Here is a 57,671-nt window from a genome sequence, read left to right as displayed (position 1 = left end):
ATTCACTTTTGGCAAACAGTGGCAATATAAAACTAATCGCCCCACTGGTAATGGCAGAGCGCGGAAGATCAACAACGCGCCAAGCGAAGGAATAGATACCCGCAGCAGTCGTCCCCAAAGTTGCACCGATTAACACAGGTAAGCCCTTGATGTAGCCTTCCCAGCTTAGCTTTCTAAGCGAAATAGCGTAACCAATCGAGAGAATTTCATAAAAAAGACGAAGACGGAAAATCGGCTTCACTCGTAATCTTTGCACACCAAACAAGCAAACCATCACCACAAACTCTGTCGCTACAGAGTGCAAAACCATGGATAAGGCTCCTAAGCCAAACCAAGCGGTACTGATTCCCACTGTAGCACCAACACATCGTCCAACAAGCAAAGCCTGAGACATGCGCTTAAACTTGTTTCGACGTCTTAATATGCCAGAGTAAATGCCATTGATTGACAAAATCGGGATGATTATCGCGGCAACAGTTAGCAGCAGCTCTAAATCACCCAGCCCTAACGACCACGAAATCAATACGAAGATCGCAACTAAACTTAACGTCAGTAGTAATGAGCCAAAAAGAGCAGTACTCAAACTCGCAACGGTTAGCTTTTTCTTGCACACCAAAGGATCTTGAAAAAGAGTTGCTACTGTTTGGCCAATTCCCATCGCTAAAGAGAGTGCTATGGTCGCTTCGCCAAATTCCGCAGGTGATAACATAACTGCGTACATTGAAAACGAAATCACGGCGATAATAGTCACACCAAACTTTTCGAACAGTATCCAGAGCAAAGAATACAAACTCTTTCCTTTTTTATTGCCCATAGTTTCGCTCAATAATTCCTTAACAAGTCAACAGAATGGCTAGGCTGTGAAGACGCCCCAAACACCCAAAATAAAAAGCAAGGCTGTATTCGATTTAGTCACGCAAAAGGTCTAGCGCAATTACCCCAAATACAGCCCATAGCGGTTAGTCTTGGCCAAACAAATCCCTGGTATAAACTTTATCCGCTACATCATAAAGTTCACTCACCATACGATTACTGACAATCACATCACTGTTGTTCTTGAATGTATTAAAATCTTCTATCACCGTTGAGTTAAAGAAAGTGGCCTCTTTTAGTAGCGGCTCAAAAACGACAACCTCGATGCCCTTCGCTTTTAGGCGTTTCATGATCCCTTGAATACTCGAATCACGGAAGTTATCTGAGCCAGACTTCATGATAAGTCGGTAAATACCGACTACTTTAGGATTCTTACGCGCAATTGACTCTGCCACAAAGTCCTTGCGAGTCGTATTTGAGTCAACGATAGCTTTGATAATGTTATTTGGGACGTCTTGATAGTTCGCCAATAACTGTTTGGTGTCTTTTGGCAAGCAGTAACCACCGTAGCCAAATGATGGGTTGTTGTAGTGCGTGCCAATACGAGGGTCTAACCCTACCCCTTCAATGATATGTCGGCTATCGAGGCCGTGGCTTTCTGCGTAGGAATCCAGCTCGTTAAAATAAGCGACACGCATTGCAAGGTAAGTATTTGAAAAGAGCTTAACCGCTTCAGCCTCTGTCGAGTTAGTGAACAATACCGGAATATCTTTCTTTTCCGCACCTTCTAACAATAGATTGGCAAAACCTCTCGCTCGCTCAGACTCTTCACCCACAATGACTCGAGATGGATGAAGGTTGTCATAAAGCGCTTTACCTTCTCTAAGAAACTCAGGAGAAAACAATACATTATCAATACCCAGCTCACTCTTGATTCGCTCAGTATAGCCAACAGGTATTGTTGACTTAATGATGATAGTGCTGCTTGGTGCGTATTCACGAGCATCTTTTAAAACAGCCTCTACACTGCCTGTGTCAAAATAATTTGTCTCAGGATCGTAGTTAGTTGGTGTCGCGACTATCACGTAATCGGTATCTTGATACGCCAGTTGTTTATCTGTTGTTGCAACAAGATTAAGCGCCTTTTGGTCCAAAAACAGTTCCACCTCTGCGTCAGAGATAGGTGACTCTCCTCGGTTAATCATTGCAACTTTGTCGTTATCAATATCCAGCGCAATGACTTCATGGTTTTGCGCGATCAATAAAGCATTTGATAGACCGACATAGCCCGTTCCAACAACTGTAACCTTCATCTTTGTATTCCTTTAAACTTCTTGCGGGCAATAAGCCTTGTATTCGTTGTATCCAAACGTTGGATTAATACTAGTAAGCGGTTTTTCCGACAAAACCTTTAAATATAGTGAGAAAAATAATCTTAATATCGAGCCACAGGGACCACTGACGAATATAGTTAAGATCGTATTCAACACGTTTTTCCATCTTGTCTAGCGTATCCGTTTCACCACGATAGCCATTGATTTGCGCCCATCCGGTAATCCCTGGTTTCACTTTATGACGAAGCATATATTTGTCTACGATCACTCGGTACTCTTCATTATGAGAAACGGCATGAGGTCTTGGACCTACTATCGACATGCGACCTTGCAAAACATTGATAAATTGAGGTAACTCATCTAACGACGTTCGGCGAATAAATGCGCCGAATTTTGTCACGCGAGGATCGCCTTTGGTCGCTTGCTTAACTTCCGCTCCGTTATCCATCACGCGCATGGAACGAAACTTCCATACTTTAATTTTCTTGCCATCAATACCATAACGATCTTGCTTGAAAATAATTGGACCTGGCGATGAAAATTTAACACCTAAAGCCACGAATAAAAGAACCGGACTAATCATCAGCAAAATTAGTGAAGAAACAATAATATCTTCCAAGCGTTTAACAAACGTCGACATGCCATAAAAAGGCGTATCATGGACACTAAGGGTTGGGACACTACCCACATTACGCCAACGCGACTGAATTAAGTCAAAGGTAAAAAAGTCAGGCACGATATATACACGGGCAGTGCTGTCTGAAAAATAATTAACCACTTCTTTAATGCGGCTACTTGCTTCCATAGGTAGCGCCACATACACATGACGAAAATCACGCTCTTTAGCCATTTTAAGAGCGTCATTGATTGAGCCGCTGACTTTCATCTGATTTTTTTCGTTGAATAAACGCTCTTGGCTACGATCATCAAAAACCCCGACTAAACGCAATCCGTGTTCCGAATTTTTCTCGATTTCTTTTGCTAATGCCATGCCAGCACTCGTTGCGCCAATAATGATCGTCTTTTGCGTATAAGAGTTAGATCGTGAAGAGTAGCGAACCTTACTATAAATGAAGCGATATACCGTCAACATAATAGGTGTTGCGATAAACCAAGTGGTTAGGGCCACTCGCGAGAATTGTTCGGTTATCTTAAAACCAAATCCAAGCACTAGAACAAAACCTATCGCACATAGCCAAGACAACAAAATTGGCGCTAGAGTCTGCCTCAATGATAATGAAAAAGAAGGATTATAAACTCCCAGTAGCTCTGCCAGCACACTGTATGACAAAATAGCGATGCTTGTTGCCAAAATATAGTAAATATCCCAAACACCCGTATATAAATACGATGTCAGAAATATCATGGCCGTAATCAGCATAATATCCACGACCCTATAGGCGGTGATATGCTCTTCTCCGTGCCTCTTGATTATTCCACTTTCTCTCATAGTACTTTCCCTGTCCAACCAACAATCGAAAATTACACCCTACTCTTTCGCTGTGCGTACTTTGACCAACATGTTCAATATTCGAAGATGCATAGTTTGTATTGTTTTATGTAAAAGAAAACCAATTTTGTTGTCATATTTGGCCATTTCGCCAAGTTGAGATGGCAATAATTCCAACATTTGAGACTTTAATAAACTATATATGACCAGAATGGCACTTGGAATGATAATGCGACACATATCACAATGGAAATTTATTAACTAGAATGAGAAATAGCCACTATTTGCTATAAAATAAAATGTAAACATCAACTTTTTAACTAAATACTCAATTACAAAGTAATATTCATTGTTTCAGAAGTTGCAATACCCCATACCAATAGGGCCTATTCGTTATAGTAGTATCAATACGATTATCATGGCTTTCAAGTACATAGCTAACGAACTTGCATCAATCTTTCCTCGTTCAAAGTAGACAAATCTCATATACCCAAAGAATCTCAATCGTCGCGTTACTTTGAGAGCGTGTTAATTTACGTTCGAGGGGAAAGTTTTGAGATCAGATGGAAGTACTGCAATCCCTATATTAAGTTCCATATACAAAAAAGCCCCTCTAAATAGAGGGGCAAATGTTACCATCGCTTATAGTTATAGTGTTATGCCAGTAAATTCTGCTTAACCGAAATCGCCGTTTACGTAACCTTGAGTGCGATCATCGCGAGGTGAACTAAAGATCACATCGGTTGCATCGTGCTCGACCAGTTCACCCATTAGGAAGAATGCGGTGCGATCTGAGATACGACGCGCTTGTTGCATTGAGTGTGTCACGATAACAATCGTAAACTTCTTCTTTAGCTCTTCCATCAACTCTTCGATTTTGTGCGTTGCAATTGGATCTAGAGCTGACGTTGGTTCGTCCATTAGAATCACATCAGGTTCCATGGCAATCGTGCGCGCAATACATAGACGCTGTTGCTGACCACCTGAAAGACCAAATGCATGTGATTTCAGGCGATCTTTAACTTCATCCCACAAAGCGGCACCACGTAGTGAACGCTCTACCACTTCATCAATGTACTTTTTGTCTTTGATACCTTGAGCACGCAGACCGTAAGCGACGTTCTCGTAAATGCTCATTGGGAACGGGTTTGGCTTTTGGAATACCATGCCGACTTTAATACGCAAGTCAGCGACATCGATGTTGCCATAGATATTCTCGTCGTCCATGGTCAACTTGCCGGTAATTTTAACACCTTCAATCAGGTCATTCATGCGGTTCAAGCAGCGTAGCAGTGTTGATTTACCACAGCCTGATGGGCCAATCAGTGCGGTTACTTGGCGCTCAGGGATTGGTAAGTTAATTGATTTCAGCGCTTGGTTTTCACCGTAAAATAGGTCTAGGTTCTCGATACTAAATTTGTTCATATTTTTATCTCTTAATTCTTAAATTCGTCTGTAATGTGCTTTGGCTTAGTAAGTAGCAGTATTAAAACGGCTTGCTATCAATTTGGTTACCATGTTGATAAGCAGCACTACTACAATCAGCACTGTCGCTGTACCGTACGCTTGGTTCCATTCTTCAATGGTGAATAGCTCGGTAGTTAATTTGTAAAGGTGTACTGTCAGGGTTCGACCTGAGTCCAGTAGCGAGTCCGGAATACGCGCTACCATACCTGCGGTTAAGAATACAGGCGCAGATTCACCAATTACACGACCAATACTCAGAATGACCGAAGTTAAGATACCTGGCATTGCACTTGGCAAAATTAGACGCCAGATGGTGTAGATTCTTGAAGAGCCTAGGGCATACGAGCCTTCACGGTACGTTTGTGGTACTGCCATTAGTGCTTCTTCAGTGGTACGAATAATCACAGGTAGGATTAAGATACTTAGTGTTAGTGCACCCGATAGAATCGAGAAGCCCAGACCAAGAATGCCTACAAAGAAAGTCATACCAAATAGACCAAAGATGATTGACGGGATACCGGCAAGCGATTCCGTACAGAAACGAATCACTTTCACTAGGCGGCTACCCACTTTCGCATACTCAGTCAGATAAATTGCAGTCATGATGCCCAGTGGCGCTGCAACTGCGATTGACGCAAATACCATATAGATAGTTGAGACAATCATTGGGAAGATGCCGTGCTCATCCCCTGTTCTTGTGTAGTTGTCGGTAATAAAGTTCCAATCAACATGTTGTAAACCGTTAGATAGGATGTACCAAATAATCCAGAATAAAAAACCAACGGTCAACGCGGCAGCTGCCCAAATAAAACCATAGAGTACTTGGTCTTTCACTTGGCGAGCTTGTTTAAGTTTTGCAAAATCCATCGTCATCACCCGTCTTACTTAGCTTTTTGGCGGTTTAGGTATAGTAGCGCGGCATTCAGTCCCATGATAAATACCAGTAGAACCACACCCGTCGCGTATAGTGCATTTGCGTGTACGCCACTTGCGTAAGACATTTCAATCGCAATGTTCGCAGTTAGTGTACGTGCTGAATCTAAAATGCCCTGAGGCATCGCTGGCGCGTTACCCATTACCATGATGATTGCCATGGTTTCGCCCAAAGCACGACCGATACCCAAGATCACGCCAGTCATAATGCCCGAACGAGCGGCTGGAACGAGAAGTTTAAAGATGGTGTAGATTTTTGATGCGCCTAATGCCAACGAACCTTCTTTGTACGTACGTGGAACTGCGCGAATTGACGTTTCTGATACAGTAATAACTGTTGGCAGAATCATCACACCCAACACGATGATACCCGCTAAGATGGTGTTACCCGCTGGTACATTAAAAATGTCTTGGATAAGTGGAACGATGATTACCAAACCAAAGAAACCGTAAACCACTGACGGAATACCCGCAAGCAGCTCAACTGCCGGACGAATAATGTCTGCAACACGTTTAGGGGCGATTTCAGCAATAAAGATGGCTGTCAGTACACCCACTGGTACACCCACGACGACAGCGCCAAAAGTAGACACCATAGAGGCGACAATCATAGTCGCAACACCGTATAGAGCTGGCGGTAGCCAGTCTTGTCCAAATACGATGCCTGTTACGCCTGCTTCTTGGAACGCAGGGATAGATTCTTTAACAATGAAATAGGCAATTACTGATAGAGATACAATCCCGATAACAGCACTGGTCAGAAATAAGCCATGGAAAATGCGCTCTTTCCAATCTACTCGCTTCTTAGCGCGTAGACCCGACTTAGCAATTTGAGTCGCTTCAGTGTTCATAAGCTTTTCACTATTTGTTGCGATGGTCATAAATAAATCTCACTAGACTGGCGCGATTAAGACAACCAGCTGTGAAAGAAAGAGCTCAGCCCAATGCGGGCTGAGCAAGGGTAATTCTATTAATTCAAATCTATCGCTAGATTAGTTAACTGAGATGTAGCCTTTTTGGTCTACTAGTGCTTGTGCATTGTCAGATACCATCCAATCTAGGAATTTCTGAGCTTCCGCAGAAGGCTTGCCTTCTTTGTATAGCACTAGGAAAGGACGCGCGACTTCGTAAGATTTGTTCTTAACGTTGTCTACTGTTGGCTCTGTACCGTTGATTGCTAGCGCATTTACGGAGTTATCCACTGTACCTAGTGAGATGTAGCCGATTGCGTATGGGTTAGATGCAACCATAGTCTTAAGTGCCCCGTTGCCGTTTGCTACTTGAGCGCGTTGAGAGATTGCCGATACTTTTACATCACCAATCTTTTTCTTAAGCTTCATGATGTCTTCAAATGCGCCGCGAGTACCAGAAGCGGTATCACGAGTGATTGCGACGATAGGCTTATCCGCACCACCAACCTGTTTCCAGTTCGTTACTTCACCTTTGTAGATTGCTGTTACTTGCTCAGCCGTTAGACCTTGAAGGTCGTTTTTAGGGTTAACAACAACCGCGATACCGTCTAGAGCCACTGTTAGTTCTTTCAGTGCTGGCTCTTTTTCAGAATCTTTTAGGTTACGTGAAGACATACCTAGGTCTGCACTACCATTTTTTGCTGCTTTAACGCCTGCCGATGAGCCCGGTCCTTGGACTTCAATGAATACGCTTGGATTTGTCTTCATGTATGTTTCAGAGAAAACTTCCATCAGCGGAGTCACACTGCTAGAACCTACTGCTGAGATAGTTTCTTTCGCTAGAGCTGGAGTTACTGTCAGAGTACCTAGTAGTGCGATTGCACCGATAACTGTCTTTTTCATCACAATTTCCTTTAATGGCTTTATTGCCGTTGTGTTTCATTCAACGGTTGTCACTTTAGAATCCGAATATGACAGTTGTGTTTCACTTAATTGAAGCCTATATGACATTTCATCGCGTATTGAATCAATTCGTACAAATAGCATTCAGCTTGGTTATTTTTCATTCTTGGTTAACGCTACGGAGTAGATTATCTTGTTATTTCACTGGGATTTAGATGCTAAAAAGCCAGCCGACAATGCCGACTGGCTCAAGCCCAACAACGTTGGTTTGCAGGAGCATAATTGTCTGGGGGAAAGACAAATATACTTGGGGGAACTGTAATATAGCGTTCACGCTATCTTCGCGTAGATTGTAATAATCCTGCTGCATTGATCATTGCATCTTTGGTGCACACATCGATGATCTTGATATTGCTAAACCGCTCAGGGTCCTTAATTGCCACATCATGAGCGAAGATCACGCAACGCGCATTTCTAATGTCGGTACTGGTTATGCGGTTATTAATACCATTGGCACCTTGGGTTTCCACCTTTATCTTGATACCCATGGTATGCGCCGCTTTCTCAAGCGACTTTGCCGCCAAGAAAGTATGTGCCACGCCTGATGGACATGATGTTACTGCCAACACATCAGCCACACCTTCACCTTCCACCGATGAATAAGCTTGTCTTGTAGCCAGACTTTCCTCATCTTCAGAGACGGTTTTCTTTAGCAGTATCGCTATCGTTGCTGTCGTTAATGCGCCCGCTAACGTACCAACAATGTAGCCCAGCTTGCCATCAACCACTGGCAGTACTATCCATCCGCCCCAGGGCGCGTGGTTAAGTACATGGAACATAAAGCCGACCACGTTACCGACAATACCACCCGCCACAATCGCAGGCAGTACTCGCGCCGGGTCAGCCGCGGCAAACGGAATCGCACCTTCACTAATGCCAATCATACCCATGATACCCGCCGCCTTACCGGCTTCGCGTTCATCACGTTTAAATTTCTTTGGCGCTAATACTGTCGCTAACGCCATACCCAATGGCGGGGTACAAATTGCAATGCCGACACCGCCCATCAGCCAAGGCTGAGTATTGACTTGGGTTTGCGCGAACAAAGTCGCCACTTTATTGATCGGTCCGCCCATATCAAAAGCCGTCATCGCGCCAAGCACCGTACCTAATAGCATCTTGCCTGAACCCGCAAGCCCTGCGAGCCAATCATTGAGCGAAGCCATCGCACTGGCGATCGGCGCTCCAATGAGCCACATCACCGCACCGCAAGTCACAAACGTGCCGATTAGCGGGTAAATAAAAATCGAACTGAGCGATGCCATGCTGTCAGGCAATTGAATTTTCTTTAACGCCGCAACGGTATAGCCTGCAATAAAACCGACAATAATAGCGCCTAAAAAACCGGTATTGTAATGACTCACTGCTATCCAAGAGCCAATCATCCCCGGCGCTAAACCTGGCTTATCCGCAATCGAGTAAGCAATGTAACCACCAAGAACAACGGTAAACAGGGTTAAGCCCGCGATACCCATCTGCGCCACATCCGCAAGGATGCCTTGTGTTGGCAATGCGCCGTGCCCTGACATCATCACCGATAAAGAGAGCAATACCCCACCCGCAACGATAAACGGTATCATATGGGAGGTACCAAACAGCAAGTGCTCTTTGCCACGCGCTAACTGTTGCTTCCAAACACTTGGCGGCCCGCTAATGGTTTCAAAACTGACAGTTTCGTTACTCTCTGACTGATTCGCTTCAATATCCGTGAGCAGCTCTAACGCTTGCTGTGATGATTCAGCAGCCTTTAACTTGGCGACAAAATCATCTTCAATTAACTTGGATGAGATCTGCGCCAGCACTTCAATATGGTGGTGATCATCACCATTAGGTGATGCCAGCATAAAGAACACATCGGATAGCTCGCCATCTTCTGCGCCGTAATCAATCCCAGCTCGACTGATGCCAATCACCACGCCGGGCTTAAGCACCGCATCACTTTTGGCATGCGGAATCGCAATGCCATCTTCAAATCCTGTATTACCAATTTGCTCACGCTTCCAAATATCACGTAAAAATTGGTCTTTATCAGAGAGCCTGCCGGTGCAGTCGAGAATATCGACCAACTCAGCCAGTACTTCCTCTTTGGTTTGCGCCTGAAGATCGAGGCAAATGGTATTTGTATCTAATAGCGTGGTGATATCCATTTTGTCTTACCTAACCATTCATGCGCACCGATAGATTAACCAGAGCGATAGCGACACGATATAGTACGAATCAATCATTAACTGGAGTAATGTAACACAGCTTTTAAACTGTGATAGAGGTCTAACCTTTACTTGGCTTATATCAATGCTTTCTGTTACTGATGTGCTAGTATCCTGCAAAAATAAGAAGCCGAGAATTACCATGAAAATTGTAGCGGTGACAGCATGCCCTACCGGCATTGCACATACATATATGGCTGCTGATGCGCTAGTAAAAGCAGCACCAAAATTTAATGTTCAAATCAAAGTTGAAACTCAAGGCGCGATGGGTATTGAAAACCAACTCACCCCCCATGATATCGCCCATGCTGACAAAGTATTGATTGTCTCTGATATTGATATCGAGCAAGCTGCGCGCTTTGAAGGCACCAATAAGGTACATATCTCTATTGAGGAAGTCCTGCTCAATGTCGACAAGGTTTTTCAAGTACATTGCCGCTAAACTAGCCTAATGAACGAATATCAAATCACCTTTCTGGTCGATAGCCCAAGTGGCAGCGCCTACGTCGCGCAGCCACTCAATCGCTTAGCGAAAAAATTCAAATCGTCACTGCATATCATCAATATCACTCAAGATCGCTGCGCTGACCTATGCAAGCCTTCAGCGATGTTGCGTGCCGGTTTGCAGCAAGGTGATCTATGCCAAATTACCGCCATCGGTATTGATGCCGAGCTTGCCTGCTTTGTACTGAAAGATATTATCTCTGAGCACTTTAGCTTAATCGGCGCGCATATTAACTATCAGTTCTCGAGCCAACTTGCTGAGCGATTACCGCAAATCAGCCCACCATGTGAGATAAAATGGCACTACGCCAAAGCGCAAACCGAGCTCACCAAATTCGAGTGTCTTAAAGGTTTGGCGCAGTTGATTTATCCCAAACACCCTGATGAACTTATTTTAGCGTTTGTTAAACGCGAAGAGCGCTCATCGACGTGTGTCACACCCGGAATTGCCCTCCCCCACGTGATGTTTGCGGATGTCCGCGAAATCTCGATTGCCGTCATCAGTAATGATCAGGCGATAGATTGGGCATCACAAATGGGCGAAGTGCATATTGCGATTGCTCTGGTCATGCCACAAGCCCCTTCTCGTGAGCAAATTGTTGCTGCCACCAACCTCACGCGCAACCTGCTTTCGGGTCAAATGGCAGAACGCTTGTTATTGACTCGTTCAAGTGTCGACTTACAAGCACTGCTAATGTACGCCATGTCACGCCTACTGGCTTGACACTATTGGTGGCATAACCCTTCGAAACTTTAGAGCATGGACTAAATCGAGCCACGGTATTCTGAAGGGGTACGCCCAGTTTTGTTTTTAAATACGCGACAAAAATAGTTCACATCTTTAAATCCACAACGCACAGCCACTTCATTGAGTTTAAAATTGTATTTCTTAAGCATGAATTTAGCTCGATCGACCCGTACCCACGTAATGTAATCCGCTAACGTCATATGTCCTTGTTGGCGGAACAAACGTGATAAATGGTTCGCTGAAATACTAAAACGGTCAGCGATACTATCGCGCGTAATTTGGCGATGAAAGTTCTCTTGGATATAAATGCAGATCCCTTGATAAAGATCTTGTACGCGATTGTGTGATTGCTCGACCGGTTGCTCAAGCATCGTTTTGCTGTACTGCAGCAACGCTTGCAGCAACAGTTCGTCCATTGGCTTTTTATTGCTTTCTCGCGCAAGAGAGCTCAATGCTTCAAGGATGTTGTCGATGGCAAAACCAGAGCGAGTTTGAATACTGTGCTTTTGAATATCATAAAAGCCGACTTCGCCTTTGCGTTTACTGACAAAGCTCAGCCCCAGCTGCCTGCGACCAAATAGCATACTCAATACTGAACAGTCGCTGTCCCAGTTCGGTTTATTCCAACAGTTTGGTGGGATAAAAATCGCGTCTCCGGGCTTCGCGACTATTCTCTGCACTTTTCTCTCGTGATCTTCCATTTCATTGATGTATTCGCCATCCAACACTAACTCTAAACGTGGAAAATTCACCTGATAGCTACATTCTGGCGGGGTGTGAAAATCGCCAGCAAACCAAACATTATGAAAGGGTTCGCGCTCACTTAATACGGTTGAAATCAGGTCATGGAAAATCATCTTGGCACTCTCAAAATGCACCTATGGTGCTATAAACCTAGGTATAAACCTTAAGTTTCAAAACCACCACAGCGTCAAATCACAACTTCAAGCAGTGGTTACAATAGTACAGCAAAAGCCTTTATTTTCCAGCTCTACGATGCCTAACTTAACTCATCATCATGAATTTATTGAACTAGCATCGATATGCGTATTTTCCACCCAGCCTCAACTAGTTACATATTTCTAGATCACAGTTTAATTAACGATCGAGTTCACACTCTGATTTTAGTGATACAAAAATCCAGTTGATGCACTTTTTTTTCACTACCTATCTTTTATAAAACCTCACAAAATAGCCTCAATAGATAACGATAAAAAATAGGGGTGTGACATGATCACAAGACTTATTAATCAAGATTTGATTTCGCTTAATTTACAAGCAACCACTAAAGAAGAAGTATTCCTTGAACTGATTGACGTGTTACACGGTCAAGGTCGTATTTCAGATAAACAACAATTTCTTGCTGACATCAAAGCACGCGAAGAGCTCGGTAACACCGGTTTTGAAGAAGGCGTTGCATTACCGCACGCAAAAAGTGCGGCGGTTATTGAGCCCGCGGTTGTGATTGGTGTTAGCCGCACGGGTATTGAATACGGCGCTGAAGACGGCTTGCCATCAAAACTATTTTTCATGATTGCCTCTCCAGATGGCGGCGACAATCACCACATCGAAGTGCTTGCAGAACTCTCTTCAAAACTGATTGAAGATGGTTTCATTGAACGTTTCTTTGCTGCTCAGAACAATCAAGAAGCACTTGCACTACTACTTGAAAAGCCTGAAGAACAAGCGGCTGTACAAACTGACGTAAGCAAAGGCTTTGTTATCGGTGTAACAGGTTGTCCTGCTGGTGTGGCGCACACTTACCTTGCCGCAGAAGCGTTAGAAAAAGGTGCAGCTGAGCTAGGTTACGAAATCAAAGTAGAAACTAACGGCTCAATTGGCGTTAAAAACAGCCCGACTGACGAAGAAATTGCTCGTGCAGACGCTATCATCGTGGCTTGTGACAAACAAGTCGACATGGCGCGCTTTGCTGGTAAACGCTTAGTTGAAACCAACGTTAAAGCGCCAATCCGCGATGCAAAAGGTCTTATTAACCAAGCGCTGAGTGCACCAGCTTACCAAGCATCGGCTTCAGCAAGCAAAGCGACAACCGCAGAGAAAGCGTCACAAACTCGCTCTGACCTATACCGCTACCTAATGAATGGTGTATCGCACATGATCCCATTCGTAGTAACCGGTGGTCTATTGATCGCACTTGCATTGGCTATTGGTGGTAAACCAACCGAAGCGGGTATGGCAATTCCAGATGGCAGCATGTGGAACCAAATCCTAAACGTAGGTGTGGTTGCCTTTACACTGATGATCCCAATTCTAGCGGGTTACATTGCTTACGCAATTGCTGATCGCCCTGCTCTAGCACCGGGTCTAATCGGTGGTTGGATTGCAAACAACGGTTCATTCTACGGTGCAGAAGCCGGTACTGGCTTTATCGGTGCTATTATTGCTGGTCTACTTGTTGGTTACTTCGTGAAGTTTATTACTTCAATCAACTACCACAAGTTCATCCAACCGCTTGTACCTATCATGATCGCGCCGATCACAGGTTCGCTATTTATCGCTGGTCTATTCATCTTCGTTATTGGCGCGCCAATCGCAAGCTTGATGGATGGTCTAACTGCAATGCTAACTAGCATGAGCACGGGTAACGTTGTTCTTCTAGGTATTGTTCTAGGTGGCATGGCTGGCTTTGATATGGGTGGTCCATTCAACAAAGTAGCGTTCCTATTCTCTGTAGGTATGATTGCAAGCGGTCAAACACAGTTCATGGGCGCAATGGCGTGTGCTATCCCTGTTGCACCGCTCGGTATGGCGCTAGCAACAGTACTTGGTCGTAAACTTGAGCTATTCGAAGCCTCTGAAATCGAAGCAGGTAAAGCATCCGGTGCGATGGGTTTAGTTGGCATCTCAGAAGGTGCTATCCCATTTGCAGCGCAAGACCCAATGTCAGTGATTCCTGCTAACGTACTTGGTTCAATGGTTGCCGCAGTAATGGCATTCTCATTCGGCATCACCAACAGCGTAGCGCACGGTGGTCCAGTGGTTGCTCTTCTAGGTGCAATGAACCTTCCAATCCTTGCTCTAGTGTGTATGGCATCAGGCGCAGTAGTAACAGCACTGACCTGTGTAACACTTAAGAAAATCCGTAAGGCGAAACAAATTGCAGCTACTGCATAACTCGCTATAAACTCTCTAGGCCTAAGCAAGTTTGCTTGGGCCTTGTTGCATTTTAAGCTTGCATATTTATGGTGACAATGATGTCTGATTCCCTACACTCTGTATTCTTCCCGATGACTAACGTCATCCAAAACTACGCATGGGGTAGCACTACCTCGGTAAACCAATTGTTTGGTATTGAAAATCCAAACGGCGAGCCACAAGCTGAAGTTTGGATGGGCGCGCACCCTAACGGCTGTTCTATGGTTGAAAGCCTGGGTACAACCACCAAACTTTCTGAGCTGATTGGCAGCGATATGAACGCTTTCTTAAGCGAAAAAGTTGCTAAGCGTTTTGGTGAACTGCCTTACCTGTTTAAGATTCTAGCGGCTGAAAAAGCACTTTCAATTCAAGTGCACCCAAATAAACAGCAAGCAGAAGCTGGTTTTGCTCGCGAAGAGCAACAGGGTATTGATCTTTCTGCCGCTAACCGTAACTACAAAGATCCAAACCACAAGCCTGAATTGGTTTATGCCCTGACCTCTTACCAAGCGATGAATGGCTTCCGCTCTACTGAAGAGATCATTGCGAACTTTACTCGTTTAGATATTCCAGAGCTCGCTACTCTGCTTGCAGGTCTAGTAGCAAACCAAACAGCGCAAGGTCTAAGTGACTTCTTCTCTGGCTTGCTTTCTTTGCAAGGCGAAGAGAAAGACAGAGCGCTGGCAGCATTACTTGCTTATGCCAACAACTCTCAAGACCCATTAATGGCACTGATTGTTGAATTAGAGACACAATACCCTGGTGATATCGGTCTGTTTGTACCGCTAACACTAAACATCATCACGCTTGAGCCTGGTCAAGCAATGTTCCTAGATGCGGAAACGCCACACGCATACATTAAAGGGACAGGCCTTGAAATTATGGCGAACTCAGACAACGTACTACGTGCTGGTCTAACGCCAAAATACATGGATATTGAAGAGCTAGTCGCTTGTACTATCTTTGAAGAGAAACCTTTTGATACATTGCTATTAGAGCCAAACGTAAACGACGAAGTGCTGGAGTACCCTATCCCAGTTGAAGACTTCAAGTTCGCGATTATTCCAAGCTCTACAGCGCGTACAATCGAGATCGACAGCGCTGAAATCCTTCTGCCTCTAGATGGAACAATGACCCTAACTCACAACAATGGTCAACGTTGCGTAATTGAGAAAGGTCAATCTGTGTTTATTCCAGCCTACGCACAGCACTACACCTTAGAGAGCCAAGGTCGCGTCGCACGCGCTTATTGCTAATCCTGGCTCGCTTCCGAAGCCCTGCACAAGCAGGGCTTTTTTGTAAGGACACACACCTCAAGCTCATACCCTATTGGCATATCTAACCAGAGCATATCTAACCTCATATCAAATCAGGACAGACGTCATAAAATAGAAATACTATCGCGTTCATAATTACACTGAACTACTGCTAATATTAAATGACTTGAACAATCGGAACCGATTAAGATCACAATGAAAAAAACTGAAGGGCTAATGTAAGTTTTGCACTATGCCGATGCCATTTAGCATAGATTTGGAGTAACAGAAAATGGTTTAAAAGACGAATCGACTAACTTACCCATCCAAACGAAATAAATGTACCCGAGTTTTACTCAATGTCCGCCTGACTAGTTCTCGATGCTCTAGTCTACCTACGACCATAGCGCGATGTCTTTCCAGTTCAGTACACGCTTTTGCCCAATTTTGTGGGTTTAGACCAAGCCGCTGCAATATGGGTGGAACTTGAGAGCTTAACGTAAATTTGCCTTCGCGGTATTGCCGAGCTGTCCAATCTACAAGCTCAATATAATCTAACAGTCTAAACAGAATACCATCAAGCTCTGCATCATCACGATTCCCGATAAAAGGATGGAGGCAAGGCGCTGTTTCTTGTCGATTTTTCAATGAATCCAACCGGGCTTGAATTGAAGTAAAATCTGAAGTCTCTGGCTTATTCGCGATACCCGCTCTTAGTGGATTTAGATCAACATACGCCATAGCAGCAAGTAGAGCTTTTTCGTCGAGCAATGCCTGACTTTTAAATCGGCTCTCCCAGAAATGCCCACGGCACTCATCTTCCTGGTTCGCTTTACATGCAATTTCAAAATTCAGCTCTTTCATAAACCAACTGAGACTCCATAGCCGAGTTCGCCACGAGTCGATAATCAATAAGCATGCATCGATTTCAGCCTCACTTTTTAATTGACCAGATAGCCAACGCTCAACGAGATGTGGCAGCTTATGCTCTTGCTGCCATCGCTCGACCACCGCCCTATTGGATAAACAGAGCGCTTTATCTCGGTTAATGTGTACAACTAAATGATAGTGGTTACTCATTATCGCGTAAGCGCAAATATCAATGCAGTAGACATGAGAAAGCGCGTAGATTTTCTGCTTAATCCACTCTCTGCGGTGCTCGTAGCTTTGTTCTGTAACAGGGTCGACTCCGCATAGATAACTTCGTCTAACGCACCGCGATACACAATGATAATAAGGCGTCGCTTCCACCGATACTTGCTGTTTTCGAGCCGTCGTCATGCTGGTATCCAATTCAAGATTAGTATTCATAGGCTAAAAACTACCAGTCAAAGCGACAAGAATAGATCCCCAAAACTATTGCGGTGTTAACAGCAATTCATACTTTGTTTACTTTACGGTGTGTGTCCTTTTATAGAAAGAAGACAGCTTCGAGAAGATTCACACATCGTTAGGGTGTGTGTCCTTGTAGAAAAAATAATGACGGTTATCACACTCAGATTTGCTTGATACAAAAGTATAGTGATTGGATTTTTTTTGCTATTTCGCTGAATAAGCAATTGATTTAATTTTAGCTCATAGCATGAACACCCAGAGTTAAAAAATGATTACTACACTAACAAACGTCAATTTAATTAAACACCAACTTCAAGCAAACAATAAAAAAGAAGTTTTTGAAGAACTGGCTCAAGCATTATTTGAAAATAACCGCATTAATAGCAAAGAAGCATTCCTTGCTGATATCGAAACACGTGAAGCAGTTAGCGTCACTTCTACTGAGGGTATTGCTTACCCACACGCAAAGAGCAAAGCAGTTATCGAACCTGCAATTGCTGTTGGTGTTAAACGTGAAGGTATCGAGTACGGTGACGAAGATGGCATCAAACCAAGCGTATTCTTTATGATTGCATCACCAGACAATGGTGCCGATCATCATATTTATGTACTACAAGAACTATTTGGAAAATTCAGTGATGAATTCATCCAAGATATTAATAACGCGAAAGATCAAAACGAAATTTTGAATATTTTAATCAATTCTTAAGGTGGATTATTTATGAGTACCCTAACAGCTCAAAATACCAGCAATACTGATTTTAAAAAGACACTCAGCACATTAAAAGGGCACCTACTTTTTGGTACCTCTCACATGTTACCTTTTATCGTTGCGGGTGGTGTTCTACTGGCTCTTGCGGTAATGGCGTCAGGTAAAGGTGCGGTTCCAGCAACTGGCATCTTGGCGGATATTTCAAACATCGGTATTAAAGGTCTAGTTCTATTCCCAATCATCCTAGGTGGTTTCATCGGTTACTCAATCGCTGACAAACCTGCACTTGCTCCAGCAATGATCTCTTCAGGCATCATGGCTGATATGGGCGGCGGTTTCCTAGGCTGTATCGTAGCGGGTTTCATCGCGGGTGGCGTGGTTTTCCAACTTAAGAAAATCCCACTATCACCGAACATGACGGCATTAGGCGCATACTTCATTTACCCTCTTATTGGTACACTAGTTTCTGCGGGTATCGTTCTATGGGGTATCGGTGAGCCAATCAAACTGTTCATGACTTCAATGAACGAGTTCCTAGCTTCAATGGCTGGCGCATCTAAAGTGGTTCTAGGTACTATCCTAGGTGGTATGACAGCATTCGATATGGGTGGTCCAATCAACAAAGTAGCAACGCTATTTGCTCAAACTCAAGTTGATACTCAACCATGGCTAATGGGTGGTGTTGGTATCGCAATCTGTACGCCTCCTCTAGGTATGGCTCTAGCGACTTTCCTATTCAAGAAAAAATTCACTAAAGAAGAACAAGAAGCAGGTAAAGCTGCAGCAATCATGGGTTCAATCGGTATCTCTGAAGGTGCTATCCCATTCGCAGCAAACGACCCAATGCGCGTTCTTCCTTCAATCGTAGCGGGTGGTATTGTAGGATGTGTGTTCGGTTTCCTAACTGACATCCTATTGCACGCACCATGGGGCGGTTTAATCACAGCACCTGTTTCAAGCAACATCCCAATGTACGTAGTCGGTATCGCACTAGGCTCTCTAACGACCGCACTAATCGTTGGTTTCTGGAAGCCAGTAGCAGAAGAGCAAGCTGAAGAAGAGACTCAAGTAGCAGCACCAGTTCAAGCAGCGGCAGCAGCGCCTGTAGCAGGCGAAGGCGAGTACGACGTAGTAGCAGTAACTTGTTGCCCATCAGGCGTAGCACATACTTTCATGGCAGCGAAAGCGCTAGAAAAAGCCGGTGCAGCAGCAGGTATAAAGATTAAAGTTGAGACTCAAGGTCAAAATGGCATCCAAAACCGCATCACTGACCTAGACGTAGCAAACGCTAAGCTAGTTATCCTTGCTCACGACATTCAAGTTAAAGATGCACACCGCTTCGCTAACTCTAAAGTGATTGAGTGTTCAACGAAAGAAGCAATGAAACAAGCAGCAACCTTAATTCAGTCTTAAATTACTCTGCTTTGTCACCAAAACTAAGTTAGAGTTCCCCTATACAAAACCGATACCCAGCGTATCGGTTTTTTTATTTCAAAGCCATCACATCAAACTGCGTGTTCACTCGAAAAACTCAACCATTAAAGGCTGGTAAGTTTTTACATAGGCCCGAGAAACTCATAAATTTCTAACTAACAGTCACTGAACAAGCTTTTTATGAATCAATCACTTATATTGACAATAATTGATTTAATTGAAGAAAACTTGCGACGAAAAATCAGCATTGATGATCTGGCAAAACAGTGTGGTTATAGCCGTTCTTATATTCAACATCAGTTCAACGCAACGACAGGGTTCTCTATCTCCTATTACCAACGCACGCGCAAATTAAGTCTCGCTGCGGCGCGTTTAGCGGAGGGAGAACTGCGTATCTTAGATGTAGCAATCGAATTTGGCTTTGAATCTCAGGAAGCATTTGCTCGTGCATTTCGTCAGTACACCTCAACCACGCCATCACGCCTTCTCGGTCAACAAACCTGGGCAAGAAGAGTCAACTTTGAACGCATAGACGCCGAGAAGCTCGAAAAGCTCCACCACTGTCAATCTCTTCCCATTGCGTTCAATACACACCCGAGTCATCGTTGGGGGTGCTATGTATTCACCGTCGATAGCTGCGAAAGAAACATTGAAGAGGTCACGTTCGCCATCTCTAAGGCCTATGAGAACCTGATGCAACGCCCATATAGCGCTTCGCTTAATTTTGACCAAGCGCAGGTCGTCGAGTTTCGCGAACATAACCAAGAAGCAAGCAGCACCTTCCCTATGTCTATTGCATTTCCATTTAATGATGACCATGAAATACCACCTGAACTGCTCGAAATAATTGTGCCAACAGCTCTGTTTGCTGAAGTAACGCTGCCTAATCCAAGTTATATCCCGACCATTTTTCATCCGCTTTATTATCGAATTTTCAACGAAAACAAATGCTACTTTAGTGGTTTACCTGCATTCTGGTGCTTCAACACGTTGACTGGCGAACTGCATCATCGTTGTCAGGTAGAACCCATTGCTCAAGTCAACAGTGACCCTATCTGGTCACTGTTTGAGGCATGCCATGTAGTGAAATTAAACACGTCATTTCTCGCGGCTTCTCATGCGTCAATCCCAGCCTCTAAACGCGCGGGAACAAGGCGACTAACAACGCTAGTAGAACAGTTAACACTGGCTTCACCCTCCAAATCACCACTTGAGGTTCTCTTTGACTCGCCTTGCCAAAACAACAGTAATCAATACCACTACTCGTTAGGGGTAACGGGCGCACTAAAACTCAACGAATCAAGCGAGCAGACCAAGACAAATCTACAAGGGCTTTACCTATCAACCCAGTGGCAAGGTGAAGACATTCACCAACTTGAAAACCAGATTGAACAACTCTATTTACGCCTTTCTCAACACCATCAGTTTCAATATCGCGCGGCACCTGAGTTGATAAGAATACACACCATCAATAAGCGATATATCGAATTTGATTTGTTTACTCCGGTCGAAAAAAGAGCGACCTCTAGGCAGAGGGCCGTTTGGTCTGGGTAGTATTTGACTCTGCCGCGCTATCACGACAGAGCCAAATTTTGCCAACAAGGTTAAGTGAGTGATCAGAAACGTGTCCAAATACGGTCGAGGGAGTTATATCGATCGGTTATAATCAAAAGTTCCAAAGCTGAATTGTTTGGTGTGCCTTATCAGGATGACTAAACTGAACTTGATCCATACTCGGAGGGCCTTGTAGCGCTGGATTATTCGAATATCCAAACCCTTCAGTCGGCATACCATTTGAGCCAGACGTTAGACGTTGATTCCCATCGTTATCCTGATAGGCAAATATTGCGTATTTCCCTACTGGAATTGCCTCGATTCTAATTCCTGCTGTCGCTTGAGAAACTGAGTAACCTTGCGCGTGAATACTCGGCATCCCATTAAGATTGTCCCCTTCTCCATATACCAACAAAATTATTGGACCATCTCCTTTGATATTCGCGACTTTAATTGTCAATGGAGCAAGACCATCAGTGTTCGCAACAACTTGTGGCGCAGGTTCGAATCGAAATACCACAGACAACATCAGACCAACCGTCATCGCACTCCCCGCCCCTATACTCCAACGTTTAAGTTGCGATAAACCACCGGAATGTTCACGTATCCAAGCGGGAATCCAGATTGAAGCTAAGCAAATGAGCACCAGCCATTCGTAATGAGCATTAAATCGCTGCGCCCACAACATTGGCGCCATTAGATAAATCATTACGGTATGCCACGCAAACACTTGCAGTGAATGACGGCCGATGTAAGACAAAGGCTTAAACACAAACCAATTGGGACGATGCTTAATTACCACGGCGATGATATACGCCCAAGCGGTGATATTGAGCAAACGCAGCCAACCCAACTCTGGTTTGTCAGCCATGCCATATAAAACCCCTTGATGAATCGCCCATTGAAGGAAAAAACCATGATGCATGAACAAAATTACCCCAGCTGTGACACCTGCCGCCACAGTCAGCAACTTTGAGTGCCAATTAAAGTTACCTTGATTGGCTGTATAACCCACAGCGGAGGCACCAATAAACAGAAGCTGCCAAGCAAAGGGATCAAAGTATCCTGTTTGGAGTGCTACATCGGGCAATAAATGGATAATAAATGCATCGGTGATGTGCCTACTCATAGCCCACACAACCACACTGGTCAGCAAAACCATTACCATCCAACCGCGTCGATACGCCGCAATTAAAATCGGCAACAGCAACATATACATAATATAGAGCGGTAAGATCTCAAGATAGTTCGGCTTATTGACCAACGCGGCACTCAACAACACCGATGACCAAGGTGCCTCAACTAAGCTGGTTAAGTTTAATTCAAGCATTTCAGCCGACGTCGGCATATAGGTTACACAGATAGCAAACCAAACAAACACAATCAGCAGGCAGGCAATATGGTATTTGTAAATACTCCAAGCACGGATCCAAGCTTTTGAGCGTAGCTCGGCATTGCTCAAATGTGGTCGACTGTATATCGCTCCGGCTAAAAAACCAGAAACCAGTATAAATCCTTCAGCCGCACCAAATTGTCCAAGAGGTTGCAAGCTAAACATCTGAATAATTGAATTACCTCCACTTATCCAGAATAAGTGGTTGATGGTCATTATGACGAGCAGTAGACCACGAATCGTGTCTAGTGCGGGTATACGCTTCATTGTCAAAATCCTTATATAAACGCGGTAAAGCAGTAAACAGTTCAATTTGTATGCTTTGCATTGTGAAAGATTTTTTAACGGCGACTCTGACCAAATGTGCTTAGATGTTGATCTAGTTCAACCTATAGCCATAGGGCGAATGGAAATGCGAGTGGGTTGGCAAACTCTATTTAATAAAAAAGCACCACAAAGATTTCTCCTTGAAGTGCTTTTCAATATAGGATGAACGCAGATAAACGACTATTCATCAACATAGATTGTGATTTTTCCGGCATGGGCGTGACTGAGTGAATGTGCATGAACATAGTTCACCACTTTATCTTTGATATAGATATAGGCAGCACAAATTAACGCAAGAATAGTAAACGTGAACAAAGCATGCATATTTAGGAACCACGCGAATAACGCAGTAAGAAACGCAAGGAAAGTAACCATACGGCTACTTGTCATCACTTGACCTAGCTTTTTATTCATAACTCCTCCTTAACACGAAAAAGCACGAACAAAACTTAATCAGTTTGGTTTGTGGTTCACCTGGTGCAATGACTTGTGAACGTAACCATTATCGCTCGTTTTTTATTCAAGAAACCTTCCTAAGATCTCAATTAGAACAAAATACGATAACAAAATTTTAATCTTCGATGAGGTACAAGATTCAAGCCTATGCATAGACATCAACAAAAAAGTACAACGTCATCCCAACACTCGATAGAGTGACAAAATTACGCACGTAGCTAGGATTAATTTGACGCGAAGCGCGTGCTGCGATGTAACCACCAATCACACTACCGACGAGAACGGCCAAACCTGGCAACCACTCTATCACGCCCTGCCAGAAAAATACCGCCACCGCGCTAAGGGATACGCAACTAGAAACAAGCAATTTTAGGCCATTCATTTGATTGATGTCCGTGTAATTAGCAATGACAAGATAGCTAAGTACCACAATACCTAACCCAGCATTAAAAAATCCACCGTATGCGCTCACGAGCACCAACATAAGCGCCAATAGGATACGAGCACCGTGGTACTGAGCAAGATGCTGACTGAGCTTATCACCGGCAACAAACAAGAAAGTAGCAAATAGAAGAAGCCAAGGAATAGCTTGTGCAAACAGTTGGTCGGATATATTAAGCAGGAGAATGGCGCCTAGGGCACCGCCAAGCAAGCTCAACAAAATAATCGGTAAAACAACTTCTGGTTGCTTCGCAATATCATGGCGAAAACCATAAGCGCCACTGACATAACCAGCACTAACGGCAAAAGTATTGGTCGCGTTAGCCATAATTGGAGGAATACCAACAAACATCAGTGCAGGAAAAGTAATAAAGCTGCCGCCACCAGCGACACTATTCAAAACTCCACCAAACACACCTGCGACAACCAACACCCACCAATCCATGTATACCTCGTTACTCCGTTTGTCTTGCCCTATTGTATCGAAATGATTTTTGGGCGATATTCAACTTTAGCCAAACTTAAAGCGTTAAATCCATAGCTATCTCGCGCCAATCTTCTAATTCACTTTTAACGTTACGGATTTGTTTTGGCGTCATTAGATTTATAATTTGCACAAAGTATCTCTGACCCGTTTGGGTGTTTAAATCAATTAGCTTAGCTAACTGAGGCGTATAATACTGTTGAGGACGAAAAATAAGCTCACGCATTAGAGCTTTGAGTTGTTCAGAATTACGACGCTCAGCAAACATTTTACTCAGCTCAACTCTAATCTGGGTTTGATACTCAACCCACAACGGAGTCGTCACCAACCACTGTTGAGACCACGCTTCGACAATTACCTGCTGCTCTTGGGTCAACTCCCCTAACCAATTCTGCAAGTTTTCTTCCACACGCTGGCGGTAGAGGTTACGCAACTCTTGCTCCGAATTAGATTGGTATTTTTGCTTGTACTTAACATGTCGGACTCGGATTTCATCCATTAATTGTTCTACTTGTTCATCACTCAATTCAGAGATAATTCGGGTAATCGTAGGCAAAAAATGGTCTGCTAAGCGCAGCGAGTGCTGACGAAAAGTTTCTTGTTGCTCGACTAAATCGGCAACCGTTAACTGAGAAGGATTGATCTTAAGCAGCTCATCAAGATGATTAATGTAAATCGGTATTTCTTGCGAGCGATGCCATGGTGTCGCTGTTTGAATTGACTGTCTAAGCAGCGCTTGCTGACTGTTGTCGAGATCAACAAAATCCTCGACGTATTGGATCGCAAACCAATCTAAATTGTCGTAAACCAATTTAGTGCCGCATCCAACTAATCCCACCGAACACAGCAATAATAGCAACCAGCGCCTCATAACTTTCCCTATTCTTGTCCAACACCTGTTGTACGTGCTTCCTACGCGGTTAGTACAGTTAGCTAAAGTCTAATACATTCAATCCACACGTCATCAATCTAACTGCCATCGTGTGAATTTTAACGCTGATATGACGTACACCGATAAAATAACTTTGACAATAAACGCAACTGAGCTCACATTGACAACAAAACAAAAAATCACTTGAGCAGTCAACTCAAGTAAGGAGAACACATGAGTCGTACCTTTATCATTAGCGCGCTTGCTCTTGCGGCACTGAGTGGCTGTAGCTACCACGCAGAACCGGAAAAACCAGTATCACCTATGTGCCAAACGGCAAATATGCCAGGTGGTTGGCAAGATGCTGAGATTACCCCGGAAGTGCAGCAAGCCATCAACACATTGATGGATCGCATGAACAATGCTTCACCTCTTGAAGAAGTCACTCACGTTCGTACTCAAGTCGTGAACGGCATCAATTACGCTATTGAAGTAAAACTGGAAAATGGTCAGTACTGGCATGGCGTAGTTTACCGCAACATTCGTGGTGACTATCTAATTGATAGCGTTGCTCAACAAGGCAAACTTTGCCCATAGTCTTTCGCCATAGAAAGAATACATATGCGCTTAGTCTTAAACTCATTTACCACTAAGCGCTCCAATCCCTTCTCATTTCCTATTCATTCCCATACCGATAGATTAAAGATATTTCAGGGCATTTTTTGACAACAGTCACAGTAGCGCTCACATTAAATCTATGCAAAACGTAATTTTTGCCTAATTTATCGCTCGCGAGGGAAGCATCTATGAATAAAATTTTATTGGCAGTTGGTCTGACACTTTTTGCTATTCATGGCTACGCAGCCAATCACGAAAATGAGACCGCTGATACTACAAAGACGAAAATGAGCGACTGCAGCACAGATAAGAAGTATTCAACTTGGAAAGAAGCCAAATTAACCGCAGATGTGCATCAAGCGTTTAACCGATTTACTCAAAATATCGAGGCTGATTCACCCGTTAAGCAAGTACTACAAATTCGCACGCTCAATATGGATGGTCGCTACTTTGCATTCGAGGTCGAGTTGAAGAACGGAGAGGTTTGGCACGGCAAAATCCACCATAATCCACGCGGCGACTACTTAGTCAGTGGAATTCCACACGAAGGTGTTTTGTGTCCTTAGGAAGATAACCACACATAAACGTGTTTGTGTTAGCCGTTTCAATACCCAAGCAATCTCAAGAAAAACCGTTTGCTTGGGTATAAACTCTATTGGCAAATATTAATTGATAAAACAACAAGGTAATTTTAAAAGTATATATTAATAACGTTGAAAATTTATTGTGTGCTATCCAATTGTTAGCCATTGGATAGCAGATCTTCTTTGGCATGTATTGCACTCCTCAATTCAAACAAACATTGAGTAAACTGATAGGCTAACCAACTGACAATCCCAACAAATTTAGCCCCATCTTCCAATATATAATGATGAGAGAAGTAAGTATCGGGAACCGCATCAATCAATACTGAGGTACCTAAACCACCAAAGAAAACAAATAAAAACGTAATATCGTGACTCAATATTCTTTTTCGATAAATAGCAACATAGCAACAGAGTATAAACGCATATAAAGCCATCACCACTTTCTCATCGAGCCCAAACAATTTTGGTACTAACCATTCATGCACCATGAACAAGTCATCAAACATAAAGATCGCGCTAATCATTACGCCGTAAAGAATAAAACCGATGACCTCTCTCTTACTGCCAAGGGCTTTCAATAGCGCAAAACTGAAACACCCAATAGCAAAAGAGAATGCCCACAATAGAATGCCGATATTGGAAATAGCGCCTGTTAGTGGGTGCAACGTTGTAAAAGAAAGAGGATCTTTAGTTAACAGCGAAATTGGAAACCCAAACTTTTCACTCACTAACAAAGCTATAAAAAGAATTAGAACGCAAGGAGCGTAAAACACCGCTAGAGCCCACTTTGGTGCGAAAAAAAAGCTCTTTATTAAATTAAACATGCATCTAGACCGCTATATAAATTGGATTTTTCGACTTATAAACTTAAGGACTGTAAATTTTATAAAACAGAGCCTTTAGTTAACTTCGACAATCATATTGAGCTTTATATAGATGTCTATAAAAACACCACTTTGCTAAGCGATAAATTTCATTTTTATTAAATGTAAGAAAAAATGTCATCACATAAATGATAACTTGCAGCTGATAGCCCAACTCAGAGTGGTTTTTAACTATCGCAGATAAACAAAAAGCGCGGCAGATAGCAGCGCTTTCAAACAACATCGCAGATAAATTAATGAATTGGCGTGTCTGTCTTGCTGTAAAACTTACCGAAGTACTGCTCTAATACTTCAGGGGTTAACTCACCCGCTTCTTCTAGACGCTTAAGCTCAGCAGCAATGGCTTTTTGCTCATCAATTGATGGCAACGCCACTTCCGGCTCATCAGCAACTTGCTGAGTCATCGCTTCTAGTTCTTTTTCAAAATCACTCATGACTTTCACTTACCTATAAAAACAAACTTCGCTCAGTTTACTCATTTCAGGGGCGATATTCTAGAGTTAGTGCGCTGTAGCACATCAAAGTAGCAAACTATAATTGATGACATAACACTATGATTTACTGACCAGACTCACTAATGTAGCGATTGTTTTTTCAAAACTTTACTCAGCTACCAATAACAAGCGTAACAAACGAAATCGTATGGCGTTTTTTTACACAAACACTAAATAGTAAGGTTCGCTTTAAGTAAATTTATCGAAAAACGCAGAGAATAATCTGATTTACTATTGCTTAAGCTCCTGATTATGGTATCAATTTATCCAGAATTTCTAAGCAGATTAGCAGCTCAACTACTTAAGTGGCATTACGCTTGATTAAGGCTAAATAGTAACAGTAGCTACACCAGAAAACTCACCATCGAGATAAGCTAGGAGACAGGAATCACTCATGACATCAACTGCATTTAGTCAGCTACAAGAGTACCTAGAAAGCCAAGTCGTCGGTCAGCGCGATTTGGTAAAACAATTATTGGTTGCCCTTCTTGCCGATGGACACATTTTGGTTGAAGGTCCTCCGGGACTAGCAAAAACTCGAGCGGTTAAATCTCTTGCTGATTGCATTGAAGGCGATTTCCATCGAATTCAATTTACCCCAGACTTGCTTCCAGCCGATCTGACCGGTACCGATATTTTCCGTCCGGAAACTGGCGAGTTTAAATTCCAAGCGGGTCCAATTTTCAACTCCTTAATTCTGGCGGATGAAATCAACCGTGCGCCAGCAAAAGTTCAAGCAGCAATGCTTGAAGCCATGGCAGAAAAACAGATCACCGCGGGACGAAAAACCTATCAATTGCCTGATCTATTTTTAGTCATGGCGACTCAAAACCCTATCGAGCAAGAAGGTACTTATCCACTACCAGAAGCTCAACTTGACCGCTTCCTGCTCCATCTCAATGTGGATTACCCTGATGCGGAGCATGAACTGGCAATTTTGCGCTTAAACCGAGGCGAAGCGAAAGGTCAAACCGCGCAGACACCGCCAAAGCTAACACAAAATACCGTATTCCAAGCTCGCCAAGAAGTACTCAACATTCATATGGCAGAAGGCATTGAGCAATATATTATTCGCCTAATTATGGCGACTCGCCAACCTGAAACCTACGATCAAACACTCGCTGATTGGATCGAAATAGGTGTCAGTCCACGCGCGACAATCGCGCTCGATCGCTGTGCCCGCGCACATGCTTGGCTAAGCGGCAGAGATTTCGTTGCACCTGAAGATGTCCAAGCCATGATTTATCCGGTACTGCGTCATCGTCTATTGCTTACCTACCATGCTCAAGCTGAAGGAATTGCTCCTAACAAAGTGGTTGATAAATTGCTCTCTCTGGTTGGTAGCGCATAATGGACAACCTATTCTCGCCCTATTCGGATGGCGTAAATTTGAACCTGGATGAGCTGCTTTATTATCGCAGCCAAAGTATTAAGTGGTTACCACCCGCGCGAGGGATCTGGTCACAACTGCTGGGACATCATCAAAGTCGTCAATTAGGGCGGGGAATGGACTTTAGCGAATCACGTCAATATCAAGCAGGTGATGATATTCGAGCGATTGACTGGCGTGTGACTGCACGCACAGGCAAGCCCCATACTAAACTGTTTAGTGAAGAGCGAGAAAAGCCAGTAGTCCTCTACTTAGATCTAAGTCCTAGCATGGTTTTTGGCTCTAAATTGATGCTCAAATCTGTTCTTATGGCTCATATGGCCAGTATTGTGGCTTGGCTTACAGTATCGCAGCAAGACAGAGTTGGCGCGCTCATTGATACTGGATTTGAACTATTTGAAATCAAACCAATAAGTCGCACCCGTGGGCCATTAGCGATTTTACAAAAACTGGTAGAGTTACACGGTAACGCAATGAACCTACCTCGTACAAAACCAACCCATAGCTTTAAACCTGCGCTGCAAGTTTTGCATAGACTAGCACCAAAAGGAGGAGAAATTGTTTTCATCAGTGACTTTGTTCGCCTACAAGATGATGAGCAAGATTCACTGAGCCAATTAAGACAACACAATAGCGTGCGCTTCGTCCATATATCAGATCCTCTCGAATATGGCTCTACTTCATATCGCGGAAGTGAAAAAGTATCAGATGGATATCGAACTCAGTGGCTAGATTTCTCATCAAAACAGTCACGCCAACAACTTGCGTCGGCGTATAACAATAAACAACAAGGCTTAAAAGCACTGGCACACAAAACAGGGATTAGTTTTTGTACCTTGAGTAGTGACCAACTGCTGCTAAATCAAATATCTGGATAAGTGTATGACCAGTTCTAATAACGATTCTCTACTACCTCTAAATGACATGGCACTCCCGGAGGCTCCTAGTTGGTTTCCTCTTACTTGGGGTTGGTGGGCCGCTCTAGGGGCTTGCTTCTTAATAATCATAGCATTGATCGTCTTTCTACGCTGGCGAAAGAAACGCCTCGCGCCCAAAAAAACCGCACTCTTGCTCATTCAAAGAGAGCAACCAGCCGCCGCTTTAGAGCTCGTGCGCCAAGCCGCTCTCTGTTATTACCCAAGAGAGCAAATTGCCCAACTAACGGGGAACGATTGGTATACCTTTTTGGACTCTCAAGTTTCCACACCAATCTTTGCAGCAAACGCTGAGCGTTGGCAAAGCGCTCTATACAGTAAACAGATTATCGAAAACGGTGATGAATTAGTGCAACACTGCTACCAATGGGTGGACGAAGCATTACCACCGAAAAAAAGGAGTGCATAATTGGCAAGTTTAGAATTTGTATGGTGGCCACTATTTCTGCTACTGCCCTTACCTTTGGCGGTCTACTTTCTGCTGCCACCAGCAAAATCTGATGCGCCAATTTATCTGCCCTATCTACCAAGGAGTGGCGGAGCTACCGCAACGCAAAATTACCATATTAAAGTATTAGCGGTGTTAATATGGCTATGCCTCATTTGTGCTGGTGCGCGCCCTGTTTGGTATGGAGAGCCGGTAGTTCATCATCCAGAGCATCGTGATTTAATGCTCGTCGTCGATCTATCAGGCTCTATGGAACAGTCTGATATGCTCTATCAAGGTGGTTACATTGACCGTTTAAGTGCCGTCAAAAACGTGCTAGCCGACTTTATTAAGCAGCGACAAGGCGATCGGATAGGTTTAGTCTATTTCGCAGATCACGCATACTTACAAACGCCACTCACCTTTGACCGGACTGCAGTTAGTGAGCAAATCCAACAAGCTGTTCTTAACCTGATTGGTGCGAAAACGGCAATCGGTGAAGGGATCGGGCTTGCAACGAAAACTTTCGTTGACAGTGATGCACCGCAGCGTGTCATTGTGTTACTAAGCGATGGCAGTAACACCGCCGGTGTACTAGATCCAATTGAAGCTGCTGAAATCGCCAAGAAATATAATGCGACGATTTACACAGTAGGCGTTGGTGCTGGTGAGATGGAAGTAAAACAGTTTTTCTTTTCTAGAAAAGTGAATACCGCGATAGATCTTGATGAAGCAACATTAAGTAAGGCTGCTGAAATCACTGGTGGACAATATTTCCGGGCAAGAAATAGTGATGATCTCGCTAAGATATACCAAACCATTAACCAATTAGAGCCAGTAAGCCAAGCCACACAGACCTGGCGTCCACAACAAGAGTGGTTCCGTTATCCGTTAGCCGCAGCATTAGCCTTCGCTTTAATATTGTTTGTCGTGAGAAGAAACTATGTCTGAGTTCGTATTCCTATTTCCATCCTGGCTATGGGCATTATTGCCATTATGGATACTCACTGTTTGGCTGCTAAAACGTCACCACAGCAAAAATCTAATTGCTACGCACCTTAACCAGGCATTAAATCGACAGGCTCGCAGTAAAAGCCAATGGTTAATAAGAGTATTTTTTCTATCCAGCACAGTGGCTGTCATTGCGTTGGCTGGCCCAAGTTTTTCTAAATCGGAGCGTCCAAGCTTTACCAATTCGTCAGCGCGCGTTCTAGTTATGGATATGTCGCTGTCTATGTACGCCAATGATATTAAGCCAAACCGTTTAACCCAAGCTCGATATAAAGCGATGGACTTACTCAAACTTTGGCCTGACGGTCAGACTGGATTGGTGGTTTACTCCGCCGATGCGTACTCAGCTAGTCCATTGACTAGCGACAGCAATACCCTGATCAATCTAATTCCGAATCTTTCACCAGCAATTATGCCTTATCAAGGTGCCAACGCAGCGGCGGCAGTAGAACTGGCAATTAAAACCATCACTGATGCCGGTTTTGCCAAGGGTGATATTGTGCTAATTAGCGATGAAATTGATACCGATGAGAAAAATCAAATTGAGTCAATTGTCTCTTCTGGTGACTGGCGTCTTAGCATACTGGCGGTTGGCACTCAAACAGGAGCCCCTATCCAGTTACCCAATGGGGCTATGTTAAAAGCGCCTAACGGCGCGACAGTGGTGGCAAAAACTGAGTTCGAAAATATGCGCAGTTTAAGTAACGAAACCGGTGGTATTTTTGCTCCTTTACAAGCGAATAACAGTGATATTTCGGCCATTGCGAGCCTAACTGAGCAGGTTTCAACAACCAATACAAACGCTTCGAAAGAGACAATTAATGATCGTGTGAATAGCGGCTATTGGTTAGTAACCCTACTATTGCTGCCTACGTTGCTGTTGTTTCGACGTGGCGTGCTGCTGTCGATGATGATCATGATTGGCAGTCTCGGAATGTCAAAGCCTAGTTACGCCAATCCATTTATCAATAATGATCAGCAAGGCTATCAATTGTATGAAAATCGAGATTTTTCAACGGCGGCAAGTACCTTTGAAGACTCACGTTGGAAAGGTATAGCTCAGTATCAAGCAGGTGATTTCAACGCAGCCGTTGATTCGCTGAGTCAATTTAGTGACATTGATAGCCAATACAATTTAGCTAATGCTCATGCACAGTTAGGCAATTTCACACAAGCCAAAGCACTTTATAACCAAGTACTTAAACAAAGCCCAAACTACCAAAATGCTAAAGAGAACTTAGAAATAGTTAAGCGCGCTGAACAGCAACAGCAACAGCAACAGCAACAGCAACAGCAACAGCAACAGCAACAAGATTCTCAAACTGAGCAAAACAGCAGAGCAGTCTCAGCAGTCTCAGCAGTCTCAGCAGTCTCAGCAGTCTCAGCAGTCTCAGCAGTCTCAGCAGTCTCAGCAGTCTCAGCAGTCTCAGCAGTCTCAGCAGTCTCAGCAGTCTCAGCAGTCTCAGCAGGAGACTAAAACGCAACAAGCTACCCAAGGTCAAGAACAAACCGCTCAAAACCAAGCAACAAAACGTCAAGCTAAAGACGCGAAAGAATCAAAACAAGCACAGCCGTCACAAGCCTTGGCGGGTGCTAGTTCAAAAGCTGCCAACCAAGATCCGGAATTTAAGAAACTTGAACAAGTCGAATTGGCGCGAGATCCAAGCCAATTACTTAGAGCGCAGTTATTGCTGCAAGCGAAACAAAAGAATCCACCTAAAGAGTCGAACAAGCAATGGTAAGAATATTAACTCGCACTCTGCTCGTGACTGTGTTGTTTTTCGTTAGTTTGACTAGCGCTATGGCTAACACTTTAACGGCGACAGTCTCCAGCAACCAAGTCACGAAAGCGGAAGTATTTCAGCTTCGCCTAACCTATGATGACAAAATTGATTCAGACAGAATTGATTTTTCAGTACTGCAAAATCAATTCTTCTTGGGTCAACCGAGTTTCGGTAGCTCACTAAACTATGTAAATGGTAAACGTAGCAGCCGCAGTGAGTGGACTATTGCGTTAAAAGCAAAACAATTAGGAACCATTAGTATTCCATCATTCAGCATTGATGGAGCAAGCTCGCAACCAATAGTCATTAAAGTATCTCAAGATAAAGATTTGCCAAAACCAAGCGAGCTCGTCACAATCCAAGCTCAGTTGGATAAGAAATCCCTATATCCCAATGAGGCAACTCAGCTAAAAACTCGCTTAATTATTAAGTCCGATCCGCGACGCCTGCAAGACGTTAAAATTTCGCCACCAGCAGGGGAAAGCTTTACAGTTGAGCAAGAAGGAGAGCCCAACCAATACCAAACCATTATTAATGGCGTGGAAGCAACGGTAGTCGATCAAACCTTTAAAGTTATTGCCACTCAAAATGGTTCTCATATTTTAAATAGCCTTGGATTTGAAGCCACATTCGTCTTTGGCAACAATCGCAGTGGTACAACGAAACTGCTACCAGTAAAAATCGCACCTGAGCAATTGGCAATCGACGTTAAAGCGAAGCCTGCCGATTCTGATCTCGTCTGGTTACCAACATCAAAACTCACCCTCTCTCAACAATGGCTCGATGATCAGGGCAACCCTGTTAGCCTAATCAAGCAACCATTAGAGCTCAAGCTTGGGGATTCCATAACTCGTCAACTTACATTAACGATTCAAGGGATTGAAGCGGAAAACTTTCCCGATATCTCATTGATATATCCCGATGCAGTGCGTCACTATTCTGAAAAACCACAGTTTAAAACCTTAGATAACGGTCAAACACAAATGACTATTCGACAGGTTCTAATTGCTCAACATGCAGGTAAAGCCGTCCTTCCGCCAATATCAATACCATGGTTTGATACACAAAACGATGTGGCGAAACAGACCCAAGTTGACGGAGTCGAGCTCAATATTGAGGCTGCCGCGATTACAGCAAACCCTGAGATAAGCGCTCCAATCAACACGACTCAACAATTGGTAACACAGAGTGGATTTTGGCCCTACCTGACCATACTCTTTGCCCTGTTATGGCTGATAACGTTGCTCTGGCATGTTAACTCGCGAAACAAAAACACAGCGATAAACACAACCACGGAAAATCATGCTAACGAGTTTAAGCAGGTCATTTCGACGGTTGAATCAAATGATACGGTACAGATTCAATACGCTGTCAAACACTGGTTAACTACTCAAAAAGGCAAAAATGACCAAATTGAGCAACAGATCTTAGCGGAGTTAAGCATGATGGCGACTAAACAGTACAGTGCTCATCCCGATAAATGGAATAATCGTAAGCTGGTTGACTTGATCAAAAAGCTCTACAAACAACGTGCCAATAATCAAAATAGCAACAACCTGACTAAGCTTTAATCATACAGCACACTGTAACGGGAATATTTTTTGCATATTAATTTATAATCAGCGAAGCTTTGCCGCTTATGAAATTATCCTTCTATAATTGAGAGGATTGTCACTAGCGGCAACATTATCAGGAGTAGCATGTCAGCAATTAAAAAAGAGCAATTAGATAACTATTATCGAATACTCTACTTTGATGGTGAGAAGATCGCTGAGATGAAAGTATCAGCGGAAAGTAGAAAAGATGCCATTGAAGTACTGAAACAATACGGTTTTACTATCAGTGATATTTTCTCTATTTATCCTTAAAACAGCAGTTCAAACTGCTGTTTTATTACTCAATGAGTTGTGCAGTATCAACAAAACTCGCCACTTTGTTTCGCCCTCGAGCTTTAGCTGAGTATAAAGCCCTATCAGCTTGGTTATATAATGCGTCAAAATTGAACTCGCTGCGGCTGAGCTCCATAACGGTATAACCTACTGACGCAGTCAACACGCCTTTCGCTTCATTATCTTCATGCGGAATAGCTTCGTTTTCTATACTAAAGCGTATATTTTCTGCCAATTGTGATACTTGTTGTTCGGTTCGATTTACCACCAAAAGTGCAAATTCTTCGCCACCTATACGGCAAAACACTTCATTATTTTTTTCCGCTTTCGCTTGTAATAGGCTGCCAATACGCATCAATGCGATATCACCTTGCATATGACCATAGCAATTGTTGTACAAACCAAAGTGATCAATATCGACAATGATTAAGCCAAAAGTTTGCTTAGAACCATCACAATGTGAGCACGTTTTTTCCAATACCGACTCCAACATTCTCCGATTACCAAGGCGAGTTAAAGGATCCATTTTAGCCATGATCTCTAGTTGCTCATTGGCAAGCTGTAGTTCTTTCGTTCTAGCTTTAACTTCTTCTTCAAGTGTCTCGTTGAGAACATGCACAGCCTCTTGTGCGCGAGTTCTTAACAACACCTCTGTCAAATTCGAAGCAAACATTCGGATCACTTCTCGAAGCTGATAAGTGAGCGGAGATCGGCGGATCAAGTTATCTGCTGCAATAAACGCAATCGGCTCACCGCTACTACTGGTCAGCATTGTCATCGCAGTCCAACCAAATCCAACAATATGAAAGTCATGGTAAATTGGCACAGATTCGTCAAAGACAACTTCATTCGGATTTGAACGCGCATTCGACACTATAGTCCTATCAACTAACTCAGAACGATAGTAAGACTCGTCCACAACGTTACCTTGTATATCTGTCCCCCAAGTCCCCTGCATGTAGGAACAGTTTGCATCGGTTAAGAACACAGCTAGACGATCAATACCCAAACGGTTAATACCAAAGGTTACCGCAGATTTACATACGTCTCTAACGGTCATGCAACGTGATAACTCAACCATGCTGGCATGTAACATACGTACATTCTGCTCTTGGCGTTTACGGATATAAATCTGCGAGAGTAAAGAGCCAAATGACTCTAAAATTTGTCGTTGGAAGTCGGTAATTGGCGCACGATGAATGTAATTATCTAGAGCTATCCAACCAATGGTGTCCTCACTATCACGTAAAATCAGCATGCCATTCCAGCCTTGGCCAATGACGGTACCATCATTATAAAGCGGTGCGTTTTCGATAATAACTAAGGATTCAACCCCTTCAAACAGGGCATCAATATACTCTTGTTCTAATTGATGAAGATCATATTGAGTATGATGAACATCGGTTGTATTACCATTTTCATCCGTACCATAAGTACCACTAAAACATCGCTTTTTGATATCGAGTAACATCAGTGCGGTACGGTCAAAGCCAAGTTGCTCGCGAACAGATTCGACCGCAAATCGATGTAGTTCATCCAACGTTTCTGGATTCGAAATCTCCACCGCAATCTTTTGAACCAAGTTCATATCTTCAATGAACTGTTCACGTTGATGGATAACATCAAGATACTTGCCTTCTTTAATGTCTCGCTGGCGATACTCTCTCTTAGCCTCGAGTTCTGCACGTAAACATTGCCAGCGTGAAGCTATAATTTGCATCAACTCAAGAGCATTACCTTCACTCGCATCGGTAACTTTTCCAGCTTCGATGTTTTCTACGATTAAATAGGTACGAGCACTGCTGTAGTTGTCTAATACAAAGATGTAAGTGTCTAGGTTATTCTCTCGTAGCGCGTCAAATTGATTGCCCGCAATAGAGATAGGAATCATTCCATCACTGGTATCAAACTGAGCAACCCAAGACCAAAACTCCTCAGGATAACAACTCGGTTCTGTTGGCACTCCGCGCGAAAAAACAGCGGTGTCTGTACCAAAAAACTTTTGCTCGCATACTACACATAGTGAATTCGCAGCCAAAAGTTCTTCCAAATGATCAAACACAACCATAGCCAAAAGCTTATGGCTTCTTGCTGACATTATGTTTTTCAAAAGTGCGCGGGCAAACATGATAACCTTTATTCGTAGAGTGAATTTATCGACTTCATTACCAAATTATCACCTAGCTTAAGCCTTTCATATTAAAATTAAGACACGATGTTAAGTCACTCGCACTTAGTTTGCTCAACAGTTTTCATACTTCCGCAGGATTGTAAAAATTCAATCACAAATTCATATTGGTACTGTCACCAGCGAATTAGATCCTGTCTCAATAACTTGATGATCGAGACTATTTTGACTAGGTTGTAAACAACCGCTATTCAATTAGAAAGCCAAAAGGTATGATTACGGACCTTTGAGTGCTGTTTTTATCCCAAACAGCCAAAGAACAACAATAACCTCAAAAATATATTTAGATGAAACTGCTGCTATCACTTTGTCTTATTGTTTTATCCATGTCAGTTAAAGCAAATATCGATGACATACCCACTGGTGTTTTACCTATTGATAAGGTAACAGTGGATAAATCTAAGCGACGACTTTATCTACTTCGCGGTGATGAAATTGTCCGAGAATTCCGTATTGCTCTTGGTAAACGTCCTCAAGGGCATAAAGTCTATGAAGGTGATCAACGTACTCCAGAAGGCGTTTATAAACTGGAGTATGTAATGGAAGACTCGCAATTTTATCGCTCGATTCACATTAGCTACCCCAATGAAGCCGACATCGCCAATGCGGCGCGCCTTAATTTAAGCCCTGGTGGTGACATTAAGATTCATGGGCAAAAAAATGGCGATATGAGACCTAGCCAGTTTGTTCAGAGTTTTGATTGGACCAATGGCTGTATTGCGCTGAGTAATGAAGAAATGGATGAACTGCTTACTCTAGTGAGAGCTGGTACACCCATCGAGATTTTGCCTTAAACTTTGGATGGTAAACATTGTCTCATCAACATAACGCACCCAATGGTTGTAAATAGTCTAAGCTGCGATAAGTAATATCAATAGAAAAGCCGAGTCAGCATGACTCGGCTTTGTTCATTCTAGCGCTTATTTAAGCCAAAATTTCCCAGCTATGGGTCATCTCAACGCCTGCCCCTAACATCAAACAGACTGAACAATATTTCTCTAAGGAAGCGGCTGTCACTTGCGCTACAGTGTCCGCATCCAAGTCTTGGCCAGACACTTCAAAATGAATGTTAACTTGGGTAAAAATACGTGGCGGAGTTTCGCGACGTTCTGTGGTTAATTTAGCCACACAACCCGTTACTTTCTTACCAGCTTGCTTAAGACCATCAACAACATCGACAGAACTACAGCCACCCGCAGCCATCAACACCATTTCCATTGGACTTGGTGCCGTTGCCCCGCCATTGCCATCCATAACAATTGAATGACCAGATTGTGATTGACCTAAAAACTTAAAGTCTTCAATCCATTTAACTTCTGCTTGCATCTGCACTCTCTTCTTAAACTTCGTCTTGAGGGAAAACGACCCCGGTTTGGCGACGGATTTCCGTCAACAGCTTCGCTACCACCAGTGAACGTTGGGTACGAGCCGGATTCATTTTATTATTGTTGAGTTGCTCAGCAAAATCGAGCGTCTCGTAGTACATAGGGTTACTATGTTGGGTGACGGTTAGATCTTCAGGTTGTTCGCCACGTTTGATTTTTAGCACTTGTTGTCCAACTGAGATCAGTTTGACCTGCAACACGCCATCTTCACCTTGAATCTCACTTGGCAAATGAGAGTCGCTGGTTTTCGAGTGCTGTATGACAACTTCAAAACCATCATAGCCAAGTACAACGCTACCACTGCCATCTACACCCGAAGATAATAATTGCGCCTGCGCAATCACTCGTTTTGGCTCGCCAAACAATGCCACGGCAGATGATAAACAGTAAAAACCAATATCCATAATTGAGCCATTAGCAAACTCGGGATTAAACGTATTTGGGTTTTCACCCGCTAAGTACTTTTGATAACGAGAGGAGTACTGACAGTAACTGATAAAGGCTTTAGTGATATTGCCTATTTCACCCATCTGCGCCTGTAACACCTTAAAGTTTGGGGTGTGCATTGACATAAAGGCTTCGTACAACAAAACATTGTTCTCTTCAGCCACCGTGAACATTTGTTTAGCTAAATCTTCGTTTGCTGCAAGCGGTTTTTCGCAAATGACATGTTTACCACAACGCATCAATTGCATCGCTTGTGGTGCATGAAATGAATTCGGACTGGCAATGTACACTACATCAATGCAGTCACTTTCACCTAATGTTTGCAAATCGTCAAACAAGCGTGGCTGTGGCTCTATATGCGCGTATTTCTCCGCAAACTTTGCCGCACTGGCAATCGAACGCGAATAAACCGCGGATAACTGATAGAGACCGCTCGCCAGAGCAGCCTCGATGAATTGGTCGGTAATCCAGTTGGTTCCGATAACGGCAAGTCTAATCATAATTTTATACGGTGTACACGACACGGATAGCTAGCAAAATGAGAATGATGCCAGAAAGTCGATCGATCAACTGTGCTTGACTACGGATTTTATCAATAAGCTTGGGACTTGAGAGTAATAAGGTAATCAAGGTATACCATAAGCCATCGACCACAAGCGGTGTCAGTACAATAATCGACTTACTCGTCACATCGCTCCCTATCGCAATAAACTGGCTAAACAAAGCGATAAAAAACAAAGCAATTTTAGGGCTAAGAATTGAAATCAGAAATCCTTCTCGCGCAGACTGCATCAACGTTGTCTGCTCGCCGGATTCAAGCTTAGCAGCCACGCCTCCTTTTGAGCGTAGTGCATTGTAACCAAGGTAAGCGAGATAAAGTGCACCCGCATAGCTGATGGTTTTAAACAGCAATGGAGATTGCTGCAATACCACCGCCAAGCCAATTAAAGTAATAAATGCATAGATACCGATACCCATCGCATGCGCCCAAGCGGTGACAAAACCATTGGTGCGTCCTCCCGCTAAGCTATGTTTGGCAACGACCGCCAAACTAGGACCAGGAGACATAGCCCCCAACAAACAAACAGTAAACAGAGACAACCAAACGGTAACCGTCATAATCAATAACCACGATAAATTGAGTAGATGAGAGTAAGTTACTTTTTCCTAGTGATGATTTGAAATCAAACTTAATCATAAACATCATGACTTCAAATCATACTCAAAGCATTATTCAGCGAATTTGGATCGACTTAGGTGAGATACGCATCACTTGCAGCACCTGTTGTCGCATCCATTCATGCCCTTTATCTTGATCAAATTTGGGATGCCACATAAGCCAATACTTATGCGTAATGCATTGAAAAGGTAACGGACGATAGATTAGTGAAGACTCTGCTGCGATATTCGCAGCGATATGATCAGGCACAATCATCAGTAAGTCTGTCTCTTGCAGCACTTTCACTGCCGTGGCAAAAAATGGCACTTTTACGGCCACTCTACGAACCAAACCTAACTCTCGCAATGCAATATCGGCATGGGTATCTTTATCTCCGCCACCCGTCACTTTTAGGTGAGGAAAACTCACCACATCGTCAGGACGCCAATTGGAAAGGTGACACAATGGGTGTTCTCGACGCATCAAGCATACTGGTTGATCTTCTCCTATGTGGATACTCGACAAGTGGCTTGGGGCCTCTGGTAACATGGTTGAAGCAAGGTCAATTCCGAGCGGCAATAGGTTGGTCAAGTACTCCTGTTGCCACAAGCGATAGCTGAAATCAACTAAAGGCGCTTGTTTACCCAAAATAGGAATAATTTGCGGCACAATAAATTGCGCCACATAGTCACTAGAAGCAAACACAAACTCCTGCTGCCAAGTGGTCGAATCAAAGGGAGCATCACTGAAAAGCTCATCCGCTTGATTGAGCAGAGTATTCACTCTTTCTAGCAGTGCTAGCGCCCTTGGCGTGGCGACCAATTGATTACCACTTCTTACCAGCAAGGGATCATCGCATAACTCACGCAGTTGAGCTAGCTGACGGCTCACAGCGGATTGCGTGATATTCAGCCTCACCGCAGCGCGGCTAACATGGCACTCTTCAATCAATATCTGTAGAGAGCGCAAAAGATTAAGGTTGATATGATTAATCATGGCGTAAGGTATTAAAAAACTCGGTTAATACGGTATGTGTTGTGAGCTGAAAGAGCTCAGGTATTTGATGAAGCTGGTTACGAATATTGTTCAATTGCTCCATCGTCGACGTTTCGACGTAGAGCATCATATCGGTCTCACCACTGATCGCATGGCTCCATTTTACGCCTTCAATTTGATAAATCTCGGCGGCATAAGACTCACAGTGTTTAGTTGAACTAGAAGTATCAAATTTAAGCGCGAGGTAAGCTTTAATCACTACCGTTTGTTCTGGTTTCACCACATTAGCGTGATAGCCCAAAATAACACCCTGCTTTTCGAGCTTTTTTACTCGTGCGGTGACCGCTGAGCGAGACAGATTCACTTGATTCGCAAGCTCACTCACCGACAACCGAGCATCGCGCTTCAACAAGGTAAGTATTTTTTCATCGAACTGATCCATCACGCTTCCACCTATATCAAACTCCTTAATGATCAATTAATAATACCCGATGGCGATGTAAGCTCAAGAAGATCGAGATTTGAGAGACAAAAGACAGAGACAAGAGTTGATGGTTGAGAAAAAAGAAAAAGAAAAGAGCCGTGATAAACGTCATTTTGATGGTGTAACTTGAAATTTTAGTCAATATGGCGGTTAAAAAACGCACTTTGCTGGATGACCAAATACTTATATCCGCGTAATCTAAAACGAAAGGACCGAGCTGGTATTGGATTCATGGAGCGAAACGGAAATCATGGCTGAACTAAAAAGAGAGATCACCCTACTGTCAGGCATTGGGCAATTATCCACTACCCTGCTTGGGACAGGATTATTTATGGTACCAGCGCTCGCCGCAACGATAGCTGGTGTCTTATCGCTTTGGTCATGGGCGGTGCTGCTGATAGCGATATGCCCTGTGGCATTAACATTTGCCATGTTAGGCAAACGCTATCCGAACGCTGGAGGTACAGCGTTCTTTGTACGAAAAGCATTTAATCAGCGACTTGAAAAAAGCATTGCTTGGCTATTTTTAAGTGTTATTCCGGTCGGTGTCCCAGCCGCTGTTGCACTGGCCGCTGGGTTTCTACAACCACTGTTACCAGAATGGCTCAACCATCCACTGATTGCCCAAGTCATTACCGTTGTACTTTTGGTTATGGTTAACCTATCTGGCGCTAAAGCATCGGGCCGTATCCAAACCTTAATTGCATTAAGCATATTGGCCTTAGTCGCTACTTTTTGGTGGTATGGAGACATCACCCCTAATCAACTCACGATGCCCTCGATTCAAGCAGGCGATTGGCTTGTTATTGGCAGCGCCCTATCCGTCATGTTTTGGTGCTTTGTTGGTATTGAAGCTTTCGCTCATATGGGGGAAGAGTTTAAGTCACCCGAGCGCGACTTCCCTATCGCCATTGTGGTCGGTTGTATCATAGCAGGCGCCGTATATTGGGCATGTTCCGTTGTCATCATTAAATTCCATGCTTACGGCTCTCCAGAGTTTGATGCAGGTTCAATTCCATTCCTTGCTGATGCCTTGTTTGGTCCACAAGCTAAATTAATTATTAGCTTACTTGGATTTGCAGCCTGCTTTGCCAGTATCAACCTATACACACAAAGCCTATCACGCATGCTTTGGGCACAAGCTCGCGATTACAAACCAAGTAGCCCTATTGCCCGCTTATCATCGAATGGCATTCCTGCTAATGCGACTTTTGCCGTTGGCGGCGTATTGCTCATTTCCTGCTTCATTGGTGAATGGTCACAATTAGATCTCGAGTTTTTCGTCAAACTTGCCAATGGGGTTTTTATCTTAGTTTACTTTATGGCGATGCTAGCAGCCTGCCGCCTACTTAGCGGCTTCGCAAAAGCGCTCGCATTGGTCGCGCTATTCACTTGTATCGTCATGATGGCTTTTGTGGGCTGGTCGATGATCTACGCTTTAGTGTTATTCGGATTCTTGCTATATCAAATAAAGCCTGAGTCACAAAACAAACATATAAATGCTACCTAAGCTCTTCTAAACGCTGAACAAACTGCTTTGGCGTCAACGCTCTTTGTTTTTTAAACATGCGATTAAAACTCGCGACATTCTGATAACCCAGCCGTCGCGAGACTTCCTCTATGCTGACCCCTTTATCAAGCAAACCAACCGCGATATTGCTCAGTACATAAGCGGTTACATTAGTAAAGTTCATACCAATCGCATGGAGCCTGCGCTGGAATTGTTGTGGTGATAAACCCGCCAAGCTTGAGACACGCTCAACGGTCGGAAAACCATAGTGACAGCTATAGTTAAGTAGTTCATAAATCACCTTAATCTCATCATCGGCTTCCGGCATATTGAGAAACTCATCTAATTCAGTAAAGCTCATGGCAAGTTGCTTCTTTCCGCCAACCAATTTTGATTGGGTCGCAAGCCTCAAATCCGCATGAAACCACACTTCCGTCTTAGAATGATTCCAGCCGATATCACAACCAAAGTATTGGTTATATCTCGCTTGATTATCACGAATACCGGGAAACATCACTCGCAGCGGCACAAAGTCCTCACCGACATAATGGCGAATAACTTTACACATAAAGATCGCTGCTCGTACGCCATCATGGACTTTATTATTCACTTCAATAAAAGGGTTTTGATAAGTCCATTTAATGATGGGGCCACTTTGAGAGGCGCTTAGGTAAGCGCCTGACTGTAAACTGGCGATCCCATAATTTAATCGACGAATCGCAGACGCTAAATCAATGCCTGAAAAAAGCCAACGAGCAACAGCCCCCAAATCTTCTGGGCGAATATCTGCCGCGACATCGAGAATGATATCCGGATTTTTTGACTGAATTTCGAGCTGTTGATACCAACGATTAGCTTCAGAAATTGGAATTAGCGTCATAGGATAAGCGAGGACTGAGTCAGCAATCGCCAATGAATTCGCTGGTAATTCATAACGCTGCATTACCCGATAATGAATATTTCTTAAGCCCAAAGCTCGAATAAAGTGCACACCTTCCATTACAGATCCAATCAATATTTAGCCCCGATTGATTAAATCTGTCATAAAAAGTCTCAGTAATCAAATCTAGATCACAATCCATCTCATTGTTACCAAGAGGAGTCTTACATGAGTCTAGTTAGCGTGCCATTTGTTGGTACTGGGGCAGACACCGCACTACATATTTTCGCAACTGTCGTATTGGTGGGAACGATCGCCGCCGCAGCCTATGGCTTCTGGCGTTTTCATGAATTACCAATCAACAAAGCACATAGCAAAGACCATCATCAAATTGGCTTAATAACAGCGCTCACATGGATTGGATTTATCTGGCACTGGGTCTGGGTAATTGCGGTTATTCTCGCTTTTGTCGATATGGAAAAAGCGATCATCAATTTTCGTGATACGTGGCGTCACGGCTCAACGGATGATAGCTCGAACACCCCTACGACCAGCGAGGAAAAATAATGTTAGAAGGCTTAGCCATTTGGGCTCTATTTATTTACCTATTGCGTTTTGTCGGTATGCCTTGGAACAAATACACCAAATCATTCGCTTATTTAGGTGGTACTGGTTGGCTACTGTTTGTTTGGGTAGGACTTATCAACTATACCCCGATGGACCTCTCTGGGGGCTCAGTGGTGCAATCACCGCACATTCAACTTCGCCCAGATTCCTCGAATGTTAAAGGTAAAGTGACAAAAATTCATATCAAGCCAAATCAGCAACTCACGAAGGGGCAATTGGTTTATGAGATCGATGACACCCAATACCAAATCGCACTGCGCCAAGCGGAAGTTAATCAACAAACTGCGCAAGTTGCGCTAGACGTCGCTATTCAAGATGTCGACGTAGCAAAAGCAAACTATCAATCAGTCGTACAAGATCTACAAACGAGCCGAGCACAATTGGCAACAGCTCAAGCCGATTATAAACTGCAATTGAACACCCTAACGCGCTACCAAAAACAGAACCAAATTGTAAAAGATACGATTACAGCAAGCGATATGGAGAAGCAGCAAACGACGGTAGTAAAAGCTGAGCACTCAATCGAAACTATCGAATCGCAAATCGCGACCAAGCAAGTGGAAGTAGAAAAAGCAAAACTTGCTATTGGCAAAGCCGAACTTACCATCGAGAGCCGTCGAAGTGATCTTAACGCGACCGCACAAAACGTGGCACGCGCTCAGTGGGATTTAGATAGTACCAAGGTCTATGCCCCAGCAGATGGTTTTGTGACAAACTTTATTCTACGTGAAGGCCAGCGCATCTCGATGATGCCTAGATTGCAAATGTACACCGATGAGAAATACGTATTAATGCGCGTCAATCATCAAGCGATGCGTAACATCAAGCAGGGTCAAGCCGCTGAGTTTTCTTCCTCAATCTATCCCGGTAAGATATTTTCAGCGCAAGTAGAAGGTATTGTCGAAGCAACAGGTGAGTCTCAAGGGAACCTACTAGGTTTGGATCAATCAGTACGGGCAACCACTGGAAAAAATCTGCAGAACAAGCATCACTTTGTGCGTCTAAAAATTGATGAGCCTGATGGCTACGACATCCCTGTAGGTTCCGTGGGCCTCGCTTGGGTAAGTGCAGAAAAACCCATTGGTTTTCTAGCTTTCTTAGATGTTATTCGCGGCATCATTATTCGCATGAAGTCACAACTATACTTCTTTTATTCTATATAACTCGCGACTATTACTGAGCTAAATAACAATAGCATTTTAAAGTTCATTGCATTTTGCAATTGCAAAACGCAAAGTTATCAATTAACAGATACTGAATACAATGGCTTACGCATGGTTTTGCTCATGAAAAAGATGGCACATAAAATGCTATTTATAAAGTGACCCTTATTAAGCCGAGGGTCACCTAGCCAACTGACGTTGTTAGTGAACCCAATTTTGTTCACACATAATGTAGCCAATCACACCATTGTGATTGGCTTTTCTTTTATTGGCGAATAATACTAATCAGGATAAGTACTTGATCATTCTTGCAGATAAAAACCGCTGGTGACTTCGTTGTACTTTGTTTCAGGAATGACGTAACTAAAATAACTAGTTACGGCAAGCTACGTGTTGTTCCAAACGACGTCTATCCCGATTAGTACAATATTTAAGCGGGAATCAGCGTGTACTGAGAAAGGTATTGATTAATGAACTCTCGATCGGCACTAAAGAGTTCTGATTGGGGAATTTCATCTGGTGACAACCAATTTAGATCTGAGCTTAACGATAGATCCACTGGTTTTGAATCGCTATCACGTCCAGGTCGAAGAATAACAAAATAAATCCGACCACCTAACTCATTGACTTTAGTATAAGTCGCTATATGTTCTAACCCAACTACACCGGTTTTCTCAGCCAGTTCCCGAACAGCAGCATCTGTACCAGTTTCATCTAAATGAACTTTCCCTCCTGGAAACTCGAATGTCGTCCCGCGATCGGCACGGTAGTATTTTTGAATCAATACTTTATCTTCTTTTACTACCACTGCCATTGCCAAATGTTTCACTTATTTCTCCTTAATTTAGCGAACTGCGCCTCTATCTCAGTGCTTATATTGCACTTTGAAATGTACGATAGCGACGAAGCAATAAATCTACTACCCACATATAATAGTAAATATCGAGGGACAATAACCGTGTCTAGCTTGCAACTTTAATAAATAATGGCAGTTTATTCTCGATCACCTTGTCGTAACAAACATTTAGAAAGACATGTAATCACTATTTATTTAGCCCTTAAAAATATTAAACCAAAGCACTATAAGTTAATTCTCGTAACGTTCTAACTTGCTTTCTCTACTCGATGGCTGATTTCTTATCTTGTGACATTAGCTTTCTATATATCTGAATAGAGGCCAAAAATATTAATGTGTAACATAACAACTCAATCCCTTCCTCTGATATGTTTTTTACACTACGAATATAATTATTTCCCATAGCCTCACGCCAAAAACTCCCCATTCCGTACAACCTCGAAAATACAACTAATAACACAACACCAACGATCATCAGCTTGCCATAAGAAGATTTCAGCACTAATGCCATTTCTTCTAATGTGCTGATCCCCCCCTTGTAAGCTTGGCTAAGAGCAAACACAGTCACCAACAATGCAGGGTAGAACCAAAAGCCATGTATTATCATATCTAGCCAATGATCTAATTCACGAATGGCCAGAACCAAAAAAAAGCCACAAATAAGCAATGCCGCGTGACGCACACCCTCCTTTGCTTGAGATAGCTTAAAAAACATAGCGGATACCGCGAGTAAAATGGCGACTTGAAGAGATTCAGTCAATGACGATTCACCTAACGTCGTGCCGTAATACATCACATCGACTCGTATGGATACATTAACCAGTAGGCTCGCTAACGTGACAAATAACACTAACCACGCACAATCAACTAGCTGACTCTTAACTTGAGGGCAAAGTACTCCACTTTTCTGCCCTGCATATTTTTTGCTGATTTTTTTCCAGAAAAAACTCATCTTTAACACCTACTTAACCCTAGGTTAAGTTCACTAAATACAGACTGAAACTTACCGTTAAGGCTAGTACAAGTTATGAATCTTTGCGTGGTTAGACTGAGGTAGTAAGACTGATTGAAATGAAGAAACACTAAAAACAGGAAATCTAAATATTTCAAATATTATTAATTAAATACAACATGTTACGCATCTAAAAACAAAAAAATCCTGACATTTCCCCCTAAAATAATTAATATACCATTCGATAAAAGCTAAATAATGAAAGTTAAGTGTATAATTTCATCAATATATTTGATGTTAATCTCACTGATTAACGTAGGCTCAGTTAACATATACGACATTTATAATACCGATAAAGCTTTCTCATACTTTCCTAACTAACCATTAATAACAATTTCAAATGCAAATCCCTTGCAAGACTTAAAACTCAATATAAATAGCTAAAAATAGAACTCATAGCGGTAGTTAATCCCATTTATTAGCAACAAAACACTTAATAGCGGAATTTACTCGCTTGCTAATTTCGTATTACCTAAAAAATACCCCTTCGTTAAACTCGTGCAGAACAATTAATCATTATTTAAATATTTAACTACTTGGGGGAGTTACAAATGAACATAAGTATTTTTGGTATGGGCTATGTAGGGGCTGTTTGTGCCGCTTGTTTAGCTAAGCGTGGAAATAACATCATTGGCGTCGATGTCTCAAAAGACAAAGTGGCAATGATCGGTAGTGGTAAGTCCCCTATTGTCGAAGAAGGTTTAGATGCTCTTCTTACTGAAGGCGTCAATAATCAATTTATTACGGCAACATCAGATTACAAACATGCTGTCTTAAACAGCGATATTTCAATGATTTGTGTCCCAACTCCTAGTCTTAGAAATGGTAACCTCAATACCGATTACATTCATGAAGTGTGTAAAGAAATTGGTTCCGTAATTAAAGAAAAAAACAGCCGACATACTGTCGTAATTCGCAGTACAGTACTTCCTGGAACCGTTGCTGAAATCGTCATTCCTACACTTGAACAATACTCAGGTAAGACTGCTGGTAAAGATTTTGGTGTTGGTGTGAACCCTGAATTTTTACGCGAAAGTACCGCTATCTACGACTACGATAATCCACCAATGACAGTCGTCGGTGTATTAGATGAGATCACAGGCCAGCAACTAGAAACATTATACAGTGATTTAGACGCGCCATTTATCTGTGAAGATATTGCCGTGGCCGAAATGATCAAATACAGCTGTAATGTTTGGCATGCTTTAAAAGTTAGTTTTGCCAATGAAATCGGTAGCATCGCTAAATCAGTGAGTGTCGACGGCCGACGAGTAATGAACGTGGTTTGTGAAGATAAAAAGCTCAACTTATCTAGCTACTACATGAAACCAGGTTTTGCATTCGGCGGGTCTTGCCTACCTAAAGATGTCCGAGCGCTAAGCTACCGCGCGAACCAACTAGATTTGGCGACTCCTGTCATCTCTTCAATCATGCAAAGCAATGACGCTCACATTGAGCGTGCGTTTAATATGGTTAAAGAGGCGTCCATTAAGAAAGTAGCTATGCTAGGTCTTAGCTTCAAAGCCGGAACCGATGACCTACGAGAGAGTCCTTTTGTTATTCTCGCAGAGAAACTCATCGGTAAAGGCTACGATCTTTCTATTCTCGACCGTAACGTCAAGTACGCATCTGTCCATGGTTCAAATAAAGAATACATCAACAATCATATTCCTCATATCTCATCATTGTTAGTCGACGAACCTGACGAAAGCATTCTAGGCGCAGAGCTTGTGCTTGTTTGTAATGGTGATAAGAGTTACCAGTCGATTCTTGAAGACCTACCGGCAAAAACCAAAGTAATTGATTTACATGGTTTAACAGACAACCAGTCAGAAGAAAACAAACAAGGTATCTGTTGGTAATTCAAATATGAGGGTTTTCAAAGATATAACTGGCTGGCTCTTTCTTTCGTGTTTCATACTAGGCTTAGCCAGCCTAATGCCTACGTCAGTATTTGATTCAGAACATCACGATTTTCTGTTTATCATCGGTGCGATTGGTATTTGGCGTTACAGCGTTGGCTTCATCCATTTCATACGTGGATGGATCTTTTTATTCATTGTCTTCCCTCGCCAACGGAAAAAAGCGGCTCAAGCAATAGTAGAATGTCCTCCATCACATATTTATTTGATGGTGACAAGCTTTCGTATAGATGCGCTAACAACAGCGAAGGTGTACAAATCTATTATCGAAGAAGCCATTGCTTCTAAATACCCTACCACGGTTGTTGCTTCAATCGTAGAGCAGTCAGATGAGCAGATCATGACTGCGCTATGGGAAGAACTATCGCCACCTGATGAGAGAGTCGCACTTCGCTTAGTTCGTATTCCCGGAACAGGTAAACGTGATGGTTTGGCGCATGGTTTTAGAGCGATCTCGCGAGATATTCCCGATGAAACTGCTTTAGTCGCTGTCGTCGACGGCGACACAATTCTTCAACCCGGCTGTGTCGATAAATCTATTGGTTACTTCTCGCTATATCCCAATGTAGGGGCTCTCACGACCAATGAGGTATGTGAAGTGGAGGGCTCTTACTGGATGAGTCAATGGCACAAATTACGTTTTGCTCAGCGTCATATTTCTATGTGCTCAATGGCTTTGTCTAAACGTGTTTTAACCATGACTGGCAGAATGTCAATGTTTCGCGCAAGCGTCGTCACTTCTCATCACTTTATTGATGATGTCGAGAATGACCATCTAAAACACTGGCGTTTAGGTACATTTAAGTTCCTAACCGGTGATGATAAATCCAGTTGGTTTAGCATGATGCAGCAAGGATGGGACACTTTTTATGTTGCAGATGCAATTATAGAAACGGTCGAACACCCACCTAACAAAAGCTTCATCAAGTCTGCTAAACAATTGATGTTTAGATGGTATGGCAACAACCTTAGACAAAATACTCGTGCAACGTCACTAGGGGCTAATCGACTAGGATGGTTCACCTATTACGTTGTCTGGGATCAACGTATTTCGATGTGGACGAGTATCTTAGGGTTGACCGCCGCTCTCTATGCCGGCCTTAAATATCATGTCGGTTATTTGGTTGTCTATCTACTTTGGATTTCGATAACTCGAACATTCATAACCCTGCTGCTTATTAGCTCCGGTCATAAAATAGGTCCTAGCTATCCAGCAATGCTCTACTTCAACCAGATATTTGGTTCATTGGTCAAGATTTATGTCGTATTCAGACTCAATCGCCAATCTTGGACAAGGCAGAAAACAACTCTAGCTCAAGTCGACACCTCTTTTCAGGGACGATTCAACAAGTGGTCGACTCGAGTTGCGACCTTCTCAGCGGTTAGCTTGTTCTTAGCCGTAGTCGTATCGCTTGTTTAAAGCGCTCTATTCATTAATTCAGAAGAACAAATTTATTAGGAATGTAACATGGCAGTAAATCAACCATCCCTCGTCCACGAGACTGAAGTACAACGTAGGCATGCTAGGGTAAAAATTCCAGCGACCATTGCCTTAGACAGCAGCACGAAGGTCCTGAAACTCGAGAATATTTCAGCGAGTGGATTTGGCATCAACAACGCCGACAATACGATTGAACCAAACAAACTTTATTCGGGCCAATTACGATTTGAGTTCTTAGATTTTAGCTTTAGCGTACCCGTTAGATTTAGCCAAATTAACGCCTCTGCTGATGGTAACATTGGTTGTGAGTTTCAAGAGCTGAGCAAACAGGAAATCTCCACCATTCGCCTGATCATCACAAAGTATTTATCCGGTGAAGTTATTCAAGCTGGTGATGTTCTATCGACAATTAACCGTGATAATTACGCTAAACCACGTAAAAAAGATGTACAAGCGCCATTAGCTGGCTTTGCTAAATTGAAAGGCATTGTGGGAACCAGTTTATTTTTTGTCATCGGTCTATGCGCTTTCGCTTACCTCATCACTAATATCTACAATGTTTATTGGGTTGAATCATCGCTTTCTGCCAAAGTGACGCTTCCACACAACAAACTTTATACGCCTCGCGAAGGGCGGATATTTAGTCACGTAGAACCAGGAGATACCGTTAAAGCTGGTGATGTATTAGCAACCATCGAGTCACCTCTGTACGAATTGATGGAACCAACACTCCTAAACAAAGATTTCAACATCGAGAGCTTACAAAATATTTTGAGCCAGAATCTCAAACTGGTCGTCAAGAGTCCTTGTGACTGCCGCGTATTCGAACGCAATTTTACTGACGCTCAATTTGTAACTAAGTCTAGTGCGATCTTTAGTCTTGCCTCTTTAGATTCTAAGCCATTTATTTCGGCTAGTTTCCCATACAGCAGCCTATCATCGGTAGATCTTGGTAACACTTTGGATTTCTCTCTCGCCGGTAGTGAACACATCCAACAAGGTACTGTTTCCAATATTGAAATGTTCACCAACGATAATGGGTCGGGATACGTAAAAGTCGATGTTATTCCAAACGCGCCTATTGAGGATCTAAGGCTAAATCAACCGGTTATGGTGAGCACAACTCAACTCAACACCAGCACACTATTTGGCTCAGTAACGCCAAACGCTGGAGGTTAAGTATGTCTTTGCGTCTATCAACCTCTTTACTGGCTTGCGGCTTACTCTCTGGATGCGTTATCGACGATGTTAATAATTCAAAACATCTCCATAAGCAAGGAAACAGCTCCGAGGCAGAGAATGCTCTAAGTCGCTTAGCAAATGAAGGTTACTTAGAGGCAAAACTCGCTTTAGCGGCCATTTACGCCGATCCTCGTGAAGAAACCTATTCACCAGAAAACGCGGAAGAACTATACCGTTCTCTACTCGATGTATATCCAAAAGCTGAGCTTGGATTACTAAAGCTTGAAATGGCCAGTATTGAAGAGAATGAGACTGGAGATCTCTATCGCAAGATCTGGCATCGTCAGAACACTTCTAAAGATGCCCTGCCACTCTTGATCTCTTTTTATAAGCGGTACTACTCCAGTTACGACGTGAACGAGCTAGCGCCTGAGTTAAACAAATTGGTTGCTGAGGGTAATCTATCGCTTGCACTTAAATACGCGGCCAACTTCTCGACCATTGATGCTATCAATACCGACCTGAATCAATACTGCTTAAATGCTCCACAAGAGGATCGGTTAAATTGCTATAAGTTAGCTGTAATTAATCAAGTTCCTAATCAAGGCGAACAATCGAAATTCGCTGCCATTAGCGAGATTAAAGAGGCATACACGCAAGACGATTTAAACAATCAAGAAGTTGCTTCACTTGCTCAATTAGCAAGAAGCCAGCGCTACGGCGGACCGAACTCTTCACTGTTTGTCGCGTTAGCACAGATCACCGGCGCTGATAACCCTATATTGTGGTATCAAGCAATAAACATCGAGTATCGCTATTTACCCAAAGAGTCTCCTCGAACACAGGAAATCATTGCCCAGGCAAAACAACTCGCTGATCAGGGTTACACACCCGCCCATATTCTAATCGGTAAAGCCTATCAAAAGGGAAAAGGTGTTCAGCAGAGTTATCAGAATGCCGTAAATCATTGGCATCAAGCTGACTCTCTTCCAGAAGCTCAGTACCTACTTGGCGAAACTTATGTAAAAGGAATACTTGGTAAAGAGAATCTTCAACCCGGTGTCGATTGGTTAATCAAAGCGGCAAGAAGTAATCAAGATAAAGCCTACCTAACACTATCCAAGGCTTTTAAAGATGGCAATGGAATTATCCCTAACCCTGTTTATTCCAACGCATTTCTCAGTTTATATCATGAACTTTCGGGCAAAGAACGACCAAGCGTTCTTGATGAGAAGACCTCCTTCAGCGCGCAAGTTCAACAGCTAGTTGAAAGAGAAAAAATAGCTAGAATCGCCAGCCAAAAAAACAACAGTAAGGACGTAACACCATGAGACTGACAGTCGTCGCAATCTTATTCGCTGGTTTATCAACGCAAGCAAATGCAGATTTCGCGCATGCGATTAAAACAACCATTGAAACTCAGTCGACTAACTCAAACTCGATGGAAAAAGACAAGGATGTTATCAGTGCGGAGTATATCGCCAAGTTTAGCCACACACTAAATGAACAACAGCGTATGTATCTAGATGCGAGAGCACTGCTAACCAATGATTCATCAGTCTATAACGCATTTGATGACAACAGTGCGACAGCTAACATTGAGGATACTGATCATTTAGTCTTTAAGCTAAACGAATTCTGGTGGCAATACGACTTTGCCCAGCAATTAGAACAAAACAGCCTGTTCATTGGGTTAAAACGACATCGACTTTCGCCATACTGGCTTGATGAAGAAATTGAGTCTCTTTCATGGCAAGTAAAAAGTACTCGTGTAGATTGGCAACTTGGTTTAGGGCAAAAATTTTCTAGTTTTAATTCAAGTACTTCCCTCAAAGAAGAAGAGAAATCAAAACTGTATGCGTGGGCTGAAATTGAAAGTGATTGGATGCCCTACCACCACTGGAGTTTAAAAGGACTCGTCACAAAACAGTACAAAGATATCAATGAGAGCGAGGTATCTAATACCTATTCGTCCGCAATAGAAGGCGAGCTATGGTGGTTAGGGGCTGGTCTAAGCCACAACTGGTTATCCAAAGATGATCCTACTAGTTCATTTGCCTATAACCTACAAGCAATTCAACTACTTGGTAACGGTCGTTTTTTTGACTTTGATAGTAGTACGCTACGCCAAAGATCCATTTCCGCTACCGCTCTACTTGCTGGCATTAGAACACAGGTTACATCAGTACCTTTATATCTAGGTGTCACATTCGCTTATAGTGAAGGTGGCCAAGATGCGAGCAGCACGTTTATTCAAACCGCACTCGCCTCGAATAAAGGGAAATATGCCGGTAACAATGACGCGCTTTACCAGTTTAACTATGCCTTTGACCCGGATCTATCTAACTTAGTGACCGGTTCGATATTCTCCTCTTACGCATTTGATAGCGATTGGTCTGTCACTGGTGCCATTTCGCATTACCAAAAAGCCGATAGTTCCGCGCCAATATCTCGCCGACAACACCGTTTACACAGCGAAACTAGACAAAAAACACTTGGCACAGGCTTAGATCTAGAAGCGTCTTACCGCAGTGACAACTTCCTTGGTACTTCTCTTGGCAGCGTGATGCGTATACGAGCATCTCATTTTATGGTTGATGATGCCCTTGACCATTTTCAAGATGAAACTCGCCTACGCTTCGATATCACTTTAAAACTGTAGGTGGCACAATGTTAAAATTAACACTATTCGTCTCTTGCTTATTGCCATTCTGCGCTGTTGCAGAACAACACAATCAATACTCAAGCAATCAAGTAGCCCCCCCTACGCAAACTGTGCCGCTATTGCCTGATCTTTCTAAATACAAACAAGCATTTTTTGATGAGAAATTATCTAGATGGTCTCATCAGGCTGATATTTCTCTACAGCGACTACCAGAACAAGGATTATTGAGGCGTTTCCAGTTAATTACCGATATGGCATTGCAAGCTAAAGCTCAAGGCGCGATACCACAAGTTCTTATAATTGAAGATGGCTTGGCGACCTTAGATGATATCTCAACGAAGTTTCCTCAAGCACTAGTTAAAGATAAGAACAAACCAAACACCTATCTTGCACGATACCCTATTGTGGTAAGAGGCAATGCAGCTATCCTAATTAATGTGGGTGAAGAGCTAAGGCTCTCAGAAGAACGACGCACCTTCTTAGTTGGAGGAGGAGAGTTTTACATCCTAGGAGCAACAGTAAGCTCATGGCGTGAATCTACAAATAGCCCATCCTATTGGACTGGCGAGAAAAGTGATTACAGAGCGTTTTATAGCGTCTGGAATGGATCCGAAACCTATTTCTACAATTCCACCTTTGAAAGCTTAGGTTATTTCCGAACGAAAGCATACGGTATCTCTCTTGCTTCACAAAAATTAAGTGAACAAGAGTTAAACAAAATGCCTTGGATTGAAAACACACGTTCAACGGGTGTTTTAATGAATAACAAGTTCATCGACATCTACTATGGCTTCTATTGCTACAAGGCAGAAGACGTCGTAATTCTAGGGAATGAATACATAGACAACATCGTCTACGGGATCGACCCGCACGATTATTCAGAACGACTGATCATCGCGAAAAACGTGACTCATGGGACTCTGCAAAAACACGGGATTATTGTCTCTCGAGAAGTGAACAATAGTTTTATTTTTGACAACATAAGCTTCAATAATAAGCGTTCAGGTATCATGCTCGATCGTTCATCTATCAATAATGTTGTGGCAAATAATCGCGCCTTCGACAATGGTGGTGATGGCATCACATTGCAAGAAAGTAACAACAATTTCATCGTTAATAATCTCGTATACAACAACAAAGAGCATGGTATTAATCTTCGGAACAGCCAAAATATTGCCGTACTCGACAATACCCTACTAGCCAATGGCGGTGCAGGCCTCTACGGACATACTAACGATCTATCTGAACACACTCACCGCGATCTAACCTTAGACCCGTTTACAGCCAAGGTTTCATTTACTACCTCTGGCGGCAGCATAGTCGCCAACAAAAGTGCTGCAATTAATGCAACAAACTTCGAATACGCCACCATTGGTGAGATCGCGCTAGGTGAAAACGGCAGTAGCTACAACGTCAACTTCCTTGGCGAGCTGAAGCCCTTCTTTGAAGCCTATTCAGAAACCACTGCCGAATCGACAGCGCTTCAAATTCAAAGAGCTAAGGATTGATTTATGGTCTTTTCTTCGTCTGTATTTCTATTTCTATTCTTGCCGATTTACTTAGCCATCTATTATGTCGTTCCTTTTCGGTATAAATCTTGGGTGATCTTACTAGGCAGCTATAGTTTTTACGCATGGTGGCGTGTTGATTTTCTAGCCTTATTTATCACTGTGACGCTGTGGAACTATTGGCTGGCGCTTAAAATTGCACAACATAATGATACGGATAGAAAAAAAGCTAAACGATGGCTAACGCTCGCGATTGGTGGCAATTTATCAACTCTGGCTTATTTCAAATATGCCGACTTTGGGATTGATAGCTTAAATAGCATCCTTTTAACCTTAGGAGCAAGCCCACTTCCACTTGCGAATGTTATTCTACCAATTGGCATATCTTTCTATATTTTCCAAGCCATCAGTTATGTGGTCGATGTCTATAGAAAAGATGTACCTGTCACAAAGCGTCTAGTTGACTTTGCCGCATTCATCGCCCTGTTTCCACAGCTAATCGCAGGCCCCGTTCTACGCTATAAAGACATCGCTGACCAATTTGCCTCTCGTACACATAGCCTCGCGCTATTTGGTGAGGGTGTGCTGCTCTTTATGATTGGCTTTATCAAAAAAGTGCTGATAGCGGACTCGGTTGCAACAATCGCAGATGAGAGCTTTTTACTCGCGGAACCCTCATTTTATGATGCTTGGCTAGGAGCAATAGCCTATTCCATTCAACTCTACTTTGATTTTTCTGGTTACAGTGATATGGCCTGTGGCTTAGGGTTGATGATGGGATTTCGCTTCATCCAAAATTTCAACCGCCCTTATGTGAGTTTAAGTATCACAGAATTCTGGCGTCGCTGGCACATAAGCCTTTCTACTTGGCTAAGAGATTATCTTTATATCCCACTGGGTGGAAGTCGCGGTAGTAGCTTACTGACCTATCGAAACCTACTTCTTACCATGCTACTGGGCGGACTTTGGCATGGTGCAAACTGGACATTCATATTTTGGGGGGCGTTACACGGTACTGTACTGGCATTGGAAAGGCTAACAGGATGGTCAAACAAGGATAACCTTAAGTTATTTCGTCTTATCACAACGATGTTAATCGTCATCATTGGTTGGGTAGCATTTCGAGCCAACGACGTTGGGCAAGCTTTCTATTACTACTCCATTATGTTTGATTTTTCAGCTATGGAGGGCGCAAACTCGCAAACTAACCCTTCTTACCGCGCGATATGCTTTTTAAGCATCGGTCTTAGCTATGTCCTATTTGAAAACGTCGTCACGCGCTTTAGTCAGCGTTCTATTGCCCTGCCAAGTCTGATTAAACCAACGTTAGTGTTCAGTTTGTTTGCTTTATCTGTAAGCAAATTAGTGGCGTCAGCCTATTCACCTTTCCTTTACTTCCAGTTTTGAGGTTAATGATGAAAGATCTGTATCTCAAGTTTTCATCCATCGCTTTCTTACTGTTTATCGGCATAGTTTGC

At 43.1% G+C, this 57,671-nt stretch carries 53 protein-coding genes (2 of these 53 cut by a window edge); 28 read left to right on the top strand and 25 right to left on the bottom strand.

Annotated elements, in window-relative coordinates; all coding sequences use genetic code 11:
- From IRQ95_RS08670 to IRQ95_RS08635, 8 genes are all read right to left on the bottom strand, one after another.
- A protein-coding gene (locus IRQ95_RS08670) for an oligosaccharide flippase family protein (protein WP_194436568.1) crosses the window boundary here: on the bottom strand, positions 1–790 show its 5' portion. Its footprint begins 599 nt before the window's first position; only the first 790 of its 1,389 coding nucleotides appear in the window; it begins with the start codon at positions 788–790; the stop codon falls past the left edge of the window.
- Positions 791–959: 169 nt separating this feature from the next.
- Positions 960–2,126 carry a nucleotide sugar dehydrogenase gene (locus IRQ95_RS08665; RefSeq protein ID WP_194436567.1) on the bottom strand — a complete coding sequence of 389 codons (1,167 nt, stop codon included), beginning with the start codon at positions 2,124–2,126 and terminating at the stop codon, positions 960–962.
- 70 nt (positions 2,127–2,196) lie between these two features.
- On the bottom strand, positions 2,197–3,597 hold the full coding sequence (locus tag IRQ95_RS08660) for an undecaprenyl-phosphate glucose phosphotransferase (RefSeq protein WP_194436566.1): 1,401 nt from the start codon (positions 3,595–3,597) through the stop codon (positions 2,197–2,199).
- 675 nt (positions 3,598–4,272) lie between these two features.
- Complete coding sequence (gene pstB, locus IRQ95_RS08655) at positions 4,273–5,022, bottom strand: phosphate ABC transporter ATP-binding protein PstB (protein ID WP_194436565.1); 750 nt, start codon at positions 5,020–5,022, stop codon at positions 4,273–4,275.
- A 45-nt stretch (positions 5,023–5,067) separates the two neighbouring features.
- Positions 5,068–5,931, bottom strand: coding sequence for a phosphate ABC transporter permease PstA (pstA, locus tag IRQ95_RS08650; protein WP_194436564.1), 864 nt, complete (start codon positions 5,929–5,931; stop codon positions 5,068–5,070).
- 14 nt (positions 5,932–5,945) lie between these two features.
- Positions 5,946–6,878 carry a phosphate ABC transporter permease subunit PstC gene (pstC, locus tag IRQ95_RS08645; protein WP_075649990.1) on the bottom strand — a complete coding sequence of 311 codons (933 nt, stop codon included), beginning with the start codon at positions 6,876–6,878 and terminating at the stop codon, positions 5,946–5,948.
- 111 nt (positions 6,879–6,989) lie between these two features.
- Entirely contained in the window at positions 6,990–7,811 is an 822-nt protein-coding gene (locus IRQ95_RS08640) for a phosphate ABC transporter substrate-binding protein (protein WP_194436563.1), read from the bottom strand.
- A gap of 335 nt (positions 7,812–8,146) precedes the next feature.
- Positions 8,147–10,018: a PTS fructose transporter subunit IIBC gene (locus IRQ95_RS08635; protein WP_194436562.1), complete on the bottom strand. Its 1,872-nt coding sequence runs from the start codon at positions 10,016–10,018 to the stop codon at positions 8,147–8,149.
- Between the two features lie 202 nt (positions 10,019–10,220).
- Here IRQ95_RS08635 and IRQ95_RS08630 point away from each other — a divergent pair, with 202 nt between their 5' ends.
- The gene (locus IRQ95_RS08630) at positions 10,221–10,520 is read left to right on the top strand and encodes a PTS fructose transporter subunit IIB (RefSeq protein WP_075649987.1); all 300 of its coding nucleotides are present in this window, start codon (positions 10,221–10,223) and stop codon (positions 10,518–10,520) included.
- Positions 10,521–10,529: 9 nt separating this feature from the next.
- Positions 10,530–11,306: a PTS sugar transporter subunit IIA gene (locus tag IRQ95_RS08625; RefSeq protein WP_194436561.1), complete on the top strand. Its 777-nt coding sequence runs from the start codon at positions 10,530–10,532 to the stop codon at positions 11,304–11,306.
- Positions 11,307–11,347: 41 nt separating this feature from the next.
- Here the strand turns inward: IRQ95_RS08625 and IRQ95_RS08620 are convergent, their stop codons facing one another.
- Positions 11,348–12,187 carry an AraC family transcriptional regulator gene (locus tag IRQ95_RS08620; protein ID WP_194436560.1) on the bottom strand — a complete coding sequence of 280 codons (840 nt, stop codon included), beginning with the start codon at positions 12,185–12,187 and terminating at the stop codon, positions 11,348–11,350.
- A 373-nt stretch (positions 12,188–12,560) separates the two neighbouring features.
- Between IRQ95_RS08620 and IRQ95_RS08615 the strand changes: the two genes are divergently transcribed.
- A complete protein-coding gene (locus tag IRQ95_RS08615) occupies positions 12,561–14,465 on the top strand; it encodes a PTS fructose transporter subunit IIABC (protein WP_194436559.1) in 1,905 nt (634 codons plus the stop codon).
- Positions 14,466–14,542: 77 nt separating this feature from the next.
- Entirely contained in the window at positions 14,543–15,742 is a 1,200-nt protein-coding gene (gene manA, locus IRQ95_RS08610) for a mannose-6-phosphate isomerase, class I (protein ID WP_431358050.1), read from the top strand.
- 318 nt (positions 15,743–16,060) lie between these two features.
- On the opposite strand, the gene IRQ95_RS08605 is transcribed toward manA, so the two are convergent.
- Positions 16,061–17,023 carry a transposase gene (locus IRQ95_RS08605; RefSeq protein WP_228481352.1) on the bottom strand — a complete coding sequence of 321 codons (963 nt, stop codon included), beginning with the start codon at positions 17,021–17,023 and terminating at the stop codon, positions 16,061–16,063.
- 322 nt (positions 17,024–17,345) lie between these two features.
- On the opposite strand from IRQ95_RS08605, the gene IRQ95_RS08600 reads away from it, so the two are divergent.
- The 3 genes from IRQ95_RS08600 to IRQ95_RS08590 all read left to right on the top strand — a co-directional run bounded on the left by IRQ95_RS08600 (position 17,346) and on the right by IRQ95_RS08590 (position 20,777).
- On the top strand, positions 17,346–17,786 hold the full coding sequence (locus IRQ95_RS08600) for a PTS sugar transporter subunit IIA (RefSeq protein ID WP_194436557.1): 441 nt from the start codon (positions 17,346–17,348) through the stop codon (positions 17,784–17,786).
- 12 nt (positions 17,787–17,798) lie between these two features.
- The gene (locus IRQ95_RS08595; protein ID WP_194436556.1) at positions 17,799–19,202 is read left to right on the top strand and encodes a PTS fructose transporter subunit IIBC; all 1,404 of its coding nucleotides are present in this window, start codon (positions 17,799–17,801) and stop codon (positions 19,200–19,202) included.
- Between the two features lie 201 nt (positions 19,203–19,403).
- Positions 19,404–20,777 carry a helix-turn-helix domain-containing protein gene (locus tag IRQ95_RS08590; RefSeq protein WP_194436555.1) on the top strand — a complete coding sequence of 458 codons (1,374 nt, stop codon included), beginning with the start codon at positions 19,404–19,406 and terminating at the stop codon, positions 20,775–20,777.
- A gap of 112 nt (positions 20,778–20,889) precedes the next feature.
- Here the strand turns inward: IRQ95_RS08590 and opgC are convergent, their stop codons facing one another.
- From opgC to IRQ95_RS08570, 4 genes are all read right to left on the bottom strand, one after another.
- Positions 20,890–22,437 (bottom strand): OpgC domain-containing protein, encoded by a 1,548-nt coding sequence (gene opgC, locus IRQ95_RS08585; RefSeq protein ID WP_194436554.1) that lies wholly within the window; start codon positions 22,435–22,437, stop codon positions 20,890–20,892.
- A 240-nt stretch (positions 22,438–22,677) separates the two neighbouring features.
- On the bottom strand, positions 22,678–22,911 hold the full coding sequence (locus IRQ95_RS08580; protein ID WP_194436659.1) for a hypothetical protein: 234 nt from the start codon (positions 22,909–22,911) through the stop codon (positions 22,678–22,680).
- Positions 22,912–23,098: 187 nt separating this feature from the next.
- The gene (locus IRQ95_RS08575; protein WP_194436553.1) at positions 23,099–23,839 is read right to left on the bottom strand and encodes a sulfite exporter TauE/SafE family protein; all 741 of its coding nucleotides are present in this window, start codon (positions 23,837–23,839) and stop codon (positions 23,099–23,101) included.
- A 76-nt stretch (positions 23,840–23,915) separates the two neighbouring features.
- Entirely contained in the window at positions 23,916–24,749 is an 834-nt protein-coding gene (locus IRQ95_RS08570) for a DUF6279 family lipoprotein (protein ID WP_194436552.1), read from the bottom strand.
- 234 nt (positions 24,750–24,983) lie between these two features.
- Here IRQ95_RS08570 and IRQ95_RS08565 point away from each other — a divergent pair, with 234 nt between their 5' ends.
- Positions 24,984–25,346, top strand: a complete 363-nt coding sequence (locus tag IRQ95_RS08565; protein WP_194436551.1) for a cystatin domain-containing protein — start codon at positions 24,984–24,986, stop codon at positions 25,344–25,346.
- A 209-nt stretch (positions 25,347–25,555) separates the two neighbouring features.
- On the top strand, positions 25,556–25,933 hold the full coding sequence (locus IRQ95_RS08560) for a hypothetical protein (protein WP_194436550.1): 378 nt from the start codon (positions 25,556–25,558) through the stop codon (positions 25,931–25,933).
- Between the two features lie 176 nt (positions 25,934–26,109).
- Here the strand turns inward: IRQ95_RS08560 and IRQ95_RS08555 are convergent, their stop codons facing one another.
- Positions 26,110–26,778: a hypothetical protein gene (locus tag IRQ95_RS08555; RefSeq protein ID WP_489114236.1), complete on the bottom strand. Its 669-nt coding sequence runs from the start codon at positions 26,776–26,778 to the stop codon at positions 26,110–26,112.
- 293 nt (positions 26,779–27,071) lie between these two features.
- A complete protein-coding gene (locus tag IRQ95_RS08550; protein WP_194436548.1) occupies positions 27,072–27,272 on the bottom strand; it encodes a restriction endonuclease subunit S in 201 nt (66 codons plus the stop codon).
- A gap of 454 nt (positions 27,273–27,726) precedes the next feature.
- On the opposite strand from IRQ95_RS08550, the gene IRQ95_RS08545 reads away from it, so the two are divergent.
- The 7 genes from IRQ95_RS08545 (at position 27,727) to IRQ95_RS08515 (ending at position 34,747) form a co-directional block, all read left to right on the top strand.
- Complete coding sequence (locus IRQ95_RS08545) at positions 27,727–28,683, top strand: AAA family ATPase (protein ID WP_194436547.1); 957 nt, start codon at positions 27,727–27,729, stop codon at positions 28,681–28,683.
- Complete coding sequence (locus tag IRQ95_RS08540) at positions 28,683–29,600, top strand: DUF58 domain-containing protein (RefSeq protein WP_194436546.1); 918 nt, start codon at positions 28,683–28,685, stop codon at positions 29,598–29,600. The genes IRQ95_RS08545 and IRQ95_RS08540 overlap by 1 nt, the downstream gene beginning before the upstream one ends.
- Before the next feature lie 4 nt (positions 29,601–29,604).
- Positions 29,605–30,066: a DUF4381 domain-containing protein gene (locus IRQ95_RS08535; RefSeq protein WP_194436545.1), complete on the top strand. Its 462-nt coding sequence runs from the start codon at positions 29,605–29,607 to the stop codon at positions 30,064–30,066.
- On the top strand, positions 30,067–31,035 hold the full coding sequence (locus IRQ95_RS08530) for a vWA domain-containing protein (protein ID WP_194436544.1): 969 nt from the start codon (positions 30,067–30,069) through the stop codon (positions 31,033–31,035).
- Positions 31,028–32,572, top strand: coding sequence for a VWA domain-containing protein (locus tag IRQ95_RS08525; protein ID WP_348541591.1), 1,545 nt, complete (start codon positions 31,028–31,030; stop codon positions 32,570–32,572). Before IRQ95_RS08530 ends, IRQ95_RS08525 begins: the two co-directional genes overlap by 8 nt.
- 324 nt (positions 32,573–32,896) lie before the next feature.
- A complete protein-coding gene (locus IRQ95_RS08520) occupies positions 32,897–34,450 on the top strand; it encodes a BatD family protein (protein WP_194436543.1) in 1,554 nt (517 codons plus the stop codon).
- A 129-nt stretch (positions 34,451–34,579) separates the two neighbouring features.
- Positions 34,580–34,747 (top strand): hypothetical protein, encoded by a 168-nt coding sequence (locus IRQ95_RS08515; protein WP_194436542.1) that lies wholly within the window; start codon positions 34,580–34,582, stop codon positions 34,745–34,747.
- A 25-nt stretch (positions 34,748–34,772) separates the two neighbouring features.
- On the opposite strand, the gene IRQ95_RS08510 is transcribed toward IRQ95_RS08515, so the two are convergent.
- Complete coding sequence (locus IRQ95_RS08510; protein ID WP_194436541.1) at positions 34,773–36,896, bottom strand: GGDEF domain-containing protein; 2,124 nt, start codon at positions 36,894–36,896, stop codon at positions 34,773–34,775.
- Positions 36,897–37,282: 386 nt separating this feature from the next.
- Between IRQ95_RS08510 and IRQ95_RS08505 the strand changes: the two genes are divergently transcribed.
- Complete coding sequence (locus IRQ95_RS08505) at positions 37,283–37,750, top strand: L,D-transpeptidase family protein (protein WP_194436540.1); 468 nt, start codon at positions 37,283–37,285, stop codon at positions 37,748–37,750.
- A gap of 130 nt (positions 37,751–37,880) precedes the next feature.
- Here the strand turns inward: IRQ95_RS08505 and IRQ95_RS08500 are convergent, their stop codons facing one another.
- The 5 genes from IRQ95_RS08500 to IRQ95_RS08480 all read right to left on the bottom strand — a co-directional run bounded on the left by IRQ95_RS08500 (position 37,881) and on the right by IRQ95_RS08480 (position 41,385).
- On the bottom strand, positions 37,881–38,282 hold the full coding sequence (locus IRQ95_RS08500) for an OsmC family protein (protein WP_194436539.1): 402 nt from the start codon (positions 38,280–38,282) through the stop codon (positions 37,881–37,883).
- A gap of 13 nt (positions 38,283–38,295) precedes the next feature.
- Positions 38,296–39,288, bottom strand: a complete 993-nt coding sequence (locus IRQ95_RS08495) for a Gfo/Idh/MocA family protein (RefSeq protein ID WP_194436538.1) — start codon at positions 39,286–39,288, stop codon at positions 38,296–38,298.
- Positions 39,289–39,292: 4 nt separating this feature from the next.
- A complete protein-coding gene (locus IRQ95_RS08490) occupies positions 39,293–39,907 on the bottom strand; it encodes a LysE family translocator (protein WP_194436537.1) in 615 nt (204 codons plus the stop codon).
- 115 nt (positions 39,908–40,022) lie between these two features.
- Entirely contained in the window at positions 40,023–40,943 is a 921-nt protein-coding gene (locus IRQ95_RS08485) for a LysR family transcriptional regulator (protein WP_194436536.1), read from the bottom strand.
- Positions 40,936–41,385, bottom strand: a complete 450-nt coding sequence (locus IRQ95_RS08480) for an Lrp/AsnC family transcriptional regulator (RefSeq protein ID WP_194436535.1) — start codon at positions 41,383–41,385, stop codon at positions 40,936–40,938. Before IRQ95_RS08480 ends, IRQ95_RS08485 begins: the two co-directional genes overlap by 8 nt.
- Before the next feature lie 292 nt (positions 41,386–41,677).
- Here IRQ95_RS08480 and yjeH point away from each other — a divergent pair, with 292 nt between their 5' ends.
- Positions 41,678–42,937, top strand: coding sequence for an L-methionine/branched-chain amino acid transporter (gene yjeH, locus IRQ95_RS08475; RefSeq protein ID WP_194436534.1), 1,260 nt, complete (start codon positions 41,678–41,680; stop codon positions 42,935–42,937).
- On the opposite strand, the gene IRQ95_RS08470 is transcribed toward yjeH, so the two are convergent.
- Positions 42,930–43,937: an AraC family transcriptional regulator gene (locus IRQ95_RS08470; protein WP_194436533.1), complete on the bottom strand. Its 1,008-nt coding sequence runs from the start codon at positions 43,935–43,937 to the stop codon at positions 42,930–42,932. The two genes, yjeH and IRQ95_RS08470, sit on opposite strands and share 8 nt — an antisense overlap.
- Before the next feature lie 108 nt (positions 43,938–44,045).
- Between IRQ95_RS08470 and IRQ95_RS08465 the strand changes: the two genes are divergently transcribed.
- The gene (locus IRQ95_RS08465) at positions 44,046–44,384 is read left to right on the top strand and encodes an MFS transporter (protein ID WP_194436532.1); all 339 of its coding nucleotides are present in this window, start codon (positions 44,046–44,048) and stop codon (positions 44,382–44,384) included.
- Positions 44,384–45,607 carry an HlyD family secretion protein gene (locus tag IRQ95_RS08460; RefSeq protein ID WP_194436531.1) on the top strand — a complete coding sequence of 408 codons (1,224 nt, stop codon included), beginning with the start codon at positions 44,384–44,386 and terminating at the stop codon, positions 45,605–45,607. Before IRQ95_RS08465 ends, IRQ95_RS08460 begins: the two co-directional genes overlap by 1 nt.
- Positions 45,608–46,037: 430 nt before the next feature.
- On the opposite strand, the gene IRQ95_RS08455 is transcribed toward IRQ95_RS08460, so the two are convergent.
- A complete protein-coding gene (locus IRQ95_RS08455) occupies positions 46,038–46,436 on the bottom strand; it encodes an NUDIX domain-containing protein (protein WP_194436530.1) in 399 nt (132 codons plus the stop codon).
- 289 nt (positions 46,437–46,725) lie between these two features.
- Complete coding sequence (locus IRQ95_RS08450; protein WP_194436529.1) at positions 46,726–47,415, bottom strand: hypothetical protein; 690 nt, start codon at positions 47,413–47,415, stop codon at positions 46,726–46,728.
- A 611-nt stretch (positions 47,416–48,026) separates the two neighbouring features.
- On the opposite strand from IRQ95_RS08450, the gene IRQ95_RS08445 reads away from it, so the two are divergent.
- From IRQ95_RS08445 to IRQ95_RS08410, 8 genes are all read left to right on the top strand, one after another.
- Complete coding sequence (locus IRQ95_RS08445) at positions 48,027–49,337, top strand: nucleotide sugar dehydrogenase (protein WP_194436528.1); 1,311 nt, start codon at positions 48,027–48,029, stop codon at positions 49,335–49,337.
- Positions 49,338–49,413: 76 nt separating this feature from the next.
- Positions 49,414–50,817, top strand: a complete 1,404-nt coding sequence (locus IRQ95_RS08440; protein ID WP_284438301.1) for a glycosyltransferase family 2 protein — start codon at positions 49,414–49,416, stop codon at positions 50,815–50,817.
- 48 nt (positions 50,818–50,865) lie between these two features.
- Positions 50,866–52,017: a PilZ domain-containing protein gene (locus IRQ95_RS08435; protein ID WP_194436526.1), complete on the top strand. Its 1,152-nt coding sequence runs from the start codon at positions 50,866–50,868 to the stop codon at positions 52,015–52,017.
- Between the two features lie 2 nt (positions 52,018–52,019).
- A complete protein-coding gene (locus IRQ95_RS08430; protein ID WP_194436525.1) occupies positions 52,020–53,351 on the top strand; it encodes a tetratricopeptide repeat protein in 1,332 nt (443 codons plus the stop codon).
- Entirely contained in the window at positions 53,348–54,682 is a 1,335-nt protein-coding gene (locus tag IRQ95_RS08425) for an alginate export family protein (RefSeq protein WP_194436524.1), read from the top strand. The genes IRQ95_RS08430 and IRQ95_RS08425 overlap by 4 nt, the downstream gene beginning before the upstream one ends.
- 8 nt (positions 54,683–54,690) lie before the next feature.
- On the top strand, positions 54,691–56,193 hold the full coding sequence (locus IRQ95_RS08420; protein ID WP_194436523.1) for a NosD domain-containing protein: 1,503 nt from the start codon (positions 54,691–54,693) through the stop codon (positions 56,191–56,193).
- 3 nt (positions 56,194–56,196) lie between these two features.
- A complete protein-coding gene (locus IRQ95_RS08415; RefSeq protein WP_194436522.1) occupies positions 56,197–57,600 on the top strand; it encodes an MBOAT family O-acyltransferase in 1,404 nt (467 codons plus the stop codon).
- A gap of 5 nt (positions 57,601–57,605) precedes the next feature.
- A protein-coding gene (locus IRQ95_RS08410; protein WP_194436521.1) for an alginate O-acetyltransferase AlgX-related protein crosses the window boundary here: on the top strand, positions 57,606–57,671 show its start. The gene runs 990 nt beyond the window's last position; 66 of the gene's 1,056 nt are visible here — the first part of the coding sequence; the start codon lies at positions 57,606–57,608; its stop codon lies beyond the right edge, outside the window.

This window comes from Vibrio fluminensis (assembly GCF_015278125.1).
In the GTDB taxonomy this organism is placed as follows: domain Bacteria; phylum Pseudomonadota; class Gammaproteobacteria; order Enterobacterales; family Vibrionaceae; genus Vibrio; species Vibrio fluminensis.
This window is presented reverse-complemented; position numbering and strand designations above follow the sequence as displayed.

Excerpts from the sequence above, each read along its gene's own strand:
- IRQ95_RS08435 (WP_194436526.1), top strand. The coding sequence starts at position 50,866 with ATGGCAGTAAATCAACCATCCCTCGTCCACGAGACTGAAGTACAACGT.
- IRQ95_RS08625 (WP_194436561.1), top strand. The coding sequence starts at position 10,530 with ATGAACGAATATCAAATCACCTTTCTGGTCGATAGCCCAAGTGGCAGC.
- IRQ95_RS08420 (WP_194436523.1), top strand. The coding sequence starts at position 54,691 with ATGTTAAAATTAACACTATTCGTCTCTTGCTTATTGCCATTCTGCGCT.
- IRQ95_RS08540 (WP_194436546.1), top strand. The coding sequence starts at position 28,683 with ATGGACAACCTATTCTCGCCCTATTCGGATGGCGTAAATTTGAACCTG.
- IRQ95_RS08525 (WP_348541591.1), top strand. The coding sequence starts at position 31,028 with ATGTCTGAGTTCGTATTCCTATTTCCATCCTGGCTATGGGCATTATTG.
- IRQ95_RS08445 (WP_194436528.1), top strand. The coding sequence starts at position 48,027 with ATGAACATAAGTATTTTTGGTATGGGCTATGTAGGGGCTGTTTGTGCC.
- manA (WP_431358050.1), top strand. The coding sequence starts at position 14,543 with ATGATGTCTGATTCCCTACACTCTGTATTCTTCCCGATGACTAACGTC.
- IRQ95_RS08500 (WP_194436539.1), bottom strand. The coding sequence starts at position 38,282 with ATGCAAGCAGAAGTTAAATGGATTGAAGACTTTAAGTTTTTAGGTCAA.
- IRQ95_RS08515 (WP_194436542.1), top strand. The coding sequence starts at position 34,580 with ATGTCAGCAATTAAAAAAGAGCAATTAGATAACTATTATCGAATACTC.
- IRQ95_RS08545 (WP_194436547.1), top strand. The coding sequence starts at position 27,727 with ATGACATCAACTGCATTTAGTCAGCTACAAGAGTACCTAGAAAGCCAA.
- IRQ95_RS08630 (WP_075649987.1), top strand. The coding sequence starts at position 10,221 with ATGAAAATTGTAGCGGTGACAGCATGCCCTACCGGCATTGCACATACA.
- IRQ95_RS08425 (WP_194436524.1), top strand. The coding sequence starts at position 53,348 with ATGAGACTGACAGTCGTCGCAATCTTATTCGCTGGTTTATCAACGCAA.
- IRQ95_RS08595 (WP_194436556.1), top strand. The coding sequence starts at position 17,799 with ATGAGTACCCTAACAGCTCAAAATACCAGCAATACTGATTTTAAAAAG.
- IRQ95_RS08575 (WP_194436553.1), bottom strand. The coding sequence starts at position 23,839 with ATGGATTGGTGGGTGTTGGTTGTCGCAGGTGTGTTTGGTGGAGTTTTG.
- IRQ95_RS08570 (WP_194436552.1), bottom strand. The coding sequence starts at position 24,749 with ATGAGGCGCTGGTTGCTATTATTGCTGTGTTCGGTGGGATTAGTTGGA.
- IRQ95_RS08460 (WP_194436531.1), top strand. The coding sequence starts at position 44,384 with ATGTTAGAAGGCTTAGCCATTTGGGCTCTATTTATTTACCTATTGCGT.
- IRQ95_RS08470 (WP_194436533.1), bottom strand. The coding sequence starts at position 43,937 with ATGGAAGGTGTGCACTTTATTCGAGCTTTGGGCTTAAGAAATATTCAT.
- IRQ95_RS08590 (WP_194436555.1), top strand. The coding sequence starts at position 19,404 with ATGAATCAATCACTTATATTGACAATAATTGATTTAATTGAAGAAAAC.
- IRQ95_RS08450 (WP_194436529.1), bottom strand. The coding sequence starts at position 47,415 with ATGAGTTTTTTCTGGAAAAAAATCAGCAAAAAATATGCAGGGCAGAAA.
- IRQ95_RS08495 (WP_194436538.1), bottom strand. The coding sequence starts at position 39,288 with ATGATTAGACTTGCCGTTATCGGAACCAACTGGATTACCGACCAATTC.
- yjeH (WP_194436534.1), top strand. The coding sequence starts at position 41,678 with ATGGCTGAACTAAAAAGAGAGATCACCCTACTGTCAGGCATTGGGCAA.
- IRQ95_RS08555 (WP_489114236.1), bottom strand. The coding sequence starts at position 26,778 with ATGTTTAATTTAATAAAGAGCTTTTTTTTCGCACCAAAGTGGGCTCTA.
- IRQ95_RS08415 (WP_194436522.1), top strand. The coding sequence starts at position 56,197 with ATGGTCTTTTCTTCGTCTGTATTTCTATTTCTATTCTTGCCGATTTAC.
- IRQ95_RS08665 (WP_194436567.1), bottom strand. The coding sequence starts at position 2,126 with ATGAAGGTTACAGTTGTTGGAACGGGCTATGTCGGTCTATCAAATGCT.
- IRQ95_RS08480 (WP_194436535.1), bottom strand. The coding sequence starts at position 41,385 with ATGGATCAGTTCGATGAAAAAATACTTACCTTGTTGAAGCGCGATGCT.
- IRQ95_RS08430 (WP_194436525.1), top strand. The coding sequence starts at position 52,020 with ATGTCTTTGCGTCTATCAACCTCTTTACTGGCTTGCGGCTTACTCTCT.
- IRQ95_RS08440 (WP_284438301.1), top strand. The coding sequence starts at position 49,414 with ATGCCTACGTCAGTATTTGATTCAGAACATCACGATTTTCTGTTTATC.
- IRQ95_RS08640 (WP_194436563.1), bottom strand. The coding sequence starts at position 7,811 with ATGAAAAAGACAGTTATCGGTGCAATCGCACTACTAGGTACTCTGACA.
- IRQ95_RS08635 (WP_194436562.1), bottom strand. The coding sequence starts at position 10,018 with ATGGATATCACCACGCTATTAGATACAAATACCATTTGCCTCGATCTT.
- IRQ95_RS08565 (WP_194436551.1), top strand. The coding sequence starts at position 24,984 with ATGAGTCGTACCTTTATCATTAGCGCGCTTGCTCTTGCGGCACTGAGT.
- IRQ95_RS08615 (WP_194436559.1), top strand. The coding sequence starts at position 12,561 with ATGATCACAAGACTTATTAATCAAGATTTGATTTCGCTTAATTTACAA.
- IRQ95_RS08560 (WP_194436550.1), top strand. The coding sequence starts at position 25,556 with ATGAATAAAATTTTATTGGCAGTTGGTCTGACACTTTTTGCTATTCAT.
- IRQ95_RS08620 (WP_194436560.1), bottom strand. The coding sequence starts at position 12,187 with ATGATTTTCCATGACCTGATTTCAACCGTATTAAGTGAGCGCGAACCC.
- IRQ95_RS08600 (WP_194436557.1), top strand. The coding sequence starts at position 17,346 with ATGATTACTACACTAACAAACGTCAATTTAATTAAACACCAACTTCAA.
- IRQ95_RS08605 (WP_228481352.1), bottom strand. The coding sequence starts at position 17,023 with ATGACGACGGCTCGAAAACAGCAAGTATCGGTGGAAGCGACGCCTTAT.
- IRQ95_RS08550 (WP_194436548.1), bottom strand. The coding sequence starts at position 27,272 with ATGAGTGATTTTGAAAAAGAACTAGAAGCGATGACTCAGCAAGTTGCT.
- pstA (WP_194436564.1), bottom strand. The coding sequence starts at position 5,931 with ATGGATTTTGCAAAACTTAAACAAGCTCGCCAAGTGAAAGACCAAGTA.
- pstB (WP_194436565.1), bottom strand. The coding sequence starts at position 5,022 with ATGAACAAATTTAGTATCGAGAACCTAGACCTATTTTACGGTGAAAAC.
- IRQ95_RS08505 (WP_194436540.1), top strand. The coding sequence starts at position 37,283 with ATGTCAGTTAAAGCAAATATCGATGACATACCCACTGGTGTTTTACCT.
- pstC (WP_075649990.1), bottom strand. The coding sequence starts at position 6,878 with ATGACCATCGCAACAAATAGTGAAAAGCTTATGAACACTGAAGCGACT.
- IRQ95_RS08465 (WP_194436532.1), top strand. The coding sequence starts at position 44,046 with ATGAGTCTAGTTAGCGTGCCATTTGTTGGTACTGGGGCAGACACCGCA.
- IRQ95_RS08510 (WP_194436541.1), bottom strand. The coding sequence starts at position 36,896 with ATGTTTGCCCGCGCACTTTTGAAAAACATAATGTCAGCAAGAAGCCAT.
- IRQ95_RS08490 (WP_194436537.1), bottom strand. The coding sequence starts at position 39,907 with ATGACGGTTACCGTTTGGTTGTCTCTGTTTACTGTTTGTTTGTTGGGG.
- IRQ95_RS08485 (WP_194436536.1), bottom strand. The coding sequence starts at position 40,943 with ATGATTAATCATATCAACCTTAATCTTTTGCGCTCTCTACAGATATTG.
- IRQ95_RS08535 (WP_194436545.1), top strand. The coding sequence starts at position 29,605 with ATGACCAGTTCTAATAACGATTCTCTACTACCTCTAAATGACATGGCA.
- IRQ95_RS08580 (WP_194436659.1), bottom strand. The coding sequence starts at position 22,911 with ATGAATAAAAAGCTAGGTCAAGTGATGACAAGTAGCCGTATGGTTACT.
- IRQ95_RS08520 (WP_194436543.1), top strand. The coding sequence starts at position 32,897 with ATGGCTAACACTTTAACGGCGACAGTCTCCAGCAACCAAGTCACGAAA.
- IRQ95_RS08660 (WP_194436566.1), bottom strand. The coding sequence starts at position 3,597 with ATGAGAGAAAGTGGAATAATCAAGAGGCACGGAGAAGAGCATATCACC.
- opgC (WP_194436554.1), bottom strand. The coding sequence starts at position 22,437 with ATGAAGCGTATACCCGCACTAGACACGATTCGTGGTCTACTGCTCGTC.